Here is a 56,489-nt window from a genome sequence, read left to right on the forward strand (position 1 = left end):
CTCATGGATGGCGGTTGCATAGGCCTTCAGTTCGGTGACGTACTGCTCGATGCTGTACCCATCGGTCCGAACATCGTTGAACACGTAACCGTTGGGCTCGTTGCCGATCGTCACGGCAAGCAACTTATCGCCGAAGATGGCCGTGGCGTTCTTCATGAAGTCAGCGGCCCGGGCGGGATCGTAGTGCCCCAGGTCAACTGTCAGGCTGATTTTGGCGCCCGTTGCATCCAGGAGGGTATTGACTCGCTGCAGGTCAGCGGGCCCAACTGCACGTGCAGGATGGGTTTTGTCACCGGAGTACTGAACCGCCTCACCTGTGGATGTCCAGAGAAACCGACGGTCGACGGCGTTTCCGCCAAAGCGAAGGACTGGCTTGTCCAGGTCGTTCAGGAGTTTGACCATGGTGGGGCTGGTCGCGCTGAGATCCTCGTCAGCAAGATCAGTGGCTTCAAGGGAGATTCCTGTCAAACCTGTGGGAAGCGTGGTGCCGGTGAGCTCTTTGGACACTTTCACGCTCATGGGCTCGACAGGGGTCAGCGGAGAACCTGCCGGTGTACCGATCTGGTCGTAGTAGGCCACCTCGGGTGCTGGGGGCAACTCTTTGGTGGGTGTCACCGTTGGCGTGGGTGTCGCAGTAGGGCTGGCCGGGGTGGACTCTGTGGCCGCCGGGGTGCCGCCATTCTGCAGCAGCGGAGTGAGGAAAAGTACAAGGGCAACCACCACTACAGCGGCGATCAGCGCAAGCGGCCACCACTTCTTGGCACCGGTGGGCCGCTGCGTTCTGGTGCGCCCGGGTGGCGCGTCGGATGGCAAGGGGTCAGGGGTTGTCATGCGCAGGTTTCTCCAACGTTTAGGTGGTGTTGCCTCCAGCCTAACCAATGCACGGTGCGGACCGTGCTCCGAGGGTTGCTGCTGCGTCCGGGCACAAGGCTAGCGACGTACCCTCAGGCCGAGACCTGGCGCGGTTCTTTCACCAGGGACCAGCACAGGGCGCCGAGGAGCAGGACTCCACCGGTGATGCCGAAGGCCCAGCCATATCCCAGCTGAACCGCAACAATTCCGGTGAGGATGGGGCCAACAATGGCTCCAATGTCCGAGGTCATCTGGAAAGCTGCCAAGGCCCTTCCGCCGGAACGGTCCTGGCCGATGATGTCCGCGGTGGCCGCCTGCTGCGCCGGTCCCAACATCCCCGCGCCGACTCCGGCCAGGATTGAGGCTGCAAGGAACCAGGGCAGGGTGTGGGTCAGGCCGATTGATCCCGTTGCCAGCCCGGTGACGACCAGCCCGGCTAGGATCAGCGGTTTGCGCCCGATCGAGTCGGTAAGGCGACCCGAGAACGTGAGGGCAACAGCATTTCCCGCCGCAAAAACTGCCAGGGCCAGGCCAGCTGCCCCTGCCCCTGCCCCCAGGGCTGCGGTGGCGAAGAGGGGCACAGTTGCCATCCGGACTCCGAATGTTGCCCAGCCGTTGGCGAAACTTGAGGCGAGAACCGCCCGGTACGGTCCCAGCTGCAGGGCTTCAGTGAAGGTAAGTTCCGGCAGCTTGCCGTCCTTGGAGCGCTGGCCGGCCGGTACGTGGCTGAGCCGGGTCTGGACGACGACGGCGGCCACTACCAGGGCTGCTGCGTAGGCAAGGAACGGGACGCGGAGTCCGAATCCCGCCAGAAGCCCACCCAGGACAGGCCCGCAGACGTTGCCGATCAGGAAGGCGCCCGCATAAGCCCCGGAGACCCTTCCTCGGCTCTTTGGTGGAGCCAGCCGGATCACCAGCGCCATGGATGCCACGGTGAACATGACCGAGCCAACTCCACCGAGGCCTCGAAAAATGAGCAGCTGCCAGTAGTCCTGTGCAAACGCGCAGGCCGCGGTGGAAGCCGCCACAATGAGCAGCCCGGCCACGTAGATGGGCCGTTCACCCAGGCGTCCGATCAGAAGGCCCCCCACTGGTGCGAAGACGAGCCGCATGAAGGCAAAAATACTGACGATCACGGCAGCTGCAGTGGCGTCGACACCAAACGTGGTGGCGAATTGGGGAAGTACCGGAGCTACAAGGCCAAATCCTAGAGCGATGAGGAACGCGGCAACGAGCATCACCCTGATGTCACTGGGAAGCGGTTCACCGCTGCGACGGAATATACCGGGAATGCGCGGTTTTTTGCCCTCTGCGGGGGTATGGGCGGTCATGGAAAGCGGGTCCTGGAGATCGAATCGAAAGTAGCGGGAAACATAACCGTAACAAGCCTGAGACGCACCATTTACTTCGAAGAGGTTGATGTAACACGTTGGCAATGCAATTCCTCCGCAGGTGAAACACGGTGCGAACAGAATCAAACCTAGAAACGCAGACAGGCGTTTGTCCGCGGATCTCTCCGCAGCATCGAATTAGGCATTCACAACAGGGAGGACGTGCACCATGGAACTTACCGCAGGTCACGTATGGGTCATGGTGTCTGCAGCGCTTGTGCTGCTGATGACACCGGGCTTGGCATTTTTCTACGGCGGCATGACACGCGCCAAGGCAGCGTTGAACATGATGATGATGAGTTTCATCTCCATCGGCATGGTCGGAGTCATCTGGATCCTCTGGGGGTACTCAATGTCCTCCGGTGAGGGATTCCTGGAGATCGTGGGCAGCCCGTTTGCGGCCTTCGGACTTGAAGGCATCGATACCCCAGATGGGCTGATCAAGGTTGGCTACGGTGCCACGTTCGCCATCATTACCGTTGCGCTGATCAGTGGTGCTATCGCTGACCGGGCCAAGTTCGGCGCCTGGACTGTTTTTGTCCCAGTCTGGGTGACCCTGGTGTACTGCCCCCTCGCCTACATGGTGTGGGGTGGCGGCCTGTTCGGACCCGAAGGTGCGCTGGGCAAAGCCCTGGGCCCGGCCATTGACTTCGCCGGTGGAACAGTTGTCCACATCAACGCTGGCGTTGCAGCATTGATTCTTGTGTTCATCGTCGGCAACCGCAGGGGCTTCGGCAAGGATCCAAACCACCGCCCGCACAACATTCCGTTTGTCATGCTTGGTGCAGCACTGCTGTGGTTTGGCTGGTTCGGCTTCAACGGCGGCGCAGCCACTACTGCTGAGCAGGGCGGCCTCATCTGGATCAATACCCTCGCAGCCCCGGCAGCAGCGATGCTGGCATGGCTCCTCACCGAACGAATCCGTGATGGCCACCCCACCTCCCTGGGCGCCGCGTCCGGCGTCGTCGCTGGCCTGGTCGCTATTACCCCGGCCTGTGCAAACGTCAGCCCCATTGGTGCGTTGGGGCTCGGCGTCGTGGCAGGTGTCGCGTCGGCGCTGGCAGTGGGACTCAAATTCCGCTGGGGCTTCGATGACTCGCTTGACGTGGTGGGAGTCCACCTGGTGTCCGGCATCATCGGTACTGTTGCCCTGGGCTTCATCGCTGTCCCCACAGATGGTGTTGGCGGCGGACTGTTCTACGGTGGCGGCATGACACAGATGTGGGCGCAGCTTGCAGCAGCAGGCATCGCTATCGCCTTCTCCGCCATCATGACGACGATCATTGCCCTGGCGATCCACAAGACCATGGGCTTCCGGGTCTCCCAGGAACAGGAAACAGTGGGCGTGGACCTCAGCCTGCACGCCGAGACAGCCTACGAATTCGGTGTTGGCGGCCACGGTGGGAGCTTCCAGCCGCTTCATGAACTGATCACGGGCAAGCCAAAGGTCGAAGCAGAAGCAACACCGGGCAAGAAGACCTCAGCAACAAGCACGGAGAGCGTAGACGCATGAAACTCATCACCGCAATTGTCCGGCCTGAAAAACTTGACACCATCCGTGAAGGACTCGAGTCCTATGGAGTCCAGGGACTGACAGTCAGCGCAGCCAGCGGCTATGGCCGGCAGCGCGGTTACACAGAGGTGTATCGCGGTGCCGAGTATAACGTCGACCTGCTGCCCAAGATTCGGGTAGAAGTCCTGGCTACGGACGAACAGGCAGACGACATCCTTGATGTCATCATCGCAAGTTCGAACACCGGGCGTGCCGGTGACGGCAAGGTTTGGACAATGGATGTTTTTGAGGCAGTCCGAGTCCGTACCGGAGAGCGCGGCGTCGCAGCAATCTAGTCCAGCAGCTGGCGCCAGAGCGCCTGAATGCAGAAGAACCGGTGACCTAGTACAGGTCACCGGTTCTTCTGCATTCAGCGTGCCCTACCGCTGTGTGGCTTGGTTTCTTAGCCAGGAATCCGGGCCAGGATTGGGACCCCTGGCTCAGGAGGCCGAGCCTTGGGTGACCGATGCCGTGGAGGGCTTGGCCGGTGGTGACGACAGCCACCCCTCCGGTCCGGCGCTGCCGGCCTGGTACTCGTCCATCGGGACTTCCCCAGCGGCCCAGGCCTTAAGGACTGGCTCAACAATCCGCCAGCAGTCCTCCGCTGTGTCGTTGCGAACCGACAGCAGCGGATCACCCGTAAGGACGCCTTCCAGGACTTCGCCGTACGGCAACAGGTCAGATGCGTGGAGCTGGGCGTTCAGGGTTGCCTTGTCGAGGGAGAAGATGTCACCGGGACCATTAACGTCAACATCGAGTTGCAGCGTGTCTGGGCCAAATCCGATCCGGAGTTGATTGGGGGAGTCCACTCCAGCGAATCCGCCGGGAAGGTGCGGTACCGGGTGGAAGGTGATGATCGCTTCCTTGCGTTTGGTTCCCAGCGCCTTACCGGAGCGGAGGATGAACGGCACGCCCTTCCACCGCCAGTTACAGATCTCCACCTGGACCTCCGCAAGGGTCTCCGTATTCCGTGCAGGGTCAACTCCATCCTCGTGCGCGTAGTCCGGAACGTCTTTTCCGCCGACTGTGCCCGCGGTGTACCGGCCGCGACGAGTCGAAGCAGTGAAGGGGGCCTTGATGCTGGAGGCACGGAGCAAGGTGGCGACTGCGTCGCGGAGATCGCGTTCGCCGATGGTTGCTGGCGGCTCGATGGCGACAAACGCCATAATCTGCAGCAGGTGGCTCTGGATCATGTCTCGCAGGGCACCTGCGTTGTCGTAGTAGCGGCTCCGGCCCTCAAGAGCCAGGTCCTCATCAAAAATGATCTCAACGCGGGCAATGTGTTCGCGGTTCCAGACAGGTTCCAGGAAATTGTTCGCAAACCTCAACCCCAGGATATTCAGCACCGTCGCCTTACCCAGGAAGTGATCAACCCGATGAATGTGGTCCTCGGGTACCAGCGCTGCAAGAGTTTCGTTGAGGGAATGGGCTGAGGCGGCGCTGGACCCAAAGGGCTTCTCCATCACCAGGCGGGTACCCGCCGGAACCTCTGACGGATCCAGCGTCTCGCAGGCCTTCTGGCTGATATGGGGCGGCAGGGCGAAATAGACGGCTACCGGCCCTTCAAGGGAGCCCAACAGTTCGGCGAGCGGGCCATCAGCGGTGACGTCGACCTGATGGTAGGTCGCTGCGTCGGCGACGCCGGCAAGCGCCTTCTTGCCGGCGTCGTCCGCCTTCTCCGAGGCGTCCGCGAAGCTGGAGCGAATGCGGTCCTGCCACTTCCCACGGGTCCAGTCATCCGAGCCGGCGCCCACCAGGGTGAGTCCGTTGGCTCGTCCGCTGGTCACCAGTCTGGCGAGTCCGGGGAGGAGGAGGCGGCCGGTGAGGTCACCGGATGCGCCGAGAATGAGCAAAGTTTTGACAGAGGTTTGGCTGGTCACCCTGCCAGCATGCCATCTTGGAGGCCTGTCTTGATACCCTTGGTAGTCGAGTCCCGTTGTGGGAGGCGTTGGTCCCCGCCAACAACCAAGACACTGGCGAGCCGAACCGGCCGTCAGTTGCAGATCCACTGAAAGAAGTGCACGGCGCGTGTTCAATTCACTCTCTGACCGGTTGACAGCAACATTCAAGAACCTGCGTGGCAAGGGTCGGCTCACCGAGGCCGACGTTGATGCCACAGTGCGGGAGATCCGCCGTGCCCTGCTGGATGCGGATGTTGCTGTGTCCGTGGTCCGGGAGTTCACCGGCCGTGTGCGTGACCGCGCGCTCGGCGAAGAAGTAGCCGCGGCCCTTAACCCGAGCCAGCAGATCGTCAAGATCGTCAACGAGGAACTCAAGGAGATCCTTGGTGGTGAGACGCGCCGTCTCCGTCTCGCCAAGACGGGCCCCACCATCATCATGCTCGCGGGCCTCCAGGGTGCGGGCAAGACCACCCTGGCTGGCAAGCTTTCCAAGTACCTCAAGGCCCAGGGCCACAGCCCCATGCTCGTTGCCTGTGACCTGCAGCGCCCCAATGCCGTCACCCAGCTCCAGGTGGTGGGCAAGCGGGCCAACGTTCCCGTTTTTGCCCCGCACCCCGGCGCGCAGGGAGACGAACTGGACCAGCCTGCAGGTGACCCTGTCGCCGTCGCCCGTGCTGGCGTGGAGGAAGCCCGCCAGAAACTGCACGACGTCGTCATCGTCGATACCGCAGGCCGTCTGGGCGTGGATACCGCCATGATGGAACAGGCCAGGCAGATCCGCCAGGCCATCATTCCCAACGAAGTCCTCTTTGTTATTGACTCCATGATTGGCCAGGACGCCGTCAACACGGCCATGGCCTTTGACGAAGGCGTCAACTTCACAGGTATTGTGCTCTCCAAGCTCGACGGCGACGCCCGCGGTGGTGCGGCGCTGTCCGTTGCCTCGGTGACAGGCAAGCCGGTCATGTTCGCGTCCACCGGTGAAGGCCTGGACGATTTTGAACTCTTCCACCCGGACCGGATGGCCTCCCGCATCCTGGACATGGGCGACGTCCTGACCCTCATTGAGCAGGCCGAGAAAAACTGGGACAAGGACGAAGCTGCCCGCATGGCGCAGAAGTTCGCTGACCAGGAAGATTTCACCCTGGACGACTTCCTCTCCCAGATGCAGCAGATCCGCAACATGGGTTCCATGAAGAAAATGCTGATGATGATGCCTGGTGCCCAGAATATGCGCCAGCAACTGGAGCAGTTTGACGAACGCGAAATTGACCGCGTCGAGGCCATTGTCCGTTCCATGACCCCGCATGAGCGTGTTGCACCGAAGATCATTAACGGTTCACGCCGCGCCAGGATTGCGCGGGGTTCGGGCGTGCACGTCTCGGAGGTTAATGGTCTGCTGGAGCGCTTCGGCCAAGCCCAGAAGATGATGAAAAAAATGGCCCAGGGCGGAGGCATGCCGGGGATGCCCGGAATGCCCGGCATGCCGGGTCAGGGCGGTGGATCGCGAAAGAACGCCAAAAGTGCGCCCAAGAAGAAGGCAAAGTCCGGTAACCCGGCAAAGGCTGCACAGGAACTCAGGGATGCCGAGGCAAAGCGGGCAGCCGGACCCAAGTCCCTCCCCACAGGCGCATCTTTCGGCCAGCAGACCGGGGATTTCGACCCGTCCAGCCTGAATTTGCCCAAGGGGTTTGACAAGTTCCTGGGAAAGTAAGCCAACCGCACGTGCTCGCAAAGCTGAGAACGGGCCCGTCCCGGATGTGTTCTGCGAGTGCGTTGGCAGGGACGTCGAAGTGTCCTCCCCACGTCCTAAGCTGAGGTTATGGTCAAGCAGAAGCTGGTTTTTGTTCACGGCATGGAGACGTTCGGTGCTGCCGCATGGCCACAGCAGCACGGGATGGCACTCGGATATGACGCGCTGTTCCTGAGGCGGCACGGATATGACGCCGTGGCTGAGCCGGCTGCCTCCGATTTCACCCGCGACGCGGAGATCGTCCTAGAAGCGTTGGCCGGTGATGAACATAGCCGGGCCGGAGGGCATGTGGTGGCCCACGACCAAGGCGCCATTGCGGCCATGATGGCTGCTGTTGAACGCCCCGACCTTGTCTTTTCCCTCACTCTGGTGGAACCTGCATGTCTTTCCCTTACTTCTGAATTGCCCGCAACCGTCGGGCACCGGGCGGGGCTGGAGCCGCTGTTTGCAGCCCGGGCAGAGCTGACAGATGAGCAGTACCAGCGGGAATTTTCGCGCCGCGTGTATTCCAGCTCGATGCCGTTGCTGCACAGTGATGCAGACCGGCGTGCCGCGCACCGGCTCCGGCTCCAGGCTCCGCCCTGGGAAGCGCCGCTGGCCATTGTTCCGGGAGTCCCCACCCTGGTGATCACCGGAGGATGGGAGCCGCTTTATGAGGAAATTGCAGGCTACCTTGGAGAGACGGGTGCCCAGCATCTGGTGGTTCCAGGTGGTCACCGGCCGCAGGACTCTCCTGAGGGAAGCCAGGCAATCCGGACGTTTATCGCGTCCGTCGCCCAGGCCCAGGCCCAAGAGCAGGCTCAGCAGGAAGCCCTGGGCTAACTGTCCGCTGGCTGCTGTCCAGGGGCGAAAACAGCATTGCTCCCAATCTTCTGCCGGGGCAGGTCGCGGCGGTCTCGTCGGTCATGGAAGCGGTCTCCTGCGTGTCGGTGCTAGCCTGTGCGCGTGACTACGAATACCTGTCTTGTCCCTGGGCGTCCGGCCGATGCCGCAGAACATGACGTGCTGACTGCCCTGGAACCTGGAGTGGATGCACTGCCGATGCGGGCTTTGGGCCGGGATGTCGTCAATGATTGCACCGGCAGGGTATGGAGGCTCGAAGCATGAGTCACATCATCGAATTCGCCGGGCCCGTTTTGACCGGTCGCACCACGGAGCGTCGGGGACTGTGGGCAGAGGACGGCCGCCTGACTTTCGCCAGGCCGAAGCAGTCTCCGGACCGTGTCCTCCAGGGCTGGGTCCTGCCAGGCTTGGTGGATGCACACTGCCACATTGGGCTCGGTGCCGGGGGAGCAGTACCCCGCGACCAGGCGGTGGCGCAGGCGCACGCCGATCGCGAGGCCGGCACGCTCCTGGTCCGGGATGCGGGCTCACCCCTGGACACGCGCTGGCTGCAGGAGACGCTGGACGCCCCACTAATCATCCGGGCAGGCCGGCATATTGCAAGGACACGGCGTTACCTTCGCGGTCTCGCAGTAGAGGTGGAACCAGAAAACCTGGTGGCTACCGTGCGGCAGCAGGCCCGTGACGGTGACGGCTGGGTCAAGCTGGTGGGCGACTGGATTGACAGGGGTATTGGCGACCTGGCGCCATCCTTCCCCGCCGCCGTCGTCAAGGATGCCATTTCGGCTGCACATGATGAAGGTGCCCGGGTAACGGCGCACTGTTTCGGAGAGCAGAGCCTTGATGATGTCCTCGATGCGGGTATTGACTGCGTGGAACACGCAACGGGTCTCTTGCCCCGCCACGTTACGCGGCTGGTGGAACAGCACGTGCCGATTGTTCCCACGCTGATTAACATAGCCACGTTTCCGGACATTGCTGCGCAGGCCAAAGGCAAGTTCCCGGTCTACTCGGATCATATGAAAGCTCTCTGGGAGCGCCGTGCCGAACGGATCCGGGATGCTTTTGCTGCCGGAGTGCGGATCTATGCCGGAACGGACGCTGGGTCCGTCATCAGCCACGGCCGAATCGTCGATGAGATCACGGCTCTGCACGAGGCCGGCCTCCCCGCAGTCGATGCGCTCGATGCTGCATGCTGGGCCTCGCGCCAGTGGCTCGGGGTGGACGGAATCAGCGAAGGTGCCAGCGCTGATGTCGTGCTGTGTGCCAGCGATCCCCGGGAGAATGTGGCTACGCTCCGGACGCTGCGCCATATTGTTCTGCGCGGGCACGTGTTCAGATGATGCGACCGATTGGGAATAAGTTGAAGCTTCAACTAGTTTAGATGTGTGACGGCCAACGACAAGCAATGGCCACCCAGCCCGGGAGACCCCATGAGCAGCACCGACACCTCCGACCTCCTTCCTGCAGACCTGACCATGGGCACGCTGATGCTCAAAGTGGGGAACATGGCCGTCATGACCGACTATTACCAGCGGGCTCTGGGCCTGCAGGTGGTGGCCGAACAGGATGCTGGCGTCTACCTTGGGCGCCTCGGCAAGCCGCTGGTCCACCTTGCCCCGGGCAAGGGGCTCACTCTGCCGGGTCGTGGAGAGGCTGGCCTGTTCCACACGGCCCTGTTGTTCGAGAACCAGGGGGCCTTGGCTGCGACGGTTGCCTCAGCTGCACGCTTTGATGCCTCGCTCTTCGCTGGCAGCGCTGACCACCTGGTCAGTGAGGCCTTCTACTTCACCGATCCGGAGGGCAACGGTATTGAGCTCTACCGGGACCGCCCGCGTGACGAGTGGAACTGGCACGGTTCCGCCGTAGTGATGGATACGTTGGCGCTCTCGCCGCAGCGGTTCCTCGATGAACACCTCACCGAAGACGTCCTTGCCGAGCAGCTCGCCACAGCAGCAGAGATTGGACATGTCCATCTTCAGGTGGGCGACGTTGACTCCGCAGAAGACTTCTACGTCCGCACCCTCGGATTCGAAAAGACGGCGGGATTCCATGGCCAGGCCCTTTTTGTCTCTGCTGGCGGCTACCACCACCACATGGCCATGAACGTCTGGAACAGCAGTGGCGCTGGTCCCCGAAAGGACACGTTGGGCCTGGGTGAGGTGCTGCTGCACGTGCCTGGCACGGACGACGTCGGAGTGCTGGCCGATCGGCTCAGGGTTGCCGGAGTCGCCGCCCACCACACAGGTGCCGAGCTCCGGTTCGAGGATCCGTGGCGGAACAAGCTCCGCGTAGCGGTTCTGTAACGAGGCGGATCGCATCTTCCGGGAATCAGGAGGATCTTGCCACTCGTATTCGTGGGAGCGCTCAGCGAAAGAGTGCAAAGGACCGCAGTTCCGCTGGCGCACCATCGTGACCCTCAAGGAATCCCCGCGATTGATGGAACGCCCGCTGGGCATCCCCGGCGTCGGTCATGAGGACAACCCGCCATACCTGCCCTGTCCGTTCAACGAGTCCGTCCAGCAGGGCACCGGCTTTACGGTCTTTTCCGTCGTCACCGGTCCATCGTAATGGCACGGAAGGTGGGTGGTTGCGGGTGTACGGGAACGCCTGTGCGCGGTGTCATTGCCGTGCGTTAGGCTGGCACGGATGGCCGCGCGGGTAGGGGGAGCCCGGTCAGCGGCTGTGGCAGTTTTTCATCACGACGAAGGACAGGTTCATGGGATTCTCAGAGGTTTTTGTTGCCACCCACAAGGATGCCCTGGTGCACGCGGGCAAGCTGGAAGCGGGCGCTCGCGCTGGCGCGGGAAATGTCCGGCTTGAGGCAATCAGCGATTTCGAGATTGAACAATTGGGCGGGATCGCCGGGGCTGCAGTCCATGCAGCCGGTGCCGACTTTGAGCTCACCATGGTGGATGTCTCCAGCGATTCGCTCATGGGCGTTCCAGAGTCGATGGTCCGGGCCCTCGCGGATCTCCTCACCTACGAGCCGGACGGCGACACCGACGTCCTGGTGGATGTTGCTGCTGCCTGGGCTGCTGAAGAGGATATGCCCTTCGGTGCCCAAGACGCAGCCATGCACGTCCGCAAGCTCGCTGAATTGGCCGCAACTGTCAACCCTGCAGAGCGCACAGGTCTCTACGTCTGGTCTGACTGAGCGTCCCAAATGAGGTTCCGGTCTGTGGGAATCGGCTCCCGCGCGGCTTAAGTCGAAAACATTGCTGGCATCTGGCACAATAGACAGGTACTCGATCCACGCGGCCCCTCTCTCCGTGTCCGGATCCTGTCCTTAGAATCCCCGAGTAAGGCCCGCCCCACGGGTGCAGAACGATGGGATTCGCCCCTTTCTGAAACAGGAGTGACCACAAAAGTGGCCGTAAAGATTCGCCTTAAGCGCTTTGGCAAAATGCGCGCACCGTACTACCGCATCGTCGTCGCGGATTCACGCACCAAGCGTGATGGCCGCAGCATCGAAGAAATCGGCAAGTACCACCCCACCGAAGAGCCCTCGTTCATTGAGGTCAACTCCGAGCGTGCCCAGTACTGGCTGTCCGTTGGCGCCCAGCCTTCGGAGCAGGTTGCCGCGATCCTCAAGATCACCGGTGACTGGCAGAAGTACAAGGGACTGCCCGGCCAGGAGGGCACCCTCCGGACCAAGGCACCCAAGGAAGCATTCGTTGCTCCCGAAAAGGGTTCCGTGATCATCCCGGAAGCCATCACCAAGAAGGCCAAGAAGGAAGACGCTCCGGCCGACTCCGAGGCTGCAGAGACCACCGAGGCTGAGTAACTTGCTGGCAGATGCGCTGGAACACCTCGTCCGTGGAATCGTAGATTCCCCTGACGACGTCAAGGTCAGCTCCAAGAACAACCGCCGCGGGGATACCCTCGAGGTTCGCGTTCACCAGGAAGACCTTGGACGGGTGATTGGCCGGCAGGGCCGCACGGCTCGCGCATTGCGCACCGTCGTGGCTGCGTTGGCTGGTGGCGAACAGGTAAGGGTCGACGTCGTCGACACCGACCGTCGCCGCTAAGCGCGCCAGCACTATCAGTTTCAGGCCGGCCCCTCCACCAGTACGGTGGAGGGGCCGGACTTGTTTATCTCCCCATGCTCTGCCCGCAACGCAGAACGCGACACCCAGAACGAAACAGAGGAAAAAATGCAACTGCAGGTTGCCCGAATCGGTAAGCCCCACGGAATCCGCGGCGAGGTGACGGTGCAGGTCCTCACGGATGCTCCCGCTGACCGTTTTGTTCCTGGCACGCAGTTTGTTGTGGAGCCGGCCTCCGCAGGCCCACTGACCATTGAGGGTGCGCGGTGGAACAAAGACATTCTGCTCCTGGCGTTCGAGGAAATCCTGGACCGCAACCAGGCCGAGACAGTCCGCGGAGCGAAGCTGTTCATTGAGACGGATGGCTTGGCGGATGACGATGATGACGAGGGCTGGTACGAGCACGAGCTGGTGGGCCTCGAAGCACGGGTGGGATCGCAGGTCGTGGGCACAGTAACGGCGCTGCAGACCCTTCCGGTCCAGGACCTTCTCACCGTCAAGACCCCTGCCGGCGAGGAAATCCTTATTCCTTTTGTTGAACAGATTGTCCCTGAGGTCGATGTTGCCGGTGGATTCATCCTCATCACACCTCCTGCAGGGCTGTTCGAGGTCAACGCCGAAGCTTCCTCCGAGGCTGACTCCACAGCTACGGTAAGCGATGAAGCGGTAACGGGCGCCGACGTCCCCGAACCGGACGCGAAGGCCTGACATGAGGATCGACGTCGTCAGTATTTTTCCTGAATACCTGGCACCCCTGGAACTGTCCCTCATTGGCAAGGCTCGGCAGGACGGTCTCCTGGACCTGTCGGTGCATGATCTTCGAAGCTTCACCACGGACAGGCACCGAAGCGTTGATGACACACCCTACGGCGGTGGGGCCGGCATGGTGATGAAGCCCGAGCCGTGGGCCCAGGCGCTTGCGGCCGTCGCCGGGATTGCTGTCGATGGCGCTGCTGTTACCTCCGCGGCGCCCCATACCTCGTCGGTCAACGATGCGCGTCCGATCCTGATTGTTCCTTCTCCGGCTGGCCAGCGCTTTACACAGGCGCTGGCCCATGAACTCGCTGACGAGGAGCACCTCGTCTTCGCCTGTGGACGCTATGAAGGCATTGACGAGCGCGTCATGGAATGGTCCGAAGAGTACTTCCGCGTGATGCCCGTCAGTCTGGGTGACTACGTGCTCAACGGTGGAGAGGTTGCGGTCCTGGCCATGGTGGAGGCCGTGGGCAGGCTGCTGCCCGGCGTCGTGGGCAATCCCGAATCCCTCATTGAGGAGTCCCATTCCGATGGCCTCCTTGAATATCCCGTGTACACAAAGCCCTCGGCGTGGCGGGACCGTGAAGTGCCTGCAGTGCTGCTCAGCGGCAATCACGGCAAGATCGCGCAGTGGCGACGTCATCAGCAATACGAGCGAACCGCGGCGCGCCGTCCTGATCTCCTGGAGACGTTCGACGCCGGGCGGCTCAGCCGCGCTGACCGCAACGCTTTGTGGGACCTTGGATACGCCGTCGCTGACGGCGTCGTCCGCCGGCGGCCCTCAGCCAACGACCATGCGGACGCTGCTGGGGAGAATTAGTCCAGCGTGCTCCTTCTGTGGCAAAATAGGTCTTTGTGTCTACTGGGTGCGAACCTGCCACAGGGGGAGCGTCACCAACAGAGAGACACCGCGGTTCCGTCAATCAGTGAAGGAACCGAACCTTTCTTTTCGGCAGTGAAATCCAGCGGACTTCCGCAAGCTTTCCCGCCGTGACCCAAAGTGAATGACCTGTGGCGTTCACCCAGGAGTGGAATTATGCATATTCTCGATTCCGTAGACGCAGCCTCGCTGCGCACCGATGTTCCTGCGTTCCGCGCAGGCGACAACATCAAGGTGCACGTCAACATCATCGAAGGCAAGAACTCCCGTGTCCAGGTATTCCAGGGCTTTGTCCTTGGTCGCCAGGGCGACGGTGTGCGCGAAACCTTCACCGTCCGTAAGGTCTCCTTCGGCGTCGGCGTGGAGCGTACCTTCCCGGTTCACTCCCCGATCATCGACAAGATCGAGGTTGTCACCAAGGGCGACGTCCGTCGCGCAAAGCTTTACTACATGCGAGATCTCCGCGGCAAGGCTGCAAAGATCAAGGAAAAGCGCGACTTCAAGCCCGTCAAGTAGTCCACAGGTTCCACGGAACCATCGGTCACGTCCCGGTCAGCGCCGGATTTATTCGAACGCCCCAGGAATCGGACCATGGACACCACAAAACGCCAGCCCAGGAAACTCGGCTGGCGTTTTGTGTTGGTGGCGGTGGTCCTTGCAGCCCTGATTATGGGCCTGGTGCGCTCGTTGTGGCTGGACGTGTACTTCATCCCGTCCGGGTCTATGGAGCCGCTCTTCCAGGAAGGGGACCGGATACTGGTCTCCCGAACAGATTTTGCGGCCGAACCCCTTCGGCGTGGAGACGTGGTGGTCTTCGACGGCAGGGGTACCTTCGCCCCACTCAGCAGTGGCAGGGGGCCGATTGCCGATGCCGTATCGACTGCTGGCCAATGGCTGGGTCTGGTTGGCAACGACACAACCTACGTCAAGCGGGTAATCGGCCTGCCAGGAGATACAGTGGTCTGCTGCGACCTGGACGGGGCCGTGACAGTTAATGGCCGGGCCCTGGAAGAGCCGTACATTTACGACGGCGACGTCCCCAGCCAGCAAAAGTTCAGCGTGGTGGTTCCGCCGGACCGCCTATGGCTGTTGGGAGACCACCGGTCCGCTTCCGCAGACTCTCGGAGCCTGCTCGCAGCTCCGGGTGGTGGACTGGTCCCCGTGGAGCGGGTGCTGGGACGGCCAGTCCGGATCATCTGGCCGCTTGATAGATTGACTGACGTGCCGCGGCCTGAACCGACGGACCTCACTGCAAAGGACGGACAGTAGATGCCCGAGAACACCCCGCGGACACCCGATTCGCACGACGAGAGCTTCGGTGGGGTCCCCGCACGTGGGGCAACGCCCGCCCCCCGTGCAGACCACGGCAGCCACTCCGCCAAACGGACACGCAATCCCGTCTTCGGCTGGCTCAAGGAAATCGCCGTCGTGGTCATTATTGCGATAGTCCTGTCCTTTTTGATCAAGACTTTTTTGTTCCGGGCGTTCTACATTCCCTCTGAATCAATGGTCAATACCCTTGAGACCGACGACAGGATCTTCGTCAACCTCCTGGTACCTGAGCCCTTTGGGCTGTCCCACGGTGATGTGGTGGTTTTCCGCGATACGAAAGGGTGGCTTCCTGCCGCCCCGGACAAGGCCGCTGCCGGCCCTCTGGGAGCCATCCAGGAAGGCTTGGCGTTTGTGGGGCTCCTGCCGGATACGTCCCAACAGCACCTGGTGAAGCGGGTCATTGGGCTCCCGGGAGACCACGTCCAGTGCTGTAGCCCCGAGGGCCAAGTGATGGTCAACGGCGAACCGCTGGATGAGACGTATATCAACCCTGCCGAGATTCCCCAGGTATCACCTTTTGACGTAGTTGTCCCAGAGGGCAAGGTGTGGGTCATGGGGGACAATCGCAACCACTCCGCAGATTCCCGTGCCCATCTGGATACCGACGGAGGCTTTGTAGATATGGCCGACATCGAGGGCAGAGCCAGTGTCATTGCCTGGCCACTGAACCGGCTCAACATTCTGGGCAACTATCCAGAAGTTTTCGAGAACGTTCCGGCGCCCTGACCGTGCCCGCAGCAACGGGTCCGCACTCCACAGCTCCCACCCTTCGCTACGAACGGACATTCCGGACCCAGGGCTTCCGTTTCCTGGCAGGGGTGGACGAGGTGGGCCGGGGTGCCCTCGCTGGCCCCGTCAGTGTCGGTATGTCAGTGATTGATCTTGAAGGGCAGAAATCCCTCAGTGGCGTCCGGGACAGTAAACTCATCAGCCCCGCCGAACGTGAGCGGCTGGAACCCCTGGTGCGCGCCTGGAGCGTAGCGTCCTCCGTCGGGCACGCCAGCCCTGCCGAGATCGATGCGGTGGGAATCATCGGCGCGCTGCGCCTGGCAGGCACGCGGGCCTGGCTGCAGGTCCTGGCGTCCGGCATCAGGCCCGACGTCGTCCTGCTGGACGGCAGCCACAATTGGCTCTCACCCGTCCCGCAGGCGTCACTGTTTGATGACGATGCCGCTGGTGAGGATCCTGGTTGTGACGCCCCGGTCCACACCAAGGTCAAAGCTGACATGCAGTGCCTGAGCGTGGCGGCGGCCAGTGTCCTGGCCAAGGTTTCCCGCGACGCGATCATGCGTGAGCTGCATGCGGACTATCCGGACTACGGATGGGATGCCAACAAGGGGTACGCTACGGCGTCCCACCGTTCGGTCATCGCTTCTGCGGGGCCCACCCAACACCACCGGGTGAGCTGGCGGCTGGTCTGAGTGTGATGCGGCAGGCATCCGTGCCATGGTGCAAGATGGATGCATGAGTGCCGAGGATCTTGAAAACTATGAAACAGACATGGAGCTGCAGCTCTACCGCGAGTACCGCGACGTTGTGAGCCTGTTCAGCTATGTTGTCGAGACCGAGCGGCGTTTTTATCTGGCCAATCATGTTGATCTGCAGGCCCGCAGCGCCGATGGCGAGGTGTACTTTGATCTGACGCTCCAGGACGCCTGGGTGTGGGACGTCTACAGGTCCACCAGGTTTGTGAAGAGCGTCCGGGTCCTCACCTACAAGGACGTCAACGTCGAGGAGCTTCCAAAAAACGAGGAGCTTGCCCTGCCCAAGGACGTAGACCTGGGTAACTAGTGTTCGTCGGTAGTGCTGCCACTTCCTCTTGACCGCACACTTTTGGTCCTGGGGCCCCACCCTTCCTCCACCGTTGCGGCTCTTGGTGGAGGGTTACCCACATAGGTTCCTCCCTCCCTGTGCTCTGCGTGTTGCATCCGCGACGCTGGTGGTGGAGGTGGCAGATGAAAGCCAAAGATGTGTTGGGCCGCAAAGGCGAGGAGCTCGCGGCCAGGTACCTGGAGTCGGTGGGGATGCTGGTGGTAGAGCGCAACTGGCGCTGTTCCGACGGTGAGATAGACATTGTCGCCCTGGATGGGGATGCGCTGGTCATCGCCGAGGTCAAGACCCGCAAGAACCTTGCCTACGGACACCCCTTTGAAGCGGTAGGCAAAGCTAAGCTCGCCCGGCTGCACAGATTGGGCGCTGCCTGGTGCCGGGACCGTGAACTGCGGATGCCACTGCGCCGCGTAGACGTCATCTCGGTGCTGGATGACGGCGTGAGCGAGCCACTCCTGGAACATCTCAGGGGCGTGGGCTGAATGGTGCTGGGAAGGGCATATTCCGTTGCGCTGGTGGGCTTGAACGGGTACATGGTGGAGGTGGAAGCGGACATTGGCCAGACCCTGCCAGCATTCATCATCCTTGGCCTGCCGGACGCCAGCCTCAACGAAGCGAAAGAGCGTATCCGATCCGCCGCCAAGAATTCAGGGATTCCCCTGAGCCACCGGAAGATCACAGCCAACCTCATACCTGCATCGCTGCCCAAGAGCGGTTCCGGCTTTGACCTGGCAGTGACTATGGCTGTGCTGCGGGCAGCCAATGACATCAAATCCACGCATCGCACTGTCTTTATTGCTGAGCTTGGTTTGGATGGCAGGTTGCGGCCGGTGCGCGGTATTCTTCCAGCCGTGATGGCGTCTGTGCAGGCAGGCTACCCGGACGTTGTCGTGGCGCAGGGCAATGCTGCGGAGGCTGCCCTGGTGCCAGGAGCGTCCGTGCGGGGCTATAGCACCCTGGCCCGTCTCGTCTTTGATTTTGGCGCGGATCCGCAGACGTTGGCCCTGGACTTTGAACCAGAAGATCAATCAGGCCTTGACCCAGATACGTCCGTGCCAGCCTATGTTCCGGATATGTGCGATGTTTCGGGGCAGGCCGACGCTCGACGCGCACTTGAGGTCGCTGCTGCCGGAGCCCATCACATCCTGCTGACCGGGCCACCCGGTGCGGGCAAAACGATGCTGGCCGAGCGGCTCCCGGGTCTTTTGCCTGATCTGCCCGATGCAGAGGCCATGGAAGTCACAGCCATTCACTCCCTGTGTGGACTGCCAACGGTTGCCCTGGCGTTGATGCGACGGCCACCGTTTGAGAACCCCCATCACACGGCAACCGCAGCGGCAATTATTGGCGGCGGGTCCGGCGTACCCCGGCCCGGTGCGGCCTCGCGGGCGCATCAGGGAGTCCTGTTCCTCGATGAAGCACCGGAGTACGAAAGGCGCGTCCTGGACGCCCTGCGCCAGCCGCTCGAGAGCGGCAAGGTAGTAATCCACCGTTCAGCAGGAACAGCCGCCTACCCGGCCAGGTTCCAGCTGGTCCTTGCGGCAAATCCCTGTCCGTGTGGTCAAGCATCAGGCAAAGGCCTGGACTGCACGTGCACACCCATGATGCGGCGCCGGTACCTGGCACGGATGTCAGGTCCACTGTTGGACCGGGTGGATATCCAGCTGCGCGTGAACCGTGTATCCCTCGCGGACTTTGGCGACGCACGTCGGGAGGAAGATACAGCCGCGGTGGCATCAAGAGTTCTGATAGCGCGGGAATGCCAGCGGGACCGGTTGGAGAAACTGGGCTGGACGAACAACGCCCAGGTTCCCGGCAGGGTCCTGCGCGGAACGCTGCGGCTGCCGGCGCCGGTGACGGGCATTCTGGATCGCTCACTGGAACGGGGAGTCCTGACCGCCCGGGGATATGACAGGGTGCTGCGTCTGTCATGGACCCTGGCAGACCTTGCCGGACACGGCACTCCAGACGCAAACGACCTTGGCCAGGCCCTGATGCTGCGCCAAGCAGCCAACAGCGCGGCGTGAGAGGACAGAACAATGAGTGATGAACAAACAGCCCGGGCGGCACTTTCCAGGCTAATGGAACCGCAGGATTCTGCCGGGTTGGCCCTGATCCGTGTTGCAGGCGCGGTGGACGCACTGCGCATCGCCGTGGGTGAACTCAAAGCCGGACCGACTCTTGAACAAAACATCTCCGCTGCACTCCAGGATGCCGGCGGGACAGGAGCCTGGGCGGGGCTCACCGAGTCCAAAAAGCGCTGGGGTCCGCGGATCACCGATCTGGCGCCGGAACGGGATCTGGCAACCATAGCGAGGCTGGGTGGCAGGGTTGTTATTCCAGGTGATGAGCTGTGGCCGCGGCAACTCACCGACCTAGACCTGCACGAGCCGATCATCTTATGGTGGCGTGGACCAGAAGAAGCCCTGCCCGAGCCAACAAAGGCGGTGGCTCTTGTAGGCTCACGGGACAGCACCAGCTATGGCGGCACCGTGACGGGTGACCTGGCCTATTCGCTGGCGCAGCGTGGATTCTCCATAGTCTCAGGCGGCGCGTACGGCATTGACGCCCATGCCCACCGCTCGGCTTTGGCCGGAGGTGTAGGCCAGCTATCCACCATTGCGGTCATGGCCGGGGGAGTAGACCGTTTCTACCCCTCCGGTAACGAGGATCTCCTGCGGGCCGTCAGTCGGAAGGGGGCCATCCTGGCTGAGGTTCCGCCCGGTTCGGCGCCTACCCGGTACAGATTTCTGCAACGCAACAGACTTATCGCCGCCCTTGCAGGGGCCACGGTCGTGGTGGAGGCACGGTGGCGCTCAGGAGCACTTAATACAGCTCACCACGCGGAAAATCTGGGCAGGGCCGTAGGCGCCGTCCCTGGGTCCATCCACTCTGCGAACTCGGCGGGTTGTCATCGCCTGCTCCGCGAGGGAGCCGCAGTATGTGTCACCGATGCGGGGGAGATTGTTGAACTGGTATCACCCAGTGGAGCAGGACTGGCAGACTCTCCGGATGGCCCCGATTCTCCGCACGATGGCCTGACGCTTGAGGACCTGATCCTGCTTGATGCCCTGCCGTTGCGCTCGGTGACATCCGTAGAAAAGCTCTGTGTAGTGGCCGGGTTGAGCCCTAACTCTGTTCGCGCAGGCCTGGGCAGATTGGGCCTTTTGGGTTTGGCATTCGCAGAGCGTGGCGGATGGAAGCGCGGCAGGATCTCGGAGTGAGATCATTTTCGCGTGCGTGCCTTCCTTTGGCACGGCCCCCGTTGCTGGGAGACTGAGACCATGGACTCCGCCCCGTTGCCGCAGCTTCTGGATACTGCCATGGCTGGATTTGGCAGATACCTGCTAGCTGAACGGGCCCGATCTCCACATACCCTGCGCGCATACCTGGCGGATATCCGGAGCCTCCTGGAGTTCGCCGCCCAGCAGGATGGCGTCCAGTCGTTGCCTGACCTCGAGCTTGGAACTCTTCGTCGCTGGCTCGGGGCGCAGAGCGACGCTGGAATGGCCCGGTCAACCCTTGCGCGTCGGGCAGCGACAGCACGGTCTTTTATGTCTTGGGCAGTTCGGGAGGAACTTCTTGAGACGGATCCAGCCCTGCGGCTGAAAGCTCCACAACGTGAGAAGACGTTGCCCGGGGTCCTGCAGCAGCAACAGACCACCCGGATGATGGAATCCCTGGATGTGGCAGCTGATGAAGGTGCGCCCATGGCGCTGCGCGACCGCGCCATGGCGGAGATTCTCTACGCCACGGGAATGCGCGTGGGTGAACTCGCCGGGATGGACGTTGATGACCTGGACCCTGATCGGCGCACCCTGCGGGTCGTTGGCAAGGGAGACAAGGAACGGACGATTCCTTACGGTGTCCCGGCAGCCCATGCCCTGGACGACTGGCTTCGGCGCGGCCGGCCGCTCCTGTCCACTGGCTTTAGCGGTCCTGCCCTCTTCCTGGGGGCCCGCGGTAATCGGGTTGACCAACGCCAGGTCCGTACGGTCGTCAAGAATGCCCTTGAGGCGCTGGGCGATACCGCGGCCACAGGCCCCCACGCCCTGCGGCACTCTGCTGCCACTCACTTGCTGGACGGTGGAGCTGATCTGCGGGCTGTCCAGGAAATCCTCGGCCACAGCAGCCTCTCAACAACGCAGATTTACACGCATGTGTCCGTGGACAGGCTGCGAAAAAGTTACCAGCAGGCGCATCCGCGAGCCTGAAGGTGTGACGAGCAGCCAGAACGTGCGCTCTATGACGGAGAATTATCCCGTCGCTGGCGTAATGATGCGACGTACGGCACAATAAGGATCATTACGGCAACTTTCGTGTTGAGCTTGTTGGTCCTCCGAGAACATGGGGGGTCCGCTCAGCCCAATGTGGCCGTAAACTTTAATATCGCGGGGTAAGCACCACCCGGAACACTACGCAGTTCACACCATTCAGGCACAGGTCGTTGGGGAAGACGTACCTAGCTATGGAGGATGGAATGTCTGTTGTAACTACCCGTGGGGTGCTGTTCGTTCACTCGGCCCCGACCGCACTGTGCCCTCATATCGAGTGGGCCATCGGATCCGTCGTGGACAAGCGCACGGACCTGGACTGGACCGCTCAGCCTGCCGCGCCTGGAATGTTTCGGGCAGAGCTGTCCTGGATGGGTCCGCAAGGCACAGGCTCGCAGCTGGCCTCCGCACTGCGGGGGTGGGCGCATTTGCGGTTTGAGGTCACCGAGGAACCCAGCCAGGGCGTGGATGGTGGCCGTTGGTCGCACACGCCCGAACTTGGAATCTTCCATGCCGTGACAGATGTCCATGGCAACATCATGGTTTCTGAGGACCGTATCCGCTACGCCTACGAGTCTGGTGCTGGTGATCCTTCTGCTGTCTACCTGGAGCTTTCGCTCGCGCTGGGAGAAGCCTGGGATGAAGAACTTGAACCGTTCCGGCACGCTGCCGAGGGTGCTCCAGTGCGCTGGCTCCACCAAGTCGGCTAGAAAAAATACGTGGCACGGCCAATTCCATAACAACGCCTGCCACGGGCGAAACGTTGCCGGTGACCCACTGCCGGCCCCAAAGTAACGACCCCATGAGTAACAAACCCAAGGCAAGGGTCAAAGGCCAAAGGGCAATGGCGGCACCACCCCTCAAGGGTGGTGCCGCCATTGCCCTTTGTTCACCTAGCCGCCGGCTCAACAGGGCAGCGGCAGTGACGTGGGCTACAGGCTTCGCACAGCGATAACGGCGTTGTGTCCACCGAAACCGAACGAGTTGCTCAGTGCAACAATGTGGCCTTCCGGCAGGTCTCGCACCGAGGTGACGACGTCGAGCGGAATCTCAGGATCCTGGTCATCAAGGTTGATGGTCACGGGAGTTTTGCGTTCGTGGACAGCCAGGACCGTCAGGACGGCCTCAACAGCACCGGAGGCCCCGAGCAGGTGGCCCATCTGCGACTTCGTGGCCGACACGGCGACGTGGTCCAGGTGTTTACCGAGGGCGGCCTTGAGGGCGGTATATTCCGGCTTGTCACCTACAGGCGTTGAGGTCGCGTGGGCGTTGACGTGAACGACGTCGTCCGCCTGGATACGTCCATCAAACATGGCGGCCTTGAGCGCACGGGTGGCGCCGAGGCCTTCTGGGTCCGGGGCAGTGATGTGGTAAGCGTCCGCTGTGACGGAAGTGCCAGCCAGCTCCGCGTAGATTTTGGCACCGCGGGCAATGGCGTGTTCTTCGGCTTCAAGAACCAGTGCACCGGCACCTTCTCCCATGACGAAACCGTCACGGTGCAAATCATAAGGCCGCGACGCTGCCTGTGGGTCATCGTTCCGTGTTGAGAGCGCCTTCATGGAAGCAAACGCAGCCATCGGCATCGGGTGGATGGCAGCTTCAGCGCCGCCGCACATGACAACGTCGGCTTTACCGGACCTGATCAATTCCAGGCCCAGGTGCATGGCCTCGGTGCCAGAGGCGCAGGCGGAAACAGGGGTGTGCGCACCAGCGCGCGCACCAAGGTCAAGGCTCACAGCTGCTGCAACGCCATTGGGCATCAGCATGGGTACGGTCATGGGCAGAACACGGCGGGGGCCCTTTTCGCGAAGCGTGTCCCACGCGTCAAGCAAGGTCCATACTCCTCCGATGCCCGTGGCGAAGGCTACGGCCAGCCGGTCGTGGTCAATGTCGGTGATGCCTGAATCAGCCCAGGCTTCACGGGCGGCAATGACGCCGAACTGGGTGGAGGGGTCCATCCGCTTGGCTTCAACGCGACCCAGGACATCCAGGGCTGGAACCGTGCAGCGGGCTGCGAAGTGAACGGGGAGTTCAAATTTGGCAACCCAATCGTCTTCAAGAGTGCGCACACCCGAGACCCCCTTCAGCGCGTTCTTCCACAGGGTGGGGACATCGCCGCCGATGGGTGTGGTGGCACCCAGACCGGTGATGACTACTTTGCGTGTCATGGGATCACTCTCTGTCAGTGCGCAGACCATTGCCAGTCACGCCGCTGCTGCGGGCACTGGTCTTGATCTGCAGGTGTGCAAATGATGCAACGGCCGGCCCGCGGGAAACCCCGCCAAGCCGGCCGTTTTGGTCCGGAAGGACCGGAGGTACTGCTAGGCCTGTGCGCCGGAGATGAAGTTGACGGCGTCGCCAACGGTCTTGAGGTTCTTGACCTCTTCGTCCGGGATGCGCACGCCGAACTTCTCTTCGGCGTTGACCACGATGGTCATCATGGATATGGAGTCGATGTCCAGGTCCTCAGTGAAGGACTTGTCCATTTCGACTGCCTCGGGGGCGAGTCCTGTTTCCTCGTTGACGATTTCAGCCAGACCGGCCAGGATTTCTTCGTTGCTAGCCATTGATGGCTCCTTTTCTTTTGTACCGGCATTGCTGCCGGAAATGAATCAACCCGCGGGTTGCGGCTTGGAGTGGGAAGTATTTAGGGCAGGACAACTACCTGGGCGCCGAAAACGAGGCCGGCGCCGAAGCCGATCTGCAGGGCCAGCCCGCCGCTAAGCGAAGGGTTCTCCTTCAGCAGTCGGTGTGTGGCCAGGGGGATGGACGCTGCCGAGGTGTTGCCGGCGTCTGCGATATCCCGTGCGATGGTCACTGATTCCGGAAGCTTGAGCTTCTTGACCATTTCGTCGATGATTCGCATGTTGGCCTGGTGGGGGACAAAAGCGACAAGGTCTTCTGCGGTGATGCCGGCGTCCTCAAGGGCCTGCTGGGCTACCTTGGCCATTTCCCACACAGCCCAGCGGAAGACTGTCTGGCCGTCCTGGCGGATGGTGGGGTAAAGCTCCTGGGCCTCCTCCAACAGCGCAAGGTCGCCGGACGCATCAGACTGGCGGGCAGCCAGGCTGAGATCACGGGCGTCAAGCTGGGAGCGCGTCATGCCGATGGCGTCCCACTTGCTGCCGTCGGATCCCCACACCGAGGGAGAGATGCCTGGAGTTTCGGAAGGCCCGATCACCACGGCACCGGCTCCGTCACCCAACAGGAAGGAAATGGTGCGTTCGCGGTTATCGATCACGTCGGAGAGCTTTTCAGCACCGACCACCAGCACGTAGGTGGCTGTGCCGGAACGGACCAGCGCATCGGCCTGGGCGATGCCATAGCAGTAGCCGGCACACGCAGCGGAGATATCGAAAGCTGGAGCCGGAGTGGCGCCCAGGCGGTCCGCCAGGGCCGCAGCGGCCGACGGGGTGGCGTAAGGGTGCGTCACAGTGGACACAATGACTGCCCCCAGCTGTGAGGCTTCAATTCCAGCGTGTTCGAGTGCTTCCCGGGCTGCGCCCTCGGCCATGTCAATAACACTGACGTCCGCTGCGGCCCGGTGCCGGGTGATGATTCCAGTGCGCTGGCGGATCCATTCATCGGATGAGTCGATCCATTGGCAAACGTCTTCGTTGGTGACGATCACGTCGGGGCGGAAAGCGCCGATTCCCTGGATGCGCGAATACTGGTTGACGGGCGCCTGCCTGAGTGTGGGAGTGCTCATGCCTCTCCCTCCAATTCTGCAAATAGTTCCAAAGCCGAGCTGAGGTCAGCAGGGGTCTTCACGGCGACGGTCTTGACTCCGGGCATGCCACGCTTAGCCAGGCCCGCAAGGGTCCCAGCCGGGGCAAGTTCGATGATTCCCTTGACGCCACGCTGTTGCAGCGTTTCCATGCAGAGGTCCCAGCGAACGGGGCGGGAGACCTGGGCAATGAGGCTCTCGACTGCGGTGGCACCGGAGGCCACCTCGCGGCCGTCAAAGTTGGACAGCAGCGGGACCACGGGATCATTGGGGTGCAGCGAGGGTGCCATGGTGCGCAGTGCCTCAACGGCAGGTGACATATGCGATGTGTGGAAGGCACCTGCAACTTTCAGGGCGATGACACGCGCTTTGGCTGGTGGGTTTTCCGCCAGGGCCTTGAGCTGGTCCAATGTTCCGGCAGCGACAATCTGGCCTGCTCCGTTGACGTTTGCCGCTGTGGCACCTGCCGCCTCGATGGCGGCGACTACTTCCGCGGGATCACCGCCGACGACGGCGGACATGCCGGTTGGCATGGCGGCCGCTGCGGCTGCCATGCTGTTTGCCCGCTCCCGCACAAACGTCATGGCCTCCGCGTCACTGAGGACACCGGCCAAAGCGGCTGCGGTGATCTCGCCTACGGAGTGTCCTGCCAGAACAACCGGCAGTGATCTGAGCTCGACGTCAAACAACGCCTTGGCTGCTATGAGTCCGGCAGCGACAATCAGGGGCTGGGCAACAGCTGTGTCCTTGATCGTTTCTTCATCCGAGGTGGTGCCATGGGCGGCCAGATCGATCCCGGCTATGTCGCTGAGGGCATCCACTTGGCCTGCTACGGCCGGTAATTCCAGCCAAGGGGCCAGGAATCCGGGGGTCTGGGAGCCCTGTCCAGGGCAAACTATTGCAAGCACGTATCCAGCTTTCCAAATTATGGCGCGATTCCTGGTGTTTGGGTGTACCAAGCTCAGCGGGTCAGATTGTAGGAAGTCTACAAGGGTTCAGGGTGTTGATCTTGACTGATGGCGCTCTGCGGCAGCCCGTGGCGGAGCCGACAGGCGCCCCACAACCATCGCTGCGTGCAGCACAAATGCCTCACGCGGCAACAGGGGATCCCACCCCGTGACGTCACAGACCCGCTTGAGTCGATATCTCACGGTATTGGCGTGGACAAACAATTCGCGGGCTGTGGCTTCCAAGGAGTGGCCTAGTTCCAGGTAGGTTCCAAGAGTCTCCACCAGGCCATTGGAAGCGGCAACGAGCGGTCGGTAGATGTTCTTGACCAGGGACCGCCGTGCCGCGTCGTCGCCTGAGATGACACGTTCCGGGAGGAGATCATCTGCTGCCACCGGGCGCGGTGCTGCGGGCCAGGCTTTTGCTGCAGTCAGCCCGGCGAATGCCGATTGGGCCGAACTGCTTGCTTCCAGGAGGGAGCCTGCTTCCGGGCCGTAGACTACGGGGCCGGGCGCGAACATTTCGCTGAGCTTGATGTAGGCAGTGTCCCGGTCCTGCACGCCTCCCAGGATCAGGATCAGCCTGTCACCCTGGATGCCTACCAGGGCGTCATCGGCAAAGCGGCCAGCCAGGCGGCGCATTTCGCTGACATAGCTTGCGCTGGGTTCTGAGGGGGAGTTTCCCACCATGACAGTGAATCGCTCCTGGGCTTTCCAGCCGAGGGCTGCAATACGGGAGCGTAATGCATCAGTATTTTCGCCCCGCAGAATGGCATCCACAATCAACGCCTCCATGCGGGTGTCCCAGGACCCGCGGGATTCCGCCGCGCGCGCATAGACATCAGCCGCTGCAAAGGCGACTTCGCGTGAATAGCGTAGGACCGCTTCGCGGAGTTCAGGCTGGTTTGCTTCCGGCGCGATCACCGGCGCCTGGTCCTCGACCACTTCCACCACAACACGGATGAGCTGGAGCGCTTTTTGCAGGCTGATGGAACGGGTCAGTTCCGCAGGGGCCGTACCAAACACATCAGAGAGGATCCACGACGGCGAGCTCGGCTTCTCGTACCAGCTGACGAAGGCTGCAATGCCGTTTTGCGCTACGAGCCCCAGAGCCGAGCGTTCATCGGAGCTGAGACGTCGGTACCAGGGCAGTGACTGCTCCAGCCTGCGCATGGTGATGGTGGAGAGCTGCCCCACATTGGCACGAAGTTTTTTGAGGGTTTCCATCTTCTCCACCGAGAGTCCCCTCTTGGCGGGAGGAGACTTTTTTGGCTCGCGCGGGGAAACAGGCATTATCCGAGCATACGGTGCCCCGAGCCGAAGCTCCATTTTGTGCGAAGGCTACAACTGTCCTTACGCAAGATCACTCCAGCATGCCAGTCTGCGCGAACGCCACGCGGGTGACCCCACAAGCGGGGCGTAGCTGGAACTTTTGGCAAACAAAACAACAACGGCCCGCACCATGAGGTGCGGGCCGCCGTCGTGCGTCCATCAACGCCGCTGGGCGTATCAGGTGCGGAGGGTCAGGACTCGCCGCCAGCGTTGCCGGTGGTTCCAGCGTTGACGTTGTGCAGCTTGTACTTCTCGATGGCCTTTGCCGGAGCTTCGGCATCAACCTCACCGCGGCGGGCCAGCATCTCCAGGGCACGCACCACAACAGAGTGTGTGTCGTTCTTGAAGAAGCGACGCGCTGCTGCGCGGGTATCGGAGAATCCGAAGCCGTCCGCACCCAAAGATGCGAATTCATTGGGAACGAACTGGCGGATCTGGTCCGGAACAGCCTTCATGTAATCCGTAACGGCAACGACGGGGCCGGTTGCACCGGCCAGCTGGGACGTCACAAATGGCACGCGGGCCTGCTCGCCAGGGTTCAGGAACGCTTCTTCTTCAGCAGCCATGCCGTCGCGACGGAGTTCCGTCCAGGACGTCACCGACCAGACATCGGCAGAAACGCCCCAGTCCTCGGCCAGGATCCTCTGTGCATCCAGGGCCCACGGAACGGAGACTCCGGAGGCAAGGATCTGGGTGCGGGGTCCATCGATCTTGGCTGGCGCCGCGAGATAGATGCCCTTGATGACACCTTCAATGTCAAGATCCTCAGGCTCTGCAGGCTGCACGATCGGCTCGTTGTACACGGTGATGTAGTACATCAGGTTCCGGTCCGTGCTCTCTGGACCATACATGCGCTCCAGGCCATCGCGAACAATGTGGCCCATCTCATACCCATAGGCCGGGTCGTAGGTAACAACCGCAGGGTTCGTGGAGGCCAACAGTGGCGAGTGGCCGTCAGCGTGCTGCAGGCCCTCACCGGTCAGGGTGGTCCGTCCTGCTGTGGCACCAATGATGAATCCACGGGTCATCTGATCCGCAGCAGCCCAGAAAGCATCGCCCGTGCGCTGGAAACCGAACATCGAGTAGAACACGTAGATCGGGATCAGCGGCACGCCGTGGGTTGCATAGGCGGTGCCGGCAGCAGTGAATGCCGCAACGGCGCCAGCCTCGTTGATGCCGGGGTGGATCAGCTGGCCCTGGGGAGATTCCTTGTAGGCCAGGATCAGGTCCCGGTCCACAGACAGGTAGTTCTGGCCCTTGGGGTTGTAGATCTTGGAGGTCGGGAAGAACGCATCCATGCCAAAGGTGCGGGCCTCGTCAGGGATGATCGGGGCAATGTGCTTGCCGAACTCCTTGTCCCGCATCAGGTCCTTGAGGAGGCGGACAAAGGCCATGGTCGTCGCCGCCTGCTGCTTGCCGGAACCACGCTTGGCAACCTCGTAGGTCTTGGCTTCCGGAAGGGTGATTTCAGCGTGCTTGGACCGGCGCTGGGGTACTGAACCGCCCAGGGCGGCCCTGCGTTCCATCATGTACTTGATCTCGGGAGCGTCAGCGCCCGGGTGGTAGTACGGGGCGCCGTAGAGGTTCTCGTCAAGCTGTTCGTCAGTGATGGGGATCCGCAGGTGGTCACGGAAGGACTTGAGGTCCTCCATGGTGAGCTTCTTCATCTGGTGGGTCGCGTTGCGGCCCTCGAAGTGCGGCCCGAGGCCGTAGCCCTTGACGGTCTTGGCAAGGATGACTGTGGGCTTGCCCTTGAATTCAGTGGCTGCCTTGTACGCGGCGTAGACCTTGCGGTAATCGTGGCCGCCGCGCTTGAGGTTCCAGATCTGGTCATCGGAGAGATCCGAGACGAGTTCCTTGGTCTCCGGGGTCTTGCCGAAGAAGTGTTCGCGGACAAACGCGCCGGACTCTGCCTTGTACGTCTGGTAATCGCCGTCGGGAGTCTCATTCATGATCTTGACGAGCGAACCGTCCTGATCCTTCGTCAGCAGATCATCCCACTCGCGGCCCCAGACAACCTTGATGACGTTCCAGCCCGCACCGCGGAAGAACGCTTCAAGTTCCTGCATGATCTTGCCATTGCCACGCACCGGGCCATCGAGGCGCTGGAGGTTGCAGTTGATGACAAAGTTCAGGTTGTCCAGGTTCTCGTTCGCTGCAAGCTGAAGCAGGCCACGGGATTCTGGTTCGTCCATTTCGCCGTCACCCAGGAAGGCCCAGACCTGCTGGTCCGAGGTGTCTTTCAGGCCGCGGTTGTGCAGGTACCTGTTGGACTGAGCCTGGTAGATGGCGTTCATGGGGCCGATGCCCATCGAGACCGTGGGGAATTCCCAGAACTCGGGCATCAGGCGAGGGTGCGGATAGGAGGACAGTGCGTGCCCTTCCTTGGACTTCTCCTGGCGGAATCCGTCCATGTCTTCCTCGGAGAGCCGGCCCTCCATGAAGGCGCGGGCATACATGCCGGGGGAGGCGTGGCCCTGGAAAAAGACCTGGTCGCCGCCGCCGGCGTGGTCCTTGCCGCGGAAGAAGTGGTTGAAGCCGACCTCGTACAGGGTGGCCGCACCGGCGTAGGTGGAGATGTGTCCGCCAACACCGATGTTGGGCCGCTGCGAGCGGTGCACCATGACTGCCGCGTTCCAGCGCATGTAGGCGCGGTAGCGGCGTTCGTATTCCTCATTGCCCGGGAATTCCGCTTCCTGGTCAACGGGAATGGTATTCACGTAGTCAGTGGTGGTCACCATCGGCACGCCAACGCTTTGAGCGCCAGCGCGCTGCAGCAGGCTACGCATGATGTATTGGGCACGTTCCGTGCCCTGTTCCTTGATCAGTGAATCGAGGGACTCAACCCATTCGGCGGTCTCTTCAGGATCACGATCAGGCAGCTGGTTAGTTAACCCGCTGAGGATATGGGAGGTATCTTCTCCTGCAGCCACGTCCAACCTCTCTTTGCGCGCAGTCATCGGCGCTCTTTTGGCCGAGCAGGGTAACTGCCTGGCCTAGGGGCGACGTGTGCGTCATATCGGTTACAACAGCCCGGTCATGTGTGCCGGGCAGGGTCCATGGACAACGCCGACTGCGTGTGGATCCCGGGCTGTTGCCCCGCAGTAGAGTGCTGTCCTAATCTCACTCTAGCCGGGCCAGATGCGTGATGCGTAGCCGGGCAGGAGCAAGGGTGAAGAAATGGCAGTCATACTTGGTGTGCAGTGAAAAGCGACGCTCCACTTGGTTTGCGCAACCCCTGTGTGATGCAGAATATGCCGCGGACGGGGCCCGTAGCTTGAACAGCACGCCCAAAGGGTGTTGGCTGGTAGTAATGGACGTCACCCAACCTTGTGCAGGAAAGCTGCACAGGCGGTCAGTGTTCAGTAGTATCACTGCAAAATGCAGTTCTCAGTAGCAGTCAATCAGCATTGGAGGAAACACGTGAGCGAGGCCGACGCCGCCACTTCGGTAAGTGTGGCGGAAAAATTGGGTTTCAAAAATGGGGATCTGATTCAGGAATTCGGTTACGACGACGACGTCGATTTCGACTTGCGTGACGACATCGAAGATTTCACGGGAGCAGAGCTCCTTGATGAAGACGATCACGACGTCGCGGATTCAGTCATTCTGTGGTGGCGCGAAGGCGACGGAGACCTCGTGGATGCACTGGTTGACTCCCTGACAACCCTTTCCGAAGGCGGGGAAGTGTGGATCCTGACTCCCAAGTCCGGCCGTGACGGCTATGTGTCGCCCGCGGATATCCAGGAAGCAGCACCAACAGCGGGGCTGCACCCGACAACATCAGCTGGTGTTTCCAAGGACTGGAGCGCAACCCGGTTGGTGACCAGGAAGAACAAGTGACGCAATCCGGCGCGGAAGCCAGCGCTGCCACCGGGATACCCAGGGTAGGCAGCACCGCGCCGGATTTTGTTCTCTCGAATCAGCACGGCGAGCCAGTCAATCTCTCAGCACTGCGCGGCAGTGCCGTGATACTAGTTTTTTTCCCCTTCGCCTTTTCCGGCATCTGCACCAGCGAGATGCGCGAACTCCAAGACAACCTTCCTGATTTCACAGCGGAGGGCGCGGTAGTCCTAGCTGTGTCTGTGGACAGCAAGTTCACCCTGCGAGCCTACGGTCAAGCTGAAAGTCTCGCCTTCGGTCTCCTGTCTGATTTCTGGCCCCACGGTGAGGTGGCCCGACTCTACGGAGTCTTTGATAAGGACCGCGGCATGGCCGCTCGAGGGACTTTTATCATCGATGCCGGGGGCATCATCAGGTACACCGTCGTGAATCCGCGCGGGCAGGCCCGTGAGCTGGGCGAGTACCGGGCTGCGCTCCATGGACTGCGCGCTGCGTGACATGAGCGAGCCCATGCCAAGAGCGCGTGACTCAGCGGATCCCGTGCCTGAACCGCGGCCACGGATCGGACTGACGGGGTTCGCCAGTCGGCCGCCTGTTCCCAATGCCGGCCCGTCGGCGTCGGACGTCCCGGACCTTGGGAGAGCGCTCGACTTGTTGTCCGGTTTGCGGCTGGCCGTGCTGACTGGTGCTGGATTGAGTACGGACTCCGGCATCCCCGACTATCGCGGTCCCGGTTCCCCACCCCGGAAACCCATGACTTACCAGGAATTTACGCGGGACGCCAGCAACAGGCAGCGGTACTGGGCCCGGAACCATATCGGATGGTCGCACCTACGCCACGCGGACCCCAATGAGGGCCATGCGGCAATTGCGCGCATGGAGCAGCGGGGCCTGCTGACCGGGCTGATCACCCAGAACGTGGATCGGCTGCACGAGGACGCTGGCAGCATCAATGTTGTTGACCTGCACGGACGTTACGACCGGGTAGTGTGCCTTGATTGCCACCGTGAGTACACCAGGACCCTCCTTGCTGGCATGCTGACGGAACTAAACCCCACGTTCCTGGAAAAAGCCCTGGCCGCCGACGTCGTGGAGATCGCTCCTGACGCTGACGCCACAGTGGAGGATGACGGACTGATCAGCACTTTTGTTGTCGCCGTCTGCCCGGCATGCGGGGGAGTACTGAAGCCGGATTTTGTCTACTTCGGGGAGAATGTTCCCAAAGACCGGGTGGAGCGTTCCTATGCCATGGTGGACGAGGCCGAGGCCATGCTTGTAGCGGGCTCGTCCCTGACTGTCATGAGCGGCCTGCGCTTTGTGCGGCACGCTGCCAAGGAGCAAAAGCCCGTGGTGATCATCAACCGGGGTGAGACCCGCGGGGACGATCGGGCGACGCTCAAGCTCCACTCTGGAGTTACGGAATCGCTGAGCTGGCTCGCTGATAGGCTGCCTGAGCTCTAGGGTAATTCTCCAATTGGCGCAGAGTGGCGCATATCAGGTACAGTCTATGTTCGTTGGTTGACGGGAAACAGTTCGTCTTCCATAGTTTGGGTCTTTAGCTCAGCTGGTAGAGCGCCACGTTTACACCGTGGATGTCATCGGTTCGATCCCGGTAGGACCCACCACGTAAAACCGCGTCGCTGCAGGCAATGTGCCTGCAGCGACGCGGTTTTTTACTGTTTAAGGGCTTGTGTCGCACCTTTGTGGTGGGGTGAAGCCGGCCTCGGAATCAACCGTCCAGTGAAACCCGGTCCTCCTCCGACATCTCACGACGGGCGAACTCTGGATCATCTTCAAAGGACTTCTGCCGCGCCACGGAGAAGATGATGAGCGCATAAACGGCTTTGGCCACGATGTCAGCGATCGAGTAACCGGCTTGTTTCAGCACCCAGGCGTCGGAACCGGAGATACTCAGGAGCGGAAGCGCATAGGCGAGCGGATAGACGAGCCAGCTGACCAGGATCAGGTAGCGAAGCTTGCTGAGGGTGCCCCGTACCGATGATGGCTGCTTCTGGAGCGACTTGGTGAGTTGTACAAAAAGTACGTAAAGAATGTAAGCGAACGGGATGAGCGACAGAAGGCCGAAAACTACCCGGACCGTATTGTCGGTACTGATCTCGCCAGGGTAGCCGAGGATGATCATCAGGGCAGCCGCAGGGATGAGCTGGATGATCAGCCGCTTTTGTATGGCTCGGGCCAGGGCGAGCACTGCAATGAGTTCCAGCAGTAGCAGGGGTACTGTCAGAAGCCAGTCCACGTAGCGGTAGCCCTCATTAAACGACTGGCCAACGGCCTGTGAGTACGTTCCCGTGCCGCCCACCGAATCAGTGACAAACGATGCCTTGAAGGAATCGAAGATCCTGAAGTAGTGGTATGCCGCGATGCCACAGACCACGATGGCCACTGTGATGGCCTGCCGGTAGCGGGGCAGGATTCGCGGCAGTGCGATCAGCATGAACAGTGCCGTAAACAGCTGTGACGCGATGACCAGCGACAGGAAGTTGTAGACGGTATCGAATTGGCCCTGGGTGAGAGAGTCAGGAATCACGAATCCTCCAAGGTTATTTTGTCCGGGCCCAGCGTCCTTTGGATGAGCCTCGGACTTGCAGTCTAGTTCACTTACTAAGTAAGTAAATAGCTAAGTTATATATTTCCGGTTCTAGTTTGAACTAGACTCGTGAAGTCAGAAAAAGCTGGAACTCGGAGGTCCCGTGGGTACGGAAAACGAACGCAAGAAGCATGTCCTTGCTGGATTCCCCCAGGCGGCAACCCGATTTGTCCGGGCACTTGAACGCAACCGCGAGAAAATTGCTACGGACCGGGGGCTCTCCCCAAGCGAGCTTCGGGCAATCTTCTGGATTGCCGAGCACGCCAGCGTCACTCCCAAGCAGCTCGCGGAACATATGGAGTTGAGCACAGGAGCCATTACTGCGATTTCCACGCGCCTCGTTGATCTGGGCTGGCTAGAACGCGTAGCGCACCCCAACGATCGCCGCAGCCTCTACCTTGTGCTCACCGGAGAGGGGCACGCCGTTATGGCAGATATCCACAATGAGTTCAATACGATGATTGCGGACTCCACCACCGCCTTGTCCCTTGAGGACCTGACAGTTTTTGAGCGTGCCCTTCAAACGGTTGCTGACGAGGTTTTCCGGCGAACCGGGCTGTAAGCCGCCAGCCGCATTGTCAGCGCCCCTCCCTAGAGTGGCGGACATGGAAGACGTTGAAGTGAATACAGGATCAGATGGCCAGCCACACTCCCTGGACTGTGGCGGAGTGCTGTGGCTGGTCGGGGCAGAGTCGCTTCGCTGGTTTGAAAGGATCAACTGGTGGGAAACCGCCCGCCGCATGCCCCGCGGAGTGGGAAGGGCGGATGTTGAGGTCCTGCGTGTGCAGGCCCGGCCAGAGCGTGATCCACATTCCGAGTTGGTCACCATGGAACTGGTCCGCAGCGGAGTGGGTGGAGGCTGGCAGCTGCGTCATCAGACGTCCCTGGCCGCCTGAGAGAGCCACCCAGGGTCCATTGTGAACACGGACAAAAGCGCATGGTGAACGATGTGGTCAATTCTGGGCAGTGGAAAGCCCCTCGCCGCGACTATTGGGGGACGTCACGGTGAGGGGCCTAAAATAAACATACAGTGAACGTTCACGGTTCAACAAGGACCTGGCAGATGTTTGTGCGCTCCTAGGTATCACGGTTCTCCGTGTACCGGTCGCCCTACGTGCAGCTGCATCTCCCTACGCCAGGGCGGGCACCGGGCGGAAGGAGCGCGGCTGGCCCTGCCAGGCCTGGCTCATTTCCGACAGGCTGCGGCGCATTATTTTCTCTGATGCTTCGCGGGCCAGGTGGCCGTTGCCCACCAAGATGGCCTGTGCCATCTCAATGTGCCACTGCAGCGGCGCGTCTGTTGGCCTGTCAGGCATCAGTCCGGCCACCGTCCTCCCCGTAAGCGTTTCTGCGACCTGGCCCACCATGGTGGCGAACATCTCGTTCCCGGAACCGGTCAACAAAAGGGAGTGGAACCTGATATCCAGGGCCAGGAACACATCAACGTCTCCTGACTGCCCGGACTCCTTCATCGCCAGGGCAACATCAAAGAGTTCCCGCCGCCGTTCCGGGGGAGCGAATTGGGCCGCGAGTTCCGCCGCGGCAGGTTCGACGGCGGTCCGCAGCTCCGCGAGGGAACGAAGTTGGGCGCCGCGCCCGGTTCCTGCCAGCCGCCACCGGATGACCATGGGATCGAAGGGATTCCAGTGTGCGGCGGGTAAAACTCGGATTCCCAACCGCCTGACGGTCTCGATCAGGCCAAGTGAGGCAAGGACGCGGGTTGCTTCGCGCACAACAGAGCGGGAAACGTTCAGTTCACGGGCCAGCTGTTCCGCCAGCATTACGTGTCCGGATGGATACGCTCCAGAGACGATCTGGGTGCCCAGATGTTCGACGGCATGGTCATGAAGGCTGAGGGGCATAGCCGCCATCATAGTGGTCCAGCGCCACCGTGCTTCCACTGTTCTCGGGGTGCTGGAGGTTTGCGGTAGCGCCGGGATGCCGTGGTCCATGAGCCGCGCATAGACTGGAGAAGACGCGAAACCGTCCAGAAACGAAGATGGTGTTTTTGTCGCGCGACCCGAATACGTATGATTTATTACAGCCACGTACGTGTGCCACTGGTGCGAATACCGCAGCAGGCACGCTGGCGAATGGTAGAGAAACGAATGGGAGTTTTGATGTCTGCACACATCGGCGTCACCGGCCTTGCCGTGATGGGAGCCAACCTGGCCCGAAACCTGGCCCGCAACGGCTTCACCGTTGCACTGCACAACCGGTCAGTTGAAAAAACTGACGCGCTGCTCGAAAAGCACGGCACGGACGGCGACTTCGTCCGCACCGAAACCCTGCAGGAACTGGTGGACTCCCTGGAGAAACCCCGCCGCGTCCTGATCATGGTCAAGGCTGGCAAGCCTGTGGACTCCGTGATCGATCAATTGGTGCCCCTGCTCGAAGCCGGCGACATTGTTATTGATGCTGGCAACTCGCACTATGAGGACACTCGCCGTCGTGAAGCCGCTCTTTCTGAGAAGGACCTGCACTTCGTGGGCATTGGTGTCTCTGGTGGTGAAGAAGGCGCCCTGAATGGGCCTTCCATCATGCCCGGCGGCTCCAAAGAGTCCTATAAGGCGCTCGGACCGCTGCTGGAAAAGATCTCGGCCCACGTCGACGGTCAGCCCTGCTGCGCCTGGATCGGCACTGACGGCGCCGGTCACTTCGTGAAAATGGTCCACAACGGCATTGAGTATGCCGACATGCAGGTCATTGGTGAGGCCTTCGACCTGCTGCGTTCAGGCGCTGGGATCGAGCCGGCTGACCAGGCCAAAATTTTCGAAGAGTGGAACAAGGGCGACCTCGCCTCCTTCCTGATCGAGATCTCCGCAGAGGTCCTGAGCCACGTGGACGCCAAGACCGGCAAGCCGTTTGTTGACGTCGTCATTGACGCCGCAGGGCAGAAGGGCACCGGACGCTGGACGGTAATGTCCGCCCTCGAACTTGGGTCACCAACCTCTGGCATTGCAGAGTCTGTTTTTGCGCGCGCGCTTTCATCCCAGGCGGGCCAGCGCAAACTTGCCCAGGAACTCCTGGTAGGCGAGGAAGCCTCGGTGGAAATCCCCGAAACGTTTGTTGATGACGTTCGCCAGGCCCTGTACGCATCCAAGCTGGTTTCCTACGCACAGGGCCTGGACATGCTGACCTCTGCTGCGACGGAGTACAACTGGGACCTCAAGCTGGATGAGATTGCCTCCCTGTGGCGTGGTGGCTGCATCATCCGGGCCGAGCTCCTCAAGGACATCACCAAGGCCTACGCAGCTGAGGAAAAGCCTGCCAACCTGCTCTTCGCCCCCGCCTTTACCAAGGCTATTGCCGAGGTCCTGCCTGCATGGCGCCGTGTTGTGTCAACCGCAGTACAGCTGGGCATCCCGGTTCCGGTGTTCTCCTCATCGCTGGCCTACTACGATGGCCTGCGCCGCAAGCGCCTCCCGGCCGCACTCATCCAGGGCCAGCGGGATCTGTTTGGCGCCCACACCTACGGCCGCACAGATACCGAGGGTACCTTCCACACCCTGTGGGGCGAGGACAAATCTGAGATTGAAGCAGTCGACACGCACTGACACCTGAACAGACGCGCACTGAAGGCCCTGTCCCACGTGGGACAGGGCCTTCCTGCATTTCTTTCGAGGTCGCTGTGCACGGCGCCAGTTGTTGGCCAGCAGGCTGCGCGCCGGTGGGCCCTGCGCTGTTGTGGACCGTCCTAGATGCGGTATTCGATGTCGTATTCGGCCGGGTCAACAGCAGGTTTGGACTCCCGTTTGGCATCTCGGGGCCGCGACCTGGCCGGGACGCCGGTAATGATGGACGACGGCGGTGCGTCCTTGACCACCACGGCGTTGGCCCCCACGGCGCTATCGGCCCCAATGGTGATAGGCCCGAGGATCTTGGCGCCAGCGCCAATGGTCACCCGATCGCCAATGGTGGGGTGCCGCTTGACCTTGGCGAGCGAACGGCCACCCAGGGTGACGCCATGGTAGATCATGACGTCCTCCCCGATTTCCGCAGTTTCGCCGATGACCACTCCCATACCGTGGTCAATGAAGAACCGGCGGCCCACTGTGGCGCCGGGATGGATCTCGATACCAGTGAGCGTCTTTCCCACTTGGGAGAGCACCCTGGCAGGAAAGCGCAGTGCCGGCTCCTGCCAAAGACGATGCGTCACGCGGTGGATCCAGATTGCATGCAGGCCGGAATAGATAAAAAAGTTCTCTAACGAACCTCGAGCCGCCGGGTCGTGGGACCGGGCGGCGTCGAGGTCTTCCTTGAGTCTTGCGAAAAAGCTCACAAAGACCTTTCTGGGTTAAATCGGAGGGAGCTGGTGCTCAGCCCCGGATATCGTCGTACAGGACGGTGGAAATGTAGCGCTCACCGAAGTCACAGACGATGGCAACAATGAGCTTACCGGCGTTCTCCGGGCGTTTGGCGAGCTCAAGGGCAGCCCAGACGATCGCTCCAGAGGAGATGCCGCCGAGGATACCTTCGCGTGCGCCCAGGTCGCGGGCAACCCGGACTGAGTCCTCAAGGCTGGCGTCGATGACCTCGTCATAGATGGTGGTGTCCAGGATTTCGGGAACAAAGTTGGCCCCGAGGCCCTGGATTTTATGGGGGCCTGGAGCGCCACCGTTAAGGATTGCGGAGTCCTTGGGCTCAACGGCGATAATCTGCACACCGGGCTTGCGCGCCTTGAGGACCTGTCCGACGCCAGTCACGGTCCCACCGGTACCTACGCCGGCAATGAAGATGTCCACTGCGCCGTCGGTGTCTTCCCAGACTTCTTCTGCTGTCGTCCGACGGTGGACCTCCGGGTTGGCCTCGTTAGCGAACTGCTTGGCCCAGATGGCGTTGTCCGTGCTGGCAACGATCTCCTGGGCACGCTCGACAGCGCCGCGCATTCCTTCGGAGCCTGGCGTCAGGACAATCTCGGCACCGTAGGCACGGAGCATGACGCGGCGTTCTGTAGACATGGTCTCAGGCATGGTCAGGATGACCTTGTACCCACGGGCCGCCCCTACCATTGCCAGGGCAATCCCCGTGTTTCCAGAGGTACCTTCAACGATGGTTCCGCCCGGGCGCAACGCACCCGCCTTTTCTGCGGCGTCAACGATCGCGACGCCGATCCGGTCCTTGACGCTGTTGGCGGGGTTGTAGAACTCAAGTTTGACGGCAACGGTCGCGTTCAGGCCTTCGGTAAGCCGATTAAGGCGGACCAGCGGGGTCCCACCAACCAGTTGCGTTACGTCGTCGTAGATCCGTGCCATGTGAATACGCCTATCTCTGGAGGGTAAATGCTTGGGTCAGCCTAGTGAACGCCCGATTCACGCTACTAGGCATTAAGCCATGCCGAGTAATATTTCCGCGCTTTGGCCAGCTTTGGATTGATGATGACCTGGCAGTAGCCCTGCTCTGGATTCTGGGCGTAGTAGTCCTGGTGGAAATCCTCGGCAACGTAGAAGGTGGGCAGTCGCGTCACTTCAGTCACAATCGGATCGTTCCACAGTTGCTGGTTCCGTTCGATGGCCTCGGTGAAGAGGATTTTCTCCTCCGTGGTCTCGTAGAACATTGAGGAACGGTACTGGGTTCCTACGTCATAGCCCTGACGATTCAGGGTGGTGGGATCGTGGAGCGCAAAGAACATGTCGAGGATGACCTCGGCGGGAACTATGTCCTCGTCGAAAGTCACTGCCACGACTTCTGCATGGCCGGTCGTTCCATTGCAGACTGAGTAGTAGTCGGGATGTGGATCGTGGCCACCGGTGTAGCCGGACACCACCGATTCAACGCCCTTGGTCCTCTGGTAAACAGCGTCGAGGCACCAGAAGCAGCCTCCGCCCAACACAAAAGTTTTCATGTCCTGTTCAATGCTTCGTGGCCCAGGAAGATTCCCGACGGAGCAGATCGGTGCGCCGTATGGGTGGCTCCAGGCTCAACATAAGGTAAAAAAGAGGCTATGGAACGCGAAGAAACCGGCGGAAAATCCCCCGTGCTGCCGGAAGTCCCCACCGCTGACGTCGCTGGGGTGGCCCAGATCACGCCTGCAGCGACCCAAACCATGGACGGCAACAAGGAGATAAAAGTCACGTCCGAAGCGCGTGCAGTGGTTGCCGCATCCGCTGACGATGCGGTGCCCGATGCAGACTGGACCGGTGCCGGGCATGAGGAAGTCGACGACGCCGAGTCAACCGCGGTGCCGACCCTCGGTGAGGTCCTGCTTGCGGTTGAGGAACTGTGGCCAGAATCGCTTGCGGAGGAGTGGGACGAGGTTGGCCTTGTGGCTGGCCATCCCGATGCCGCCATTAAACGGATCATGTTTGCTGTGGACCCCACCCTCGATGTCATCCAGGAAGCCATCGATTGGGGCGCTGACCTGCTGATTACCCACCACCCACTGCTGCTGCGTGGCGTGAATACCGTTGCTGCCACGACGGCGAAGGGCAAGGCCGTTCACCTCCTCATAGAGTCAGGGACGGCGCTCTTGACTGTTCACACGAATGGCGATTCCGCGGTGGGGGGCGTTTCGGATGTCTTGGCCGACGCACTGGGAATCCTTGATGCAACGCCGTTGACTGTTGCCGCTGAGGGCCTTCCAGAAGAAGGGATTGGCCGCGTCGGGGACCTCGCCTCCGCCACCACCCTGGGGGACTTTGCTGCGAAGGTTTTTGGCATCCTGCCAGCCGTTGCCGGCGGGGTGCGTGTTGCGGGGGACCGCAATGCCCTGGTGCGTCGGGTCGCTGTCTGCGGTGGAGCAGGCGATTCGCTGTTGTCCGAGGTGCGATCCAGTGGCGCAGACGTCTTCGTGACGGCTGATCTTCGACACCATCCGGCATCCGAGGCCGTTGAAGCGGCTGCCGATGGCCGTCCATTCCTGATCGATGTTTCGCACTTTGCCAGTGAGTGGTTGTGGCTTCCTGCTGCCGCCGCCGCGCTGGGCAATGTTGTGGCTGATCAGGGTCATGAGGTCGAAATCCGAGTCAGTAGCACCAACACTGACCCGTGGGACTTCATCCTGACTCCTGGTGGCGACTAGAATCTAACCTGCACCTCCACGGTGCCCGGCGCAGGCCGGCAAGGGAACAACACGGAGGTTACATTGGCCAAGGCAGCACCGGCAGAACAGATGAAGCTACTCGATCTGCAGGCACTGGACGCCCGTCTGACAGCCCTTGCCAACCGACGCCGTTCCCTGGAATCGGATCCCCGCATTGTGGACCTCACGGCCGCACTGTCGGTTGCCAATGGAGCCCTGGGCGCTGCGAAGGTTGCCGTCCACGACGCTGAAGCGGACCTAAAAAAAGCAGAGGCCGACGTCGAACAGGTCACTGCACGGATCACGCGAGACGATGCGCGGCTCAACAGCGGGACCGGCCTGTCAAAGGATCTGGTGGCCCTGCAGAAGGATCTTGTGTCCCTGAATCGCCGTCGTTCGGATCTGGAGGATGTTGAGCTTGAGGTCATGGAGCGCCTTGAGGCCCTGCGCCTGAAGCAGGCAACACAGCAGGAAATCGTTGATGGAATTCAGGGATCGTTCGGCGGTATCCGAGGTGAACTCGACGAGGAACTCCAGGCTGTTGCCGCCGATTCCATCGATGTCAGGTCCCGCCGGGACGACTTCGCAGCGGACCTTGACCCTGGGATGCTGGCCATCTACGAGAAGACCCTGGCCAAGCGAGGTGTAGGAGCTGCCCGGTTCTTCCACGGAACGTCGGAGGGCTCCGGCATGCAGCTCAGTGCCGGTGATCGCGCTGAGATCAAGGCTGCGGCCCCGGACGACATCGTTTTCTGCCCGGACTCCGGCTGCATCCTGGTGCGCTCCAGCGAGTGGGCCTGAGCCGCTAGGTACGTGATCAGCCGCCAGCTACCTAGACGGCGGGCGGCAGGATGATGTTCAGTGCAGAAGGCTTCCGTGCCGAACTTGGCACCAGCTCTGCTTCCCACCGCTCCAGGGTGGCCGCCAGGAGGTGCGCTGGAGTGGCAGGCATCGAGCCGCGCCTGCACAGCAGATGCCGTGCCAGTTCGCCCCGGGTGTGCTTGGCGAAGTGGCTAACCACCTTCCGCACGCCGTTGGTCTCTGTGAAAACATTGACTGAAACTGTTTGTTCCGGTGGCGGCGCCCACGCGGCAGCATACGTACTGGAACGGCAATCCACCAGCAGGTGGCCTTCTGTCTCGGCGTCCAGGGCTGCGCTCAGCTGGGGTTTCCAGAACGTTGCCAGCCGTCCGACGTCGGACAGCACAGTGCCCATCGACAGCCGGTACGCCGGCACGGCGTCGCCAAAGCGGAGGGCTCCCCACAGGGCCGAGATGACCACGATGGCGTCGTTTGCTTTGCGTCGCTGGGTGGCGGTAAGCGTCCGGTAACCCAGGGCATCGTAGAGGACACCAGAATAGACGCTGTGCGCGGGTGCTGCCGGTTCGGAGAGTAGCCGGGTGTTGCGAGCCACGTCCTCGGTGAGCGAGGCGCCCACACCAAGAAGCGCCATGGCGTCTTCGTGGGCGCTGACCGTTCCCAGGGCTTCAAGCACTTTTGCGCGTCCAGCATTGAGGTCCGGAAAGCTCAGACCGGACCAGTTCAGTGGAGCACCCGTGATGGCGGGAGTTTTTCCTTCGGAAGGAGGCAGGAGGATCAGCACCCGTAGATCCTACCGGCGTCAGGTGCCGAGGTTCGACGCCGGTAGACTGGTGTGTGGATGGGTTGACCAGGCAGTCGCGCGCCACGCAAGTGGCTCGAGGAACGTCCGGGCTCCGCAGGACAGGGTGGTGGGTAACGCCCACTCGGGGCAACCCGCAGGACAGTGCCACAGAGAACAGACCGCCTGGGTACTTCGTCTTTTGATGAAGAGCCTCAGGTAAGGGTGAAACGGTGGTGTAAGAGACCACCAGCTTCCCGGGTGACCGGGAAGGCTAGGTAAACCCCACCCGGAGCAAGGTCAGACAGAACGCGTTTGAAGGCTGTCCGCCTGAGCGTTCGGGTAGGCCGCTGGAGGGCGTCGGTAACGGCGTTCGTAGATGGATGGCTGCCAAACCCGCAACCGGAAACGGGACGCGGGGGAACAGAACCCGGCGTATCGGTCAACCCATCCACATACTTACCAGCACTGGCCCCAAATTTGGGCATATTCGCCTAGATCTAGGGCTTGTAGGGGCATTGCGCTTGGCTCTATTTGGTTCTATTTGAGCGTACTTGGTGGACCCTTTTGCCCCTAGATTGCCCCTGAGATTCACTCTCAGTGCAGGAAGCTACCGCGCCACTCCGGAGCCGCAGCGCGACGAACCGCACCGACCGGCACCCAGCAGTGGGAGTACTTGGCCCGGTCATCATGCCACTGGATATGAACCCACTCCTCCGTGTAGCCCGCGGCATGGGCGTGGACATCGACAGTAGTCCCGTCAGTGAGTGGCATCTGCACAATCACTGTCGGGTACTGGCGGTGATAGAAGTGCGTCACGCTCCCAACCGCATGGACCAAGGCAGGGTTCTCGTGCTCGTAGGTCTTGCCGTCCTGCAGGAACGTCGGGTCATAGTCAAAGCGCATGCCGCCACTAAACCACCAGGGACCGACTTAACGCAGAAAGACGCCCCACCTCGCAATGAGGTGGGGCGGGTGTTCTTACTGTGCGTCGGTTTTATCCGGCGTGAGGAATGGCAAGTACGTTCGTGTCCACTCAATGACGCCGGGTACTGCCATGACCCTTGCGAGGGTTGCGGAGACTGCTGTGATGACCACGGCGGCCCCGGCAAGGTATGCGTAGACTTCCGTGGGCAGGTGCCGTCCGAAGCCGTCTAGAACCGTCTGAATGATCGGTGGGAGGATCAACAGCAGCCCAATGAACGCGGGCAAGCCAACCTGCACAATGGTCCGCACAACGGCGCGGCCGGGGTAAGTGGCCTGAGTGGAAACCTCGGCGCGATGATCAGCCATTACTTACCACCCGCAACGTTCACGTCAACGGTCACGACGCCGGACTTGAGGGCATCCTCTGCGCCCTTGCGTGCGGCTTCCTGGATGGCGTCCATGTCGAGGTTGACACCCTGACCCGCAGCAACCTGCTTGAGGGCCTCACGGAGGCCGCCAAGCTGCGAACCAACATCCTTGATGATGGTGTTGTGGACTGTGGCAATATCTGCCTTGATCCCGCCAAGCTGGGAGCCCACGTCGTTGATGATTGTTTTGTGGACTGTGGCAAGGTCGCCACGGATTGCCTGTACGTCTGCTGCTGACATTTCATCCTCCAGGATGGGTGTGATGCTGCTGTTGAGGGTGGTGAGTGTGCCGCCGATTGCTGCGGCGTAGGTGCTGAGGAAGAGGTCCCAGTCGAAGTTGGTTCCGGGGTCGTAGCGTGTGCCGGGGTTCGTTTCGCCGTGGCCGTAGAACCCGGCGCGTGTGCCTGCTATGGCTTCGGCTGCGGTGATCCGCCGCGCTGGTGGGGGTGATGCGAGGACGCCGTGTGCGATGGCGTCTTGGACGAGCTCAGCAGCGGCGATGCCCATGTTGCGGACGATCCCCGCTGCGCGCTCATCAGTCAGGTCGCGCCACCGTGCCGCGTCCATTGCTCCTGAGACACTGAGCGCGTGGACGTTGTTTGTTGTGTCGGCCCATGCCGCGAACGTTGGGCGCGTGAGCCGGATCCGTGAGTCGTAGTCAGCGAGTGAATGATATGAGCCGTAGTCACTGCGTCGGCTGATGAAACCGGCCGTGTTCTCGGCGCCCGCATCGGGACCGCCCGGAACGACGCCGGACTCTGCGGTGTGCACGCCGACGACACCGGAGACCCATGTGCGTGGCCACCCATACTGTGCGGTGTTCGGGTTCGGGTTGTCTTCAAGGTAATAGACCATGACGGCCCCTTTCCGGGCATCAAAAAAGGGCCCCGCGTCTGCGGTGCCCTGGTGGTTTATGTTGCTGCTATTCGGTTGTTGCTTGTGGCCCGTTTGGTGCGGATTCAGCTTGCCGGTGGATATGCCAGCGGCCTGTGAGGTCCGCGTAGAAGTGTTCCCATGCGGTGATCATCCGAGACTGGCGCCGGACCTTTTTCTCTAGGTCTTCTATCCGAATTTCGAGGCCGTCACCGCGGACCTCAAGCTTGTCGCCGCGGGCGTCAGATGCTTTCAAGTCCGAACGTATGCGGTCTACGTCCAAGCGCAACTCAGCGGCGATCACCAAGGCCATCTGCTGGGATGTGCTGGCGGCGGCGATGTCCGCGTCTCGCTGCCTGACCGGCGCGTCCTTGCGGGACTGCCGGTAGGTCCAGAAGCCGCCGCCGCCGACCACCCCGAAGATGGCCACAATGATCGCGACGATTGCGCCTTCACTCACCCCGGCCACCTTTCACTTCCGCTATCGTCCGCCTTGTGGATTTTTCAATGAGAGCGATGGATAGACAACGTAGTGCCGAGGCCATGCCGAGCGCGAGCGGGACACTCCAAGAGAAGATACTGCCGGGATAGTGCCACGACACCGTAATGGCGTACGTGACGAAGCCGCCAGAAGAAAGGAGCCATCCGAGGCGTTCGATGGCCCACCCCTTGGAAACGTTATCGCCACTGAAGTTCAACCCCACAAGCGCCAGCAAGCCACCAGTCCCGAGGAACCCAGACACAAGGACAACAATCGCCCACGGCATCTTGTCCATCGACTTGGACGGAATGAACCCCAGCGGAGTGAGCAGAGATAGAGCGACAAGGACACCGAACATCACCGCAACCGCAGCGACGACGGTATCCATCGGGTGAACCATCATCCGGTCCCACCACGACGGCGGGTTCCGTAACGGCTTGTAAACATGGGTTGGCATGGGTGCCTCCTTCGTGGGCATAAAAAAGGCACCCATTCTTGGGTGCTTGGTCTGGTCTGGATTTTTGCTTAGTAGCCTGGGGCGTCGATTGTTACCTGCGTCCATAGCCCAGGGTTCTTCTGGTCGTTGAGCTTCAGGATGGCCTTTCCGCGCAGTGTCGGGCCGACAATTGACCGGGATCCAAAACCGGAGGGGTTGTTTACTGTGTCTCGCCAAAATTCCTTGAACACGTAGCCGTCCAGTGTTGCGACCGCGAACGACGGGGCAGCTTCGCCCTCCGCGCTGAATGCAGCCATGGCCACGCCGTCATCCCCTGGCCGGTTCTGCCGTGTGAATGACTGGCAAAGGTGCTTGCCTGCCGCCGTTGATTCAAATGCCGCAACAGGAGTGTAGAAGCCGGTCTTGGTCTTACCCTCGGAGCGGTTCAACCTCACTACGTCTGGGCTTCCCACCGGCACGTTGTCGGTGAAGAACAGCACGCACGTTGGCATCGGGAGGATACCGACGCACTGGTAGGGCGGGGTGGTGCCGCTGTAGAACTGGGCGGTGGCAACCGTCTCGAAGAGATCATCAGAGTAGATGATCCCGTTGGAACCGTTACCACCTGAGTTGTCACCAAAAGTGACCCAGATTCGGTCCCAGTACGGGTCCCACGCAACCCCGTGGAGGTGCTGGTTATCCGTGCTCGTGCGACCTTGGACTGTTCGCAGGTAGTCGTTGAGGTCGAAGACTTCCGTGAAGTTGTCTCCATAGTCGAACGAGGCCAGAACCTTGCAGGCATTTTCTCCTGCAGCAACAGGCTGACCATCCCACGTCGGGGTCTTAGGCCCGTATTCGTTGATCAGGACAATTGGCCCGCGATCTGACTGGGACCAAGCCGCCGTGAATTTGATATACGGGGCACGAGCGACATACCGGCGAGAGAAAGTCCTAGTTGGCTGGTTCGCAATGTTCTTGCTGGTCCAGATCTCCCGAAGCCCCGGATTTCCCCGCAGGCAGGTAACCAGGATTTCTCCGTTGTCCATCGTGATCACAGACTCGACTGTTGCGCCCGCGAAGACGTTACTGCCGTTCTTATCCACAACCAGCGCCCAGGTCTTGCCCTCATCCAGCGTTTCGGCGAAGTCCGCGGACCCCGAATTCCACCCCCGCGTTCGGTCATCCGAAAGGGTTGACATGATGTTATTCGGGATCTTCGACTGGATCGTGAAAGCGTTAGCCGCCAGCTCCGCCCGCATGGGAATGGAGAAACCGTTCATGGTCGGCGGGGTACCGCCCCCTCCACCGCCTGTTGACGTTGGCGTAGACCACACCGACCACGTTGCACCGTTCAGAGAGCAAGTGATCACTTTCTGAGGGCTTCTGAGCTCCGTGAACCGGTGCGTGACGCCACCCGAGGCTGGAAGTACCTCCAAAGTTCCAGGTGTTGGGCTGGGTGGCATGTTTGGGTGGTTCGTGAACTGGATCGAGTACGTCGCCGGTGAAGTCAAGGTCCTGAAGTCCACCCCGGAGGGCAGGAGAGCTGCCCGGGTCGCTGGGAGCATCGCACTCCAAGCGCCGCCGGAGTAGTTCCGGTAAAGGTCCTGAAGCAGGCCCGGAGCCGAAGGCATGAATATGTGCTTGGTGCGCCCATCAGCTGCGTTGTAGTAGACGTCCAGGTTGCCCAGGGCGCCGAAGACTGCTGTGCTGTTCACCGGGTAGCGTGCGACCGCTGCAGCACCCCTGAGCGCATCCGCCTCGGCCAGGGTCGTGATGCCGGTCCTGACGAACTTCTCCGCCTCAAGTTTCGTGAGGCGCGAATCCTGGGCTGACAAGTTAGGGGCGGAGTTGATGATGGCCGCGGCCATAGCATGCTGCCCGGCCGTGTTCAGGTGAATTCCGTCACCGGAATCGAACTCGGCGCGCATGAGACCATCCGTGCCGGTGACGGCGCTGGCCCGGTTGTGACAGACAAGCGCATTTAGGGGCAGCGTCCGTAGGTAGTCATTGAATCCCTCGCGGACGGCCTTGATGGCCGCAGTCTCGGTCCGGCGTGGGAACACCTCAGTAAGCTCGAATGTCTGCCCCATGAAGCGGCGCACGAAGAGCCCGAACTGCCCCAGGCTCGTCTTGACCTGCGTCAACGACGCGCCACCATAGATGTCATTCGAACCAGGGTGACCGATAACCTTGTCAGCCGGATCAGTCGTGGACAGCTTCTGACGGTAGTAGTTGCTCCCGGACACGTAAGAGTCCAGGCTCGCCCCGGACTGCCCCAGCAAGGCCGGGATGGCCCCGTTCGCTTCGGCGTGACGCCAGCCCCAACAATCCCGCAGCGGGTAATCCGTGTTCAGGCCAGTCTCCGAGGAGGACCCCGGATACATGTAGAAAGGAACGTCAGGGGATGCCTTGGCCTTGATATACACATCAAGGGGCGTGTACGGGCTCCAGGTGTTCGTCACGCTCATCGAGGCAACACCGCTGGGCACAGTGCCCAGGTATGAGCCACCAATACCCATGTGGTTAGGACCACCACCAGGGGTGGTGTATGCGTAAGAAATCAGGTATTCGACGTTCGCTTCCAACTGGAAATGAATATCCGTAATCGCATAGCGTTCAGAGCTTTCGCCCACGCTGTAACGAAACGGCACGCCAAGTTTCGTAGGCGGCTCGGCAAAGTTCTGCGTGAATCCGCCGTTCCCATCAGAGGCCCGCTTGGCGATCCAAACATCAACCATGTCGATGGCACCGCGGTTGGTGCTGGAAATATCGTTGAAGTTCTTGAAGACCAGCTCCCACGAATCAACCGCGGCGAACAGCTTCACCGGCAGCCGTACGTGCCGCGTCAGCTCAGTATCTACCAGAGCGCCATTTCCTGGCATCGAGAGCTGGTGGAATACCCTGCGCTTGGCCGCGTCGGTGCGCTTCCAATCCGTCCGGTTCGCAGAGGTCAAGGAAATGATCTTCTCCAACGACCGACGCGGCTCGGTGTACTCCACCCACTTCACCAAGGAACCGCCAGAAGCAATCGGTTCGATAGCCACGAACGCAGGGCCATCGCAACCGAGCGGGCGGCCAATGATCGTTTGCGCCACGGTGGCAGTCGCGAGAGGGTAAATGCCGATCAGGTTCAGCCCCACCCAGTCAGCGACGTTCAGGGACGGCAGGTCCGAAATCGGGCGGATACGGAGGGAGTTACCTACTGCTTCCCCGGCGCGGCCGGTAATGTCTGCAATAAATTCAGACGCCATTCTTATACTCCTCGGTAGATTCGGCCCGTGTTGAGGGGGTCCGCAGGGTCATCGGGGTTTGTCTGCCACCAGAGCTGCCCGGGTAGAAGGTTTGGTGGTTCAGTCAGGCTGAGGATTACTTGGGAGAAGTTGTAGCCGCCGCGGCTTTCCGTGAACGTGACGAAGCTACTGAGCGGGCCTCCCTGGTTCCCGATCCGGATCTTCCATCCCGGGTCATCCGTCAAGGGGATGCCTGGTTCGATCCAGTCGATGAAGAGCAGGTAGTAGGCGTCGTTGGCTAGGGAAGTAGTGGAGGAAAGGTTGATTGACCAGGAGTCATCCGAGGCGGGAGTTACGACTTGATCCGCGGTGGGGATGATCCGGCCCCTACTTGAACCGCTTGCCACAATGGATGGCTCCACCAGGCGAAACCTGAGCCGACCAACCCTTGAAGCAAGAGTCGCCCCAACAATGTCTTTTAGTTCTCCCGTGATGACTGGCATCAGGTACCGCCTTTCGGGCAAAAAAATAGCCCCAGGAAAGGGGCTGGATCTTGATCAGAGTTTGTCGTCGGATACACTCGCGACATGAAGTTACTTGGGGGACTAGCGCTGCTCTGCGCCATCATGCTCACCGGCTGCTCAGCTCCCATCCAGGTAGCCGAGCCGCCTATTGCGGAGATAGTGCCGGTCGTGGACATCGGTGCAGACAAGCAGGAAACCATGATTGAAGAGTTGCGGCCCTTACTGACCAAGTTGAAAGACCGCGACTCATCCATCTATCAGGAAGCCTACGAAGCTTGCTCAGCCCTTTTAGATCAGGACAAAGACGCCTACAGAAAAGCTGTGCTGAAGAAGTACAAGAACGTCGAACTCGCAATGGACCATCTCATGGTCGCCGCGGCCGCCAAGAAACACATCTGCCCCTAAGTAAGGGTTGCGGTTGACCTGTACAGCTTCCCGTTTGCAGGGTCCGCCCATAGGTTAGGTTTCTGCGTCGTGGTTGGCAGGTTCGATATGTAGACCCCGTCAGGCTTCGCATCGACTGAGTATGCCCCGGCGAACAGTGACGCAAAGCTTTCAGCGAGGACGCCGGCGTTCGAAGTTCCACGCATGAGGACCGCCCCACCATTACCGCCGATTCCTCCACCCGAACTAAATGTGAGGCCACCGTTCGCGGCGGATGGGTCAATGACTGTGTTACCGACCGTGATCTTGCCGGCCCCGGTGACGTTCATGTTCCCCTGAAGCCGGAAGTCGCCCTTCACGGTTGTTACGCCATTGATGTTCAAGGGACCGTTGACGTCCATCTTCCCGGTCACTGTAGTGTCGCCCGTGATCTTCGTCAGCCCGTTGATATTCACTGGTCCGTTCGTCACGAACTTTCCAGTCACGGTGGTGTCCCCGGCGATGGTTGTTAGCCCGTTGACGTTCAGCGTCCCGTTGAAACTGGTGTTGCCGTCCACGAGTAGCGGCCCGTCAATGTTGAAGTCGCCAGTTGCGATCACGGTCCCGTTCAGGCGGACATCACCAGATGCGATGAAGAGTCCGGTCATGTTGATCGTCCCATCAGCGTTCAGGGTTCCGCTGATCGTGGCCGAACCCGTGACGGACAGGCCGCCGTTCTCAATCGTGATCCCGCCGCCGCCATATACCCGCAGGCCATTAGAGCCTATTGAGGCGTTATCAAGCGGGGATGCGCCCTCTAGGGAGCGGAGGCGACGCTCCAGTTCCGTGATCCGTCCGGAGTTGAGGTTGTCGATCTCAGCCATGTGGGCCTCCTACGTCAAGGGTTGAATGTTGAGGGTGATGTAGGGGCCGAGGTCACCGCTGATTTCGATGATCCGCCAGCGGTGCAGGCCCGGGTTGATGTAAGGGTCACCGACTACCGACCAGATCACCTCATCACCAACGAGGATCTGCGATGCGCTGGGCTCACCATCGTGAGGTACCTCGAAGCTTCCTTGCCATGTTGGGATTGTCCGGGCGGAGAGCGCGCCCTGTGTGCGGGACAGCAGATTAGCCATGCTCTTCTCGTCCTTGAAGGACTCCACAAGATCAAGGGCGGGGTACGTCGTTACCGGGAAGTTGTTGACAACTTGGACGAGCGTGTCCGTCCCTGTACCCTCGCCGGCGGCGACGATCTTAGTGACAAGCTTTTCCGCTGAGCGGCGCATCCGCATCTTCCTGGCGGGTGACTGGTCGGCGCCGATGTTCCACTGCCACGTGTTCGTTTTCAGGTCACCAATGCGTAACAGCCATTCAAGGTCTTGGCCGTTGTTTGTCCACTGAGGTCGGAACGCGACGTTAGGCCCGCCGGCGGTGTTGATGATGTCCGTGAGCGCGTCCACCATCATCGGGAAGTTGTGACCCTGGTACTGGCGAGAATGTGGCCCGGCCTGATCCTGCGGGAAGACCATGGGTACCCGGTAGCGGGACTGGGGAAGGTCGTTCAAACCCTCGGCAACGATGTACTTGGCAATGTTCGCCAACGATCCGGACAGGCCAAGCCCAACGGGTGCTTGCTTCGGGGCGACCATTGCGGTGAGTAGCCTACGCTTCAGTAGCCACCACAAATCGTTGTGCTGGACTGTGAGGGTCTGCGTGTCCATGTCGTAGTCGTGGTCTGTGATGAACCCCGCGTAGGTGGGTTTTCCGGCTTCCTCGACGACCAGCAGGTGGTCGATGGGGGAGAGGCTGAAAGGCCCCGCGACCTCAGCCACGGAAGGGTCCCCGAGGTTGAAAGTAGCGGTACCCCCCTGCCCGTCATTCATCGTCTCAGCCCATGGCATCGACGTGGGTTCCATGAGTACCTTGTCGGACCATGTGACTGCGTTGACGGCCCATACTTTGTACGTCATGCAGGCCCCCTATATGTAGGTGTCGGTGAGAGTCATGAACGCTGTAGCGGTCCCCGTAGAACCCGCAGCGGGTTCGAGGTAAACGGTCGGCATTGTACCGGCGGCAATGCCTGGGGTCTCTGCAGTGCCTACCCCACCGTGAACAACGGCCCCACGTATGCGGAGACGGCCATCCGCGAAAGTAATTCCATGGGACACCCCGCTGATAAGAGGCTCGGTTACTTTGAACTGTGACCCGCCCACCGTTAGCGTGTATCCGCCCGGCATTGAACCGGCGACAACAAAACTTGGGTAGGCCGGGGCATTCCCGCGATGGTAGGCCGTAACGCTCACCAGCGATGGAATGGTGAATTTGCTCTCCTCGCCGTACTTCCGCGGGTCCGGGCAGCGAAGCGGTACCTGCCAAGAGGCCAGCGTGTCAGTGATGGGTGTAAATCGGATCTTCCCTGCGCGTACCGCATCAGCCCACTGTGTTGGCCCGTGGTCCGTGACCTGCGCCCGGCCAGTCATTGCCCCAGTGAGGAATATCCCCGCCTGGTGCAACTTCTCATGGCTTTTGGCCCGTAGGAGGCCATTGAATGTCACTAGCCGTGCTTGGTTGTAGATCGGGAGAATGTAGTCTCCGTCCTTGTTTGTCCGGGAGACAATCTCACCCTTCGTGTCGGGTGAGTCCCACCACCCGTCCGGCACCTCAGAAGTCCATACCCCGTGCCGGTCTGACCCGGAAAGAGTCCGACCGGCCCACTGAATCTCAGGCAATTCTCATCCCTGCCTTTCGGTTCAATGTGTGGATTACTTCGTCAACTACGGAGCGTTGGAGTGCGGCAGGATCGAGCGCCTGGAAAACGGCCCCTGACATGTCAAACATGTCCCCCGCCGCGCCCGCTGACGGGGTGGCACTGAATTGCATGACCTGTGCTGAGGCGGCTTGGGTGCCGATTGTGCCGCCGCCGGCGAGGTGCTGGAACCTTCCGGCCCTAACATCTGACCGGAAGCTGTACACGGCACGCTGGCCACCCATTGCGGCTACCTCCCGGGCGGTGAGGACGTGCTCACCCTTGGCCCCGTAAAACAGCTTGGAGTCCTGCCCGACCGGGCCGGGTGCGCTGTCCAAGTCACCGCCGCCAGCACGCCCGGGCGCTGCGATACCAGCAGGGGCCGCGGGAGTCTCGCCCACAATCAACGTCAACGAAGCTGACCGGGGACGCGTGAGGCGTTCCAGTTCAGCATCAGCAACACCAGTCAGGGCCACCGCGTTGATAAGCGCGATTCGTTCCTTGCCCGCGGTGTTGTCGATCTTCTGGCCGGTAGCGTCCGTTCCCTCTTCACCGACCTGGATCGTTCCGTCAGGAAGAGTCGTGACCACGTACCCAAGGTTCTCCAGTTTCGCGATGACCTCGGGGGACATGGGTTCGGTGATCGTGATTGTTTTATCCGGGGTTTCCTGGATTGACCTGTGGAGGTCAAGGATTCCCTGATCGAGATCTGCAACGGCACCCGTGGTGTCTTGGGCCATTGACTTTGCCTGGTCAGACATCCACGTGTCGATGTTGACGCCCTCGGGGACTTTCAGGATCTCCCTTGCCAGATCAATGGCAGCGTCCCCAACAATGCCGAACTGACCGGCATTGTCGATTAGCGACTGATAGGTGGTGCTGAGGTTGCCCTGCAGCTCTTCTTGGCTGGCATTGTTCTTGGCGTTCGCCTCAATTAGCTTGTAGCCGGAAGAGGCAATGCCGTCGAGGGCTGCTTGGTTGGCGCGGCCCTTCTCGGTTGAGATATCCATGGACGTCCCGTTAGCTGCGGCAGAGGCACCGACTGCGTCGATGGCTTCCTCGAACCCGCGGGCAGCGTCACGTGCCGAAAGCTGTATCAGCCCTGCAGCGAACAACGCATCCGTGAATTTTGACAGGTCAGTGACGGCACCATCAGCGGACAACCCGACATCAGCCAGGGCCTCGTCTACCTCAGCCGCAGAAGCAGCGGCGGCCTGCGCCTGGGGGGACATTCCACCCATGGCGTCAGCAACGTCCTTGGACCCTGCAGCGGCTTCCTCCATAGCCTTGGGGGTTTTGCCCATTGCCCAGTTCAGGAGCTCCATCTGGTCCGTAACTGGTGCACCAGCATCGTTTGAGAGCTTTTTTAGCGCTTCGATGTAGAGGGGGAAGCGCTTGCCGGTATCCTCAAGGCTCACACCCTGCTCTGCCGCACTGTCAGCAATGGCCTTGAAGCCCTTTTGTGCCAATTGGATGTTGCCTGATGACACTGACCCGGCAATGGCCTTGTCCTGGTTCTCGAAGGCCTTGATGATCTTCGACATGCCGTTTTCGACGCCAAGTGACGTGGCACCAAAGGAAGCGAGGGACCGTGAGAAGTCCATATCCTCAACGGTCTTCAATGCCTGACCGACGTTGCCGATCTTGCCCTGCAGGTTGTCGTCGTCCCCAAACTTGATGCTCGCGAACGCCTCGTCAACGGAGTTGCCCTGCTTCTCCAGACCAAGGAGCGCAGCGGTGAAGTCTTCCGTGGTCTGCTGCGCGGGCTGCATATCGTTGTACCAACCCTTGAAGGCCTCAAAGGCCACAACGGCTGCACCAATACCCACTGCTGCCTTTACAAACTTCCCCAGTCCTCGACTGCCACCCTCAGCGTCGGTGTTCAGAGTCCGAAAAGCTTCTCGGGCATCCTTGATTTTCGGGATCATCGTCAATACACCGCCCGTAACAAGCGCAGCGGTTCCAGTGAAACCGACAAAACCAGTAATCGCACCCTGCAACGGAGTAGGGAGATCCCCGAACCCTTGGGCTAGGCCGGTGATGCTCTCGGCAATGTTCGCCACAACGGGGAGCATGACGGCACCGGCGTCAATGGATGCGTCTTTGATGTTGTTCCACGCAACAGTGACTTTCGACTCTGTCGTGTCGTACCGCTTGGCCGCCTCATTGAGCAGCGCCGTGTTCTCAGCCCACGCCTTATTACCGAGTTCCAAGGATTCGGCAAGGAGGGTTCCGGCGCCGGAGAGTGCAAGCATGACCTGCATTTCCTCGGTGCCCTTCAGGCCCATGTCCTTGAGCATTTCGACGACGTTGCCGCCCTCAGCCTTTGTCCGGCCAAGGCCCTGCGTTACTGCGTCGAGCGCCTGGACCGGGGAGCCTGCGAACTTGGTAGCGAATTCCTCAGCACTAGTGCCTGCTGCTTTGGCGAACGCGTCTAGTTCCCCGCCGCCGGACTTCACAGCTGCATACATTTTCAGGAGCGCACGAGACGCCACACCGCCGCCAAGCTCAGCTTTGACGCCCATGGACGCCAGCGTGTTCGACAAGGCCAGCACGTCGGATTCTGTGGCGCCCACGAGGTTACCGGCACCAGCGATACGCTGCGCCATGGAAAGGATGTCCTTCTCCGTGGAAGCACCATCGTTACCCAAGGCCACAAGGGTCGCGCCGAAATTGTCGATCTCATCGCCCGTGGTGCCCATGACGTTCGCGATCTGGGCGATATCTGTTGCTGCTTCGTCGGCGGTGAGGTTTGTGGTTTCGCCGAGGTCGATCATGGTCTTCGTGAATTTGAGGACGTCCTCACGCTTCACACCAAGCTGGCCTGCAGCCTCGGCCACAGCAGCGATGCCGTCGTGGGAGAGGGGGAGGGTCTTGGCCATGTCACGGAGGCCGGATTCAAGCTCTGCCATCTGCTCAGGGGAACCGTCAACAGTTTTTGTGACACCGGTCCAGGCGGTCTCCCAGTCCATGGCGGCCTTGGTGGCCGCGCCGAGGGCACCTACAGAGATCGCACCGAACGCGAGTGCCGCTTCGCCGGCGGTCTCCATCGCCTCTTTTTGGGAGTCCGCGTACTCTTCTGCCGCAGCGGTCGCGGCCGCTGATGCTGCTGCCGTGGAATCTGCTGCCTGGGTTGCCGCTTCGGCCGCCCTGACAGCTTCTTCACCGGACAGGTACACGGCCTGACTGAATGACTCCAGCCCGTGAGCTGACGCCTGAGCGGAGGAGAGTACCCGCCCATTGCTGTCGATCAGTCGCCCGGTCTGGTCGTACTGGAGCCCTGCAGCGGTCGCGGCGTCCTGGTGTGAACGTGCCAGCACTTTGTTGCCCTCAGCGGCCTCAGCGGAAGCCTTGGCAGCGTCAGCCATGGCCTGCGCGCTACCCTCAGCCGCATCAGCAGTAACACTGGCCATCTGCGCGGCCTGCTCAGCGGCCCTGTCAGCGGCGCGCCCGGCAGCCTCAGCCGCCTCAGCGACGGCTTCCTGTGCCTGTTCTGCCCGGCGGCTCTCGCTGATGAATTTCTGGGCTATGAGTTCAAGGACGACTCTTGCGGACCGTGTAGTCAACGGGGCCTCCTTGGGCGTTATTTAGTTATGGCGTGATGCCCTGCGCTTCAGAGCCGTGGTCTTTGCGACCGGGTCGAGTGCCGTGTATACGCGTTCCCCGGGTTCGGGTTTGTACGGGTTTTTCCCGTCGCCCTGTGTTGCTGTTTCGCGTGCCGCGCAGGAGTAGCAGTACGTTTTGTGGGGCTCGTACCAGCCCTCGTTGTCCTTGTCGTGCGCGAGGATCATGGGTTGGCCGCAGGAGCAGAGCCCGCCCTCGTACTTGGTGAGGGCGAGCTGCAGGATGTAGTCCCGGTCTGTCCATTCGCCCCGGTTGCCGGTGAACCAGTGGGACGGGGGTTTCCCTGTCACTCGTGCTGTGCGGAGGACTTCGACTACTCCTGGCCAGCTTCCGCGCCAGAGAGCCTGGACAAAAAATCTGCAT

General features: G+C 61.2%; 60 protein-coding genes, 1 tRNA gene and 1 other RNA gene (2 of these 62 cut by a window edge). 33 read left to right on the plus strand and 29 right to left on the minus strand.

Features of this window, described 5'->3' with window-relative positions:
- Together QMG79_RS14660 and QMG79_RS14665 are read right to left on the minus strand one after the other, a co-directional pair.
- On the minus strand, window positions 1-831 hold the 5' portion of the coding sequence (locus tag QMG79_RS14660) for a hypothetical protein (RefSeq protein ID WP_283539353.1). It extends 864 nt beyond the left edge of the window; 831 of the gene's 1,695 nt are visible here — the first part of the coding sequence; the start codon lies at window positions 829-831; the stop codon falls past the left edge of the window.
- Window positions 832-944: 113 nt separating this feature from the next.
- Entirely contained in the window at window positions 945-2,183 is a 1,239-nt protein-coding gene (locus QMG79_RS14665) for an MFS transporter (protein ID WP_502934754.1), read from the minus strand.
- Window positions 2,184-2,412: 229 nt separating this feature from the next.
- Between QMG79_RS14665 and QMG79_RS14670 the strand changes: the two genes are divergently transcribed.
- Window positions 2,413-3,756 (plus strand): ammonium transporter, encoded by a 1,344-nt coding sequence (locus tag QMG79_RS14670; protein ID WP_283539354.1) that lies wholly within the window; start codon window positions 2,413-2,415, stop codon window positions 3,754-3,756.
- On the plus strand, window positions 3,753-4,091 hold the full coding sequence (locus tag QMG79_RS14675; protein ID WP_124093071.1) for a P-II family nitrogen regulator: 339 nt from the start codon (window positions 3,753-3,755) through the stop codon (window positions 4,089-4,091). The genes QMG79_RS14670 and QMG79_RS14675 overlap by 4 nt, the downstream gene beginning before the upstream one ends.
- A 144-nt stretch (window positions 4,092-4,235) precedes the next feature.
- Here the strand turns inward: QMG79_RS14675 and QMG79_RS14680 are convergent, their stop codons facing one another.
- Entirely contained in the window at window positions 4,236-5,675 is a 1,440-nt protein-coding gene (locus QMG79_RS14680; RefSeq protein WP_283539355.1) for a glucose-6-phosphate dehydrogenase, read from the minus strand.
- A 148-nt stretch (window positions 5,676-5,823) separates the two neighbouring features.
- Between QMG79_RS14680 and ffh the strand changes: the two genes are divergently transcribed.
- From ffh to QMG79_RS14705, 5 genes are all read left to right on the plus strand, one after another.
- Entirely contained in the window at window positions 5,824-7,410 is a 1,587-nt protein-coding gene (ffh, locus tag QMG79_RS14685) for a signal recognition particle protein (protein ID WP_283539356.1), read from the plus strand.
- Window positions 7,411-7,518: 108 nt separating this feature from the next.
- Complete coding sequence (locus QMG79_RS14690) at window positions 7,519-8,271, plus strand: alpha/beta fold hydrolase (protein ID WP_283539357.1); 753 nt, start codon at window positions 7,519-7,521, stop codon at window positions 8,269-8,271.
- A 123-nt stretch (window positions 8,272-8,394) separates the two neighbouring features.
- A complete protein-coding gene (locus QMG79_RS14695) occupies window positions 8,395-8,556 on the plus strand; it encodes a hypothetical protein (protein WP_283539358.1) in 162 nt (53 codons plus the stop codon).
- Window positions 8,553-9,635: an amidohydrolase family protein gene (locus QMG79_RS14700; protein ID WP_283539359.1), complete on the plus strand. Its 1,083-nt coding sequence runs from the start codon at window positions 8,553-8,555 to the stop codon at window positions 9,633-9,635. Before QMG79_RS14695 ends, QMG79_RS14700 begins: the two co-directional genes overlap by 4 nt.
- Window positions 9,636-9,725: 90 nt before the next feature.
- Window positions 9,726-10,598 (plus strand): VOC family protein, encoded by an 873-nt coding sequence (locus QMG79_RS14705; RefSeq protein ID WP_283539360.1) that lies wholly within the window; start codon window positions 9,726-9,728, stop codon window positions 10,596-10,598.
- 61 nt (window positions 10,599-10,659) lie between these two features.
- Here the strand turns inward: QMG79_RS14705 and QMG79_RS14710 are convergent, their stop codons facing one another.
- Window positions 10,660-10,869, minus strand: coding sequence for a hypothetical protein (locus tag QMG79_RS14710; RefSeq protein ID WP_283539361.1), 210 nt, complete (start codon window positions 10,867-10,869; stop codon window positions 10,660-10,662).
- A gap of 142 nt (window positions 10,870-11,011) precedes the next feature.
- Between QMG79_RS14710 and QMG79_RS14715 the strand changes: the two genes are divergently transcribed.
- The 15 genes from QMG79_RS14715 (at window position 11,012) to QMG79_RS14785 (ending at window position 22,123) form a co-directional block, all read left to right on the plus strand.
- Window positions 11,012-11,449: a hypothetical protein gene (locus QMG79_RS14715; RefSeq protein WP_283539362.1), complete on the plus strand. Its 438-nt coding sequence runs from the start codon at window positions 11,012-11,014 to the stop codon at window positions 11,447-11,449.
- 213 nt (window positions 11,450-11,662) lie between these two features.
- On the plus strand, window positions 11,663-12,079 hold the full coding sequence (gene rpsP, locus QMG79_RS14720) for a 30S ribosomal protein S16 (RefSeq protein WP_283539363.1): 417 nt from the start codon (window positions 11,663-11,665) through the stop codon (window positions 12,077-12,079).
- 1 nt (window position 12,080) lies between these two features.
- Window positions 12,081-12,323 carry an RNA-binding protein gene (locus QMG79_RS14725; RefSeq protein ID WP_283539364.1) on the plus strand — a complete coding sequence of 81 codons (243 nt, stop codon included), beginning with the start codon at window positions 12,081-12,083 and terminating at the stop codon, window positions 12,321-12,323.
- A gap of 126 nt (window positions 12,324-12,449) precedes the next feature.
- Entirely contained in the window at window positions 12,450-13,049 is a 600-nt protein-coding gene (rimM, locus tag QMG79_RS14730; RefSeq protein WP_283539441.1) for a ribosome maturation factor RimM, read from the plus strand.
- A 1-nt stretch (window position 13,050) separates the two neighbouring features.
- Window positions 13,051-13,917, plus strand: a complete 867-nt coding sequence (trmD, locus tag QMG79_RS14735; RefSeq protein ID WP_283539365.1) for a tRNA (guanosine(37)-N1)-methyltransferase TrmD — start codon at window positions 13,051-13,053, stop codon at window positions 13,915-13,917.
- Between the two features lie 216 nt (window positions 13,918-14,133).
- Window positions 14,134-14,493, plus strand: coding sequence for a 50S ribosomal protein L19 (gene rplS / locus QMG79_RS14740; RefSeq protein WP_283539366.1), 360 nt, complete (start codon window positions 14,134-14,136; stop codon window positions 14,491-14,493).
- 75 nt (window positions 14,494-14,568) lie between these two features.
- Entirely contained in the window at window positions 14,569-15,246 is a 678-nt protein-coding gene (gene lepB, locus QMG79_RS14745) for a signal peptidase I (protein WP_283539367.1), read from the plus strand.
- Window positions 15,247-16,035 (plus strand): signal peptidase I, encoded by a 789-nt coding sequence (gene lepB / locus QMG79_RS14750; protein WP_283539368.1) that lies wholly within the window; start codon window positions 15,247-15,249, stop codon window positions 16,033-16,035. It begins immediately after the preceding gene.
- A 2-nt stretch (window positions 16,036-16,037) separates the two neighbouring features.
- A complete protein-coding gene (rnhB, locus tag QMG79_RS14755; RefSeq protein ID WP_283539369.1) occupies window positions 16,038-16,730 on the plus strand; it encodes a ribonuclease HII in 693 nt (230 codons plus the stop codon).
- Window positions 16,731-16,773: 43 nt separating this feature from the next.
- A complete protein-coding gene (locus tag QMG79_RS14760) occupies window positions 16,774-17,100 on the plus strand; it encodes a DUF2469 domain-containing protein (protein ID WP_283539370.1) in 327 nt (108 codons plus the stop codon).
- Between the two features lie 164 nt (window positions 17,101-17,264).
- Entirely contained in the window at window positions 17,265-17,621 is a 357-nt protein-coding gene (locus QMG79_RS14765; protein ID WP_283539371.1) for a YraN family protein, read from the plus strand.
- The gene (locus tag QMG79_RS14770; RefSeq protein ID WP_283539372.1) at window positions 17,622-19,166 is read left to right on the plus strand and encodes a YifB family Mg chelatase-like AAA ATPase; all 1,545 of its coding nucleotides are present in this window, start codon (window positions 17,622-17,624) and stop codon (window positions 19,164-19,166) included. It begins immediately after the preceding gene.
- Window positions 19,167-19,178: 12 nt separating this feature from the next.
- Window positions 19,179-20,363 carry a DNA-processing protein DprA gene (gene dprA, locus QMG79_RS14775; RefSeq protein ID WP_283539373.1) on the plus strand — a complete coding sequence of 395 codons (1,185 nt, stop codon included), beginning with the start codon at window positions 19,179-19,181 and terminating at the stop codon, window positions 20,361-20,363.
- 60 nt (window positions 20,364-20,423) lie between these two features.
- The gene (locus QMG79_RS14780; protein WP_283539374.1) at window positions 20,424-21,353 is read left to right on the plus strand and encodes a tyrosine recombinase XerC; all 930 of its coding nucleotides are present in this window, start codon (window positions 20,424-20,426) and stop codon (window positions 21,351-21,353) included.
- A 266-nt stretch (window positions 21,354-21,619) separates the two neighbouring features.
- Complete coding sequence (locus tag QMG79_RS14785) at window positions 21,620-22,123, plus strand: DUF3145 domain-containing protein (RefSeq protein WP_283539375.1); 504 nt, start codon at window positions 21,620-21,622, stop codon at window positions 22,121-22,123.
- Between the two features lie 222 nt (window positions 22,124-22,345).
- Here the strand turns inward: QMG79_RS14785 and fabF are convergent, their stop codons facing one another.
- The 6 genes from fabF to aceE form a co-directional block, all read right to left on the minus strand.
- Entirely contained in the window at window positions 22,346-23,581 is a 1,236-nt protein-coding gene (fabF, locus tag QMG79_RS14790; protein WP_283539376.1) for a beta-ketoacyl-ACP synthase II, read from the minus strand.
- A 153-nt stretch (window positions 23,582-23,734) separates the two neighbouring features.
- A complete protein-coding gene (locus QMG79_RS14795; protein ID WP_283539377.1) occupies window positions 23,735-23,980 on the minus strand; it encodes an acyl carrier protein in 246 nt (81 codons plus the stop codon).
- Window positions 23,981-24,060: 80 nt separating this feature from the next.
- Window positions 24,061-25,122: a beta-ketoacyl-ACP synthase III gene (locus QMG79_RS14800; protein ID WP_283539378.1), complete on the minus strand. Its 1,062-nt coding sequence runs from the start codon at window positions 25,120-25,122 to the stop codon at window positions 24,061-24,063.
- Window positions 25,119-26,048, minus strand: a complete 930-nt coding sequence (locus tag QMG79_RS14805) for an ACP S-malonyltransferase (RefSeq protein WP_283539379.1) — start codon at window positions 26,046-26,048, stop codon at window positions 25,119-25,121. The genes QMG79_RS14800 and QMG79_RS14805 overlap by 4 nt, the downstream gene beginning before the upstream one ends.
- 87 nt (window positions 26,049-26,135) lie before the next feature.
- A complete protein-coding gene (locus QMG79_RS14810) occupies window positions 26,136-27,380 on the minus strand; it encodes a PucR family transcriptional regulator (protein ID WP_283539380.1) in 1,245 nt (414 codons plus the stop codon).
- Window positions 27,381-27,610: 230 nt separating this feature from the next.
- A complete protein-coding gene (gene aceE / locus QMG79_RS14815) occupies window positions 27,611-30,379 on the minus strand; it encodes a pyruvate dehydrogenase (acetyl-transferring), homodimeric type (RefSeq protein ID WP_283539381.1) in 2,769 nt (922 codons plus the stop codon).
- Between the two features lie 463 nt (window positions 30,380-30,842).
- On the opposite strand from aceE, the gene QMG79_RS14820 reads away from it, so the two are divergent.
- From QMG79_RS14820 to QMG79_RS14835, 4 genes are all read left to right on the plus strand, one after another.
- Entirely contained in the window at window positions 30,843-31,262 is a 420-nt protein-coding gene (locus QMG79_RS14820; RefSeq protein WP_283539382.1) for a DUF3052 domain-containing protein, read from the plus strand.
- Window positions 31,259-31,759: a peroxiredoxin gene (locus QMG79_RS14825; RefSeq protein ID WP_283539383.1), complete on the plus strand. Its 501-nt coding sequence runs from the start codon at window positions 31,259-31,261 to the stop codon at window positions 31,757-31,759. Before QMG79_RS14820 ends, QMG79_RS14825 begins: the two co-directional genes overlap by 4 nt.
- 13 nt (window positions 31,760-31,772) lie before the next feature.
- Window positions 31,773-32,723 (plus strand): NAD-dependent protein deacetylase, encoded by a 951-nt coding sequence (locus QMG79_RS14830; RefSeq protein WP_502934756.1) that lies wholly within the window; start codon window positions 31,773-31,775, stop codon window positions 32,721-32,723.
- An 88-nt stretch (window positions 32,724-32,811) separates the two neighbouring features.
- Window positions 32,812-32,887, plus strand: a tRNA-Val gene (locus QMG79_RS14835).
- Between the two features lie 104 nt (window positions 32,888-32,991).
- On the opposite strand, the gene QMG79_RS14840 is transcribed toward QMG79_RS14835, so the two are convergent.
- Window positions 32,992-33,810 (minus strand): bacteriorhodopsin, encoded by an 819-nt coding sequence (locus QMG79_RS14840; protein WP_283539384.1) that lies wholly within the window; start codon window positions 33,808-33,810, stop codon window positions 32,992-32,994.
- Between the two features lie 163 nt (window positions 33,811-33,973).
- Here QMG79_RS14840 and QMG79_RS14845 point away from each other — a divergent pair, with 163 nt between their 5' ends.
- Window positions 33,974-34,432 carry a MarR family winged helix-turn-helix transcriptional regulator gene (locus QMG79_RS14845; protein ID WP_283539385.1) on the plus strand — a complete coding sequence of 153 codons (459 nt, stop codon included), beginning with the start codon at window positions 33,974-33,976 and terminating at the stop codon, window positions 34,430-34,432.
- Between the two features lie 43 nt (window positions 34,433-34,475).
- Entirely contained in the window at window positions 34,476-34,766 is a 291-nt protein-coding gene (locus QMG79_RS14850) for a hypothetical protein (RefSeq protein WP_283539386.1), read from the plus strand.
- Window positions 34,767-35,000: 234 nt separating this feature from the next.
- Here QMG79_RS14850 and QMG79_RS14855 read toward each other — a convergent pair whose 3' ends face one another.
- A complete protein-coding gene (locus QMG79_RS14855; protein WP_283539387.1) occupies window positions 35,001-35,732 on the minus strand; it encodes a FadR/GntR family transcriptional regulator in 732 nt (243 codons plus the stop codon).
- Window positions 35,733-35,990: 258 nt separating this feature from the next.
- Between QMG79_RS14855 and gnd the strand changes: the two genes are divergently transcribed.
- Window positions 35,991-37,427: an NADP-dependent phosphogluconate dehydrogenase gene (gene gnd, locus QMG79_RS14860; protein WP_283539388.1), complete on the plus strand. Its 1,437-nt coding sequence runs from the start codon at window positions 35,991-35,993 to the stop codon at window positions 37,425-37,427.
- 140 nt (window positions 37,428-37,567) lie between these two features.
- Here the strand turns inward: gnd and epsC are convergent, their stop codons facing one another.
- The 3 genes from epsC to msrA form a co-directional block, all read right to left on the minus strand.
- The gene (epsC, locus tag QMG79_RS14865) at window positions 37,568-38,152 is read right to left on the minus strand and encodes a serine O-acetyltransferase EpsC (protein WP_283539389.1); all 585 of its coding nucleotides are present in this window, start codon (window positions 38,150-38,152) and stop codon (window positions 37,568-37,570) included.
- A gap of 37 nt (window positions 38,153-38,189) precedes the next feature.
- Window positions 38,190-39,125 (minus strand): cysteine synthase A, encoded by a 936-nt coding sequence (cysK, locus tag QMG79_RS14870; RefSeq protein ID WP_283539390.1) that lies wholly within the window; start codon window positions 39,123-39,125, stop codon window positions 38,190-38,192.
- 65 nt (window positions 39,126-39,190) lie between these two features.
- A complete protein-coding gene (msrA, locus tag QMG79_RS14875) occupies window positions 39,191-39,715 on the minus strand; it encodes a peptide-methionine (S)-S-oxide reductase MsrA (protein ID WP_283539391.1) in 525 nt (174 codons plus the stop codon).
- 99 nt (window positions 39,716-39,814) lie between these two features.
- Between msrA and QMG79_RS14880 the strand changes: the two genes are divergently transcribed.
- On the plus strand, window positions 39,815-40,891 hold the full coding sequence (locus QMG79_RS14880; RefSeq protein WP_283539392.1) for a Nif3-like dinuclear metal center hexameric protein: 1,077 nt from the start codon (window positions 39,815-39,817) through the stop codon (window positions 40,889-40,891).
- 63 nt (window positions 40,892-40,954) lie between these two features.
- Window positions 40,955-41,692: a zinc ribbon domain-containing protein gene (locus tag QMG79_RS14885; RefSeq protein WP_283539393.1), complete on the plus strand. Its 738-nt coding sequence runs from the start codon at window positions 40,955-40,957 to the stop codon at window positions 41,690-41,692.
- 31 nt (window positions 41,693-41,723) lie between these two features.
- Here QMG79_RS14885 and QMG79_RS14890 read toward each other — a convergent pair whose 3' ends face one another.
- Window positions 41,724-42,494 carry a YaaA family protein gene (locus QMG79_RS14890; protein WP_283539394.1) on the minus strand — a complete coding sequence of 257 codons (771 nt, stop codon included), beginning with the start codon at window positions 42,492-42,494 and terminating at the stop codon, window positions 41,724-41,726.
- Window positions 42,495-42,552: 58 nt separating this feature from the next.
- On the opposite strand from QMG79_RS14890, the gene rnpB reads away from it, so the two are divergent.
- Window positions 42,553-42,945: RNase P RNA component class A (gene rnpB / locus QMG79_RS14895), an RNA gene on the plus strand.
- A 143-nt stretch (window positions 42,946-43,088) separates the two neighbouring features.
- Here the strand turns inward: rnpB and QMG79_RS14900 are convergent.
- From QMG79_RS14900 to QMG79_RS14930, 7 genes are all read right to left on the minus strand, one after another.
- Window positions 43,089-43,397: a hypothetical protein gene (locus QMG79_RS14900; protein ID WP_283539395.1), complete on the minus strand. Its 309-nt coding sequence runs from the start codon at window positions 43,395-43,397 to the stop codon at window positions 43,089-43,091.
- Between the two features lie 75 nt (window positions 43,398-43,472).
- Complete coding sequence (locus tag QMG79_RS14905) at window positions 43,473-43,784, minus strand: hypothetical protein (RefSeq protein WP_283539396.1); 312 nt, start codon at window positions 43,782-43,784, stop codon at window positions 43,473-43,475.
- A complete protein-coding gene (locus tag QMG79_RS14910) occupies window positions 43,784-44,701 on the minus strand; it encodes a hypothetical protein (protein ID WP_283539397.1) in 918 nt (305 codons plus the stop codon). Before QMG79_RS14910 ends, QMG79_RS14905 begins: the two co-directional genes overlap by 1 nt.
- 67 nt (window positions 44,702-44,768) lie before the next feature.
- The gene (locus QMG79_RS14915) at window positions 44,769-45,179 is read right to left on the minus strand and encodes a hypothetical protein (RefSeq protein WP_283539398.1); all 411 of its coding nucleotides are present in this window, start codon (window positions 45,177-45,179) and stop codon (window positions 44,769-44,771) included.
- Entirely contained in the window at window positions 45,172-45,657 is a 486-nt protein-coding gene (locus QMG79_RS14920; protein ID WP_283539399.1) for a hypothetical protein, read from the minus strand. The genes QMG79_RS14915 and QMG79_RS14920 overlap by 8 nt, the downstream gene beginning before the upstream one ends.
- Window positions 45,658-45,725: 68 nt before the next feature.
- The gene (locus QMG79_RS14925; protein WP_283539400.1) at window positions 45,726-48,887 is read right to left on the minus strand and encodes a hypothetical protein; all 3,162 of its coding nucleotides are present in this window, start codon (window positions 48,885-48,887) and stop codon (window positions 45,726-45,728) included.
- Between the two features lie 2 nt (window positions 48,888-48,889).
- On the minus strand, window positions 48,890-49,369 hold the full coding sequence (locus QMG79_RS14930) for a hypothetical protein (RefSeq protein WP_283539401.1): 480 nt from the start codon (window positions 49,367-49,369) through the stop codon (window positions 48,890-48,892).
- Window positions 49,370-49,453: 84 nt separating this feature from the next.
- Between QMG79_RS14930 and QMG79_RS14935 the strand changes: the two genes are divergently transcribed.
- The gene (locus QMG79_RS14935; protein ID WP_283539402.1) at window positions 49,454-49,795 is read left to right on the plus strand and encodes a hypothetical protein; all 342 of its coding nucleotides are present in this window, start codon (window positions 49,454-49,456) and stop codon (window positions 49,793-49,795) included.
- Here the strand turns inward: QMG79_RS14935 and QMG79_RS14940 are convergent.
- The 6 genes in view from QMG79_RS14940 to QMG79_RS14965 are tightly spaced (at most 23 nt apart) and all read right to left on the minus strand, a layout consistent with a single transcriptional unit that may run on beyond the window.
- Window positions 49,792-50,637, minus strand: coding sequence for a polymer-forming cytoskeletal protein (locus tag QMG79_RS14940; protein ID WP_283539403.1), 846 nt, complete (start codon window positions 50,635-50,637; stop codon window positions 49,792-49,794). The genes QMG79_RS14935 and QMG79_RS14940 overlap by 4 nt on opposite strands.
- Window positions 50,638-50,646: 9 nt before the next feature.
- Entirely contained in the window at window positions 50,647-51,726 is a 1,080-nt protein-coding gene (locus QMG79_RS14945; RefSeq protein WP_283539404.1) for a hypothetical protein, read from the minus strand.
- A gap of 9 nt (window positions 51,727-51,735) precedes the next feature.
- Window positions 51,736-52,485 (minus strand): hypothetical protein, encoded by a 750-nt coding sequence (locus QMG79_RS14950; RefSeq protein ID WP_283539405.1) that lies wholly within the window; start codon window positions 52,483-52,485, stop codon window positions 51,736-51,738.
- Window positions 52,478-56,068, minus strand: a complete 3,591-nt coding sequence (locus tag QMG79_RS14955) for a phage tail tape measure protein (RefSeq protein WP_283539406.1) — start codon at window positions 56,066-56,068, stop codon at window positions 52,478-52,480. Before QMG79_RS14955 ends, QMG79_RS14950 begins: the two co-directional genes overlap by 8 nt.
- Before the next feature lie 21 nt (window positions 56,069-56,089).
- Window positions 56,090-56,416 carry a hypothetical protein gene (locus QMG79_RS14960; protein WP_283539407.1) on the minus strand — a complete coding sequence of 109 codons (327 nt, stop codon included), beginning with the start codon at window positions 56,414-56,416 and terminating at the stop codon, window positions 56,090-56,092.
- Window positions 56,417-56,439: 23 nt separating this feature from the next.
- Window positions 56,440-56,489, minus strand: partial view of a hypothetical protein gene (locus QMG79_RS14965; protein WP_283539408.1) — the final stretch only. Its footprint extends 544 nt past the window's final position; only the last 50 of its 594 coding nucleotides appear in the window; its start codon lies beyond the right edge, outside the window — the gene reads right to left on this strand; its stop codon occupies window positions 56,440-56,442.

It is taken from the genome of Pseudarthrobacter sp. PS3-L1, assembly GCF_030063285.1.
In the GTDB taxonomy this organism is placed as follows: Bacteria; Actinomycetota; Actinomycetes; order Actinomycetales; family Micrococcaceae; genus Arthrobacter.

Coding starts and splice junctions, on each gene's coding strand:
- QMG79_RS14665 (WP_502934754.1), bottom strand. CDS start 2,183: ATGACCGCCCATACCCCCGCAGAGGGCAAAAAACCGCGCATTCCCGGT.
- QMG79_RS14670 (WP_283539354.1), top strand. CDS start 2,413: ATGGAACTTACCGCAGGTCACGTATGGGTCATGGTGTCTGCAGCGCTT.
- QMG79_RS14675 (WP_124093071.1), top strand. CDS start 3,753: ATGAAACTCATCACCGCAATTGTCCGGCCTGAAAAACTTGACACCATC.
- QMG79_RS14690 (WP_283539357.1), top strand. CDS start 7,519: ATGGTCAAGCAGAAGCTGGTTTTTGTTCACGGCATGGAGACGTTCGGT.
- QMG79_RS14700 (WP_283539359.1), top strand. CDS start 8,553: ATGAGTCACATCATCGAATTCGCCGGGCCCGTTTTGACCGGTCGCACC.
- QMG79_RS14705 (WP_283539360.1), top strand. CDS start 9,726: ATGAGCAGCACCGACACCTCCGACCTCCTTCCTGCAGACCTGACCATG.
- QMG79_RS14715 (WP_283539362.1), top strand. CDS start 11,012: ATGGGATTCTCAGAGGTTTTTGTTGCCACCCACAAGGATGCCCTGGTG.
- rimM (WP_283539441.1), top strand. CDS start 12,450: ATGCAACTGCAGGTTGCCCGAATCGGTAAGCCCCACGGAATCCGCGGC.
- trmD (WP_283539365.1), top strand. CDS start 13,051: ATGAGGATCGACGTCGTCAGTATTTTTCCTGAATACCTGGCACCCCTG.
- rplS (WP_283539366.1), top strand. CDS start 14,134: ATGCATATTCTCGATTCCGTAGACGCAGCCTCGCTGCGCACCGATGTT.
- lepB (WP_283539367.1), top strand. CDS start 14,569: ATGGACACCACAAAACGCCAGCCCAGGAAACTCGGCTGGCGTTTTGTG.
- lepB (WP_283539368.1), top strand. CDS start 15,247: ATGCCCGAGAACACCCCGCGGACACCCGATTCGCACGACGAGAGCTTC.
- QMG79_RS14760 (WP_283539370.1), top strand. CDS start 16,774: ATGAGTGCCGAGGATCTTGAAAACTATGAAACAGACATGGAGCTGCAG.
- QMG79_RS14765 (WP_283539371.1), top strand. CDS start 17,265: ATGAAAGCCAAAGATGTGTTGGGCCGCAAAGGCGAGGAGCTCGCGGCC.
- QMG79_RS14770 (WP_283539372.1), top strand. CDS start 17,622: ATGGTGCTGGGAAGGGCATATTCCGTTGCGCTGGTGGGCTTGAACGGG.
- dprA (WP_283539373.1), top strand. CDS start 19,179: ATGAGTGATGAACAAACAGCCCGGGCGGCACTTTCCAGGCTAATGGAA.
- QMG79_RS14780 (WP_283539374.1), top strand. CDS start 20,424: ATGGACTCCGCCCCGTTGCCGCAGCTTCTGGATACTGCCATGGCTGGA.
- QMG79_RS14785 (WP_283539375.1), top strand. CDS start 21,620: ATGTCTGTTGTAACTACCCGTGGGGTGCTGTTCGTTCACTCGGCCCCG.
- fabF (WP_283539376.1), bottom strand. CDS start 23,581: ATGACACGCAAAGTAGTCATCACCGGTCTGGGTGCCACCACACCCATC.
- QMG79_RS14795 (WP_283539377.1), bottom strand. CDS start 23,980: ATGGCTAGCAACGAAGAAATCCTGGCCGGTCTGGCTGAAATCGTCAAC.
- QMG79_RS14800 (WP_283539378.1), bottom strand. CDS start 25,122: ATGAGCACTCCCACACTCAGGCAGGCGCCCGTCAACCAGTATTCGCGC.
- QMG79_RS14810 (WP_283539380.1), bottom strand. CDS start 27,380: ATGCCTGTTTCCCCGCGCGAGCCAAAAAAGTCTCCTCCCGCCAAGAGG.
- aceE (WP_283539381.1), bottom strand. CDS start 30,379: ATGACTGCGCGCAAAGAGAGGTTGGACGTGGCTGCAGGAGAAGATACC.
- QMG79_RS14830 (WP_502934756.1), top strand. CDS start 31,773: ATGCCAAGAGCGCGTGACTCAGCGGATCCCGTGCCTGAACCGCGGCCA.
- QMG79_RS14850 (WP_283539386.1), top strand. CDS start 34,476: ATGGAAGACGTTGAAGTGAATACAGGATCAGATGGCCAGCCACACTCC.
- QMG79_RS14855 (WP_283539387.1), bottom strand. CDS start 35,732: ATGCCCCTCAGCCTTCATGACCATGCCGTCGAACATCTGGGCACCCAG.
- gnd (WP_283539388.1), top strand. CDS start 35,991: ATGTCTGCACACATCGGCGTCACCGGCCTTGCCGTGATGGGAGCCAAC.
- cysK (WP_283539390.1), bottom strand. CDS start 39,125: ATGGCACGGATCTACGACGACGTAACGCAACTGGTTGGTGGGACCCCG.
- msrA (WP_283539391.1), bottom strand. CDS start 39,715: ATGAAAACTTTTGTGTTGGGCGGAGGCTGCTTCTGGTGCCTCGACGCT.
- QMG79_RS14880 (WP_283539392.1), top strand. CDS start 39,815: ATGGAACGCGAAGAAACCGGCGGAAAATCCCCCGTGCTGCCGGAAGTC.
- QMG79_RS14900 (WP_283539395.1), bottom strand. CDS start 43,397: ATGCGCTTTGACTATGACCCGACGTTCCTGCAGGACGGCAAGACCTAC.
- QMG79_RS14905 (WP_283539396.1), bottom strand. CDS start 43,784: ATGGCTGATCATCGCGCCGAGGTTTCCACTCAGGCCACTTACCCCGGC.
- QMG79_RS14910 (WP_283539397.1), bottom strand. CDS start 44,701: ATGGTCTATTACCTTGAAGACAACCCGAACCCGAACACCGCACAGTAT.
- QMG79_RS14920 (WP_283539399.1), bottom strand. CDS start 45,657: ATGCCAACCCATGTTTACAAGCCGTTACGGAACCCGCCGTCGTGGTGG.
- QMG79_RS14925 (WP_283539400.1), bottom strand. CDS start 48,887: ATGGCGTCTGAATTTATTGCAGACATTACCGGCCGCGCCGGGGAAGCA.
- QMG79_RS14930 (WP_283539401.1), bottom strand. CDS start 49,369: ATGCCAGTCATCACGGGAGAACTAAAAGACATTGTTGGGGCGACTCTT.
- QMG79_RS14935 (WP_283539402.1), top strand. CDS start 49,454: ATGAAGTTACTTGGGGGACTAGCGCTGCTCTGCGCCATCATGCTCACC.
- QMG79_RS14940 (WP_283539403.1), bottom strand. CDS start 50,637: ATGGCTGAGATCGACAACCTCAACTCCGGACGGATCACGGAACTGGAG.
- QMG79_RS14945 (WP_283539404.1), bottom strand. CDS start 51,726: ATGACGTACAAAGTATGGGCCGTCAACGCAGTCACATGGTCCGACAAG.